The organism is Pseudomonas sp. LBUM1660 (assembly GCF_059695935.1).
In genome coordinates this window covers 745,596-802,050 of record NZ_CP166795.1, presented here as the reverse complement: position 1 = coordinate 802,050, position 56,455 = coordinate 745,596, and the positions used below count along the sequence as shown (strand labels likewise).

The following is a 56,455-nucleotide window of genomic DNA, read 5'->3' as shown; positions in this document are numbered from 1 at the left end:
CCGATCATTTTGGTCTTGGTCGCCTGGCCTTTCAGGCGCCAGTAAGCACGCACCATCTTCACCGCCGTGTCAGCACACTCGGAACCCGAATCGGTGAAGAACACGTGATTCAGATTGCCCGGCGTCAAGTCGGTGATTTTTTCGGCCAGTTGAAACGACAACGGATGGCCGTACTGGAAGCCTGGCGAGTAATCCAGGGTGCCCAACTGCTTGGCGACCGCTTCCTGGATCTCCTTGCGAGTGTGCCCGGCGCCACAGGTCCAGAGACCCGACAGCGAATCGTAGACCTTGCGACCCTTGTCGTCCGTCAGCCAGCTGCCCTGCGCTGCAACGATCAGTCGCGGATCGCGCTGGAAATTGCGGTTGGCGGTGTAGGGCATCCAGTGGGCATCGAGCTTGAGCTGGCTGGCCAAAGGAGACTGGGCGTTTTCGGGCAAGTTCATGGGCAAAACCTCGCAGGGCAATAAGCGGCATAGAGATCAAAAGCGTTCTTGCAGCTAAGTTGCCACGAGGATAAAGTCGGTGAAATCCAACTCTTCTAACGTTCAGTCTGTCAAACACTAAACTTTGAGCTATTTGCGCATGAGCATTCGCCGCCCCGATCCACTCGCACAAGTCAGTGACTTTGATATCCGCCTGCTGCGCATTTTCCGCAGTGTGGTGGAATGCGGCGGCTTTTCTGCGGCGGAGTCGGTATTGGGCATCGGTCGCTCGGCCATCAGCCAGCAAATGAGCGATCTGGAACAGCGCCTCGGCCTTCGTCTATGCCAACGCGGTCGCGCCGGGTTTTCCCTGACCGAAGAAGGTCGCGAGGTGTACCAATCGGCGTTGCAGCTATTAAGTGCACTGGAAAGTTTCCGCACCGAGGTCAACGGTCTGCACCAGCACTTGCGTGGTGAATTGACCATCGGCCTGACCGACAACCTCGTCACCCTGCCCCACATGCGCATCACCCATGCCCTGGCACAACTGAAGGAACGCGGGCCGGACGTGCAGATTCAGATCCGCATGATCGCGCCCAACGAAGTCGAACAAGGCGTGCTCGACGGTCGCTTGCATGTCGGCGTGGTGCCGCAGGCCAGTGCACTGTCGGGGCTGGAATATCAGCCGCTTTATAGCGAACGCTCGCTGCTGTATTGCGCGGTCGGCCACCCCTTGTTTTACGTCGACGACAAGCAACTGGACGACGAGCGCCTCAACAGTCAGGACGCCATCGCACCGACCTTCCGTTTGCCGGCGGAAATCCAGGCGCATTATCAGGCGCTCAATTGCACCGCCAGTGCCTCGGACCGCGAAGGCATGGCGTTCCTGATCCTCACCGGGCGCTACATCGGCTACCTGCCGGACCACTACGCCAGCCTCTGGGTGCAGCAAGGCCGATTGCGTGCGCTGAAACCCAAGGCGCGCTTTTATGACCTGAGCCTCGCGTCGGTCACGCGCAAGGGCCGGCGCCCACATTTGGTTCTGGAAAGTTTTCTGGAGAGCCTCGCGGCGACACGTTGAAAGTGGTGGAAACCTGTAGGAGCGAAGCTTGCTCGCGAAGGCGGCGTGTCAGCTATATCAATGTCGACTGACATGCCGCTTTCGCAAGCAAGCTCTGCTCCTACAGGAATTGTGGTGTTCAGGTTTTATTGCGTCAGGACTTGTCTGAAGCTTGTGGGTGCGCTATCAACGCAGTGGCTACACCCATCCACTTGTTTGGAAGTGCCTATGACCTTTGAAGTCCCCGCTCACGGCGGCAAACCCGCCAGCCGCATTCGTCAGAAGAACGAAGAGACCATCATCAAAGCCGCCGAAGACGAGTTCGCCCGTCACGGATTCAAAGGCACCAGCATGAACACCATCGCCCTGAATGCCGGGCTGCCCAAGGCGAACCTGCATTATTACTTCACCAACAAACTCGGTTTGTACGTGGCGGTGTTGAGCAATATCCTTCAGTTGTGGGACAGCACCTTCAACACCTTGACTGCCGAGGACGATCCGGCCGAAGCGCTGACGCGATACATCCGTGCCAAAATGGAATTCTCCCGTCGCCAGCCGCAAGCCTCGCGGATCTTCGCCATGGAAGTGATCAGTGGCGGTGAATGCCTGACCGAGTATTTCAATCAGGACTATCGCGCCTGGTTCCAGGGGCGGGCGGCGGTGTTCCAGGCGTGGATCGACGCCGGCAAGATGGATCCGGTCGACCCGGTGAACCTGATCTTCCTGCTGTGGGGCAGCACCCAGCATTACGCCGACTTCGCCACCCAGATCTGCCGTGTCAGCGGCCGTACCAAGCTGACCAAACAGGACATGGAAGACGCCGGCAACAACCTGATCCGCATCATCCTAAAAGGCTGCGGCCTCACGCCAGCTATCTAAGACACTTATGCCTTTTACCCTCAGCGGTTTTTGCGAATACCGCGAAGAGATTCGCAAAAGCCGCTTCATCACCTTCGCCGCGCCGATCGCAAGCCCAGCTGAAGCCCAGGTGTTCATCGATCAGCACAGCGACTTGAATGCCTCGCACAACTGCTGGGCCTGGAAGCTCGGCGACCAATACCGCAGCAATGACGATGGTGAACCGGGCGGCACCGCAGGACGACCGATTCTGGCGGCCATCGAAGCGCAGGATTGCGATCAGGTCGCGGTGCTGGTGATTCGTTGGTATGGCGGCATTCAATTGGGCACCGGCGGCCTCGCCCGGGCCTATGGCGGTGGCGCGAACAAGTGCCTGCAAGGTGCCGCGAAAGTCGAGCTGATCAGCCGGATGCCGGTGAGCTGTGCCTGTGCATTTGGTGAGTTGGCGCTGGTGAAACTGCGCGTCGCGGAATCTGGCGGTTTGGTGGTGGAAGAAACCTTCACCGCCAATGGCGTGGAATTGCAATTGGCGATCGGTAAAGAGCAAATCACGACCCTGCAAACTCAGCTCGCAGACCTGAGTCGCGGGCGCATTGTGTTGCAGCACTGATCGCACCAACACCGCTCACTGCCCTTTCATCGAGCCTGTTCACTTGCCCACATCTGCTGTGCACCCGGCTGTGGATAACCTGAGCACATCCTGCTGTAACCCTTCTGTCATGCGGCTTTGCGGGCTTTGTTCATTTTTCGTCCAATTTTCCACACAAACCACTAATCCCACGGAAAAACAAACAGTTAGCGCCGGTTATCACCTTTAGAAGATAGCCGCACAGTACTTATGCCCGTGCTTTCGGCTTGCGCACAAATACTGTGGAACAACCTGTGGATAACCCGTTCATGGCTGGCTCTGCCCTATATCCGGCATAGGTTGCGGCGTGCTGCTCGTTTTTTGACCAGTACCCGGCGAGCAAAATCAGAGCCTGATCAAGCACTTTGCCCTCAAGTGGTGCCTGACTAGGCAAAAAAACTGGTGGGGACTCGCCCTGAATACCTTTGCCAGCAAGGATTTTCAGTTTTCCTGACTCAATGGCCAGGAAATTGCTTTATCCACAGGCATAACTTCTAGCGACCCGAGCCTGTCATGCCCAACCCCGTGCCGATCCCCGATCAAGCGCCTCGCCTGCAACTGCGCAGAATCAGCAAACGTTACCCCGGCTGCCTGGCCAACGACGCCATCGACCTGAACATTGCTCCCGGCGAAATCCACGCCCTGCTCGGCGAAAACGGCGCGGGCAAAAGTACGTTGATGAAAATCATCTACGGCGTCACCCATGCCGATTCCGGGGAAATGATCTGGCAAGGCCAGCACGTGAGCATGCGCAATCCGGCACAGGCTCGCGGACTGGGAATCGGCATGGTGTTCCAGCATTTCTCGCTGTTCGAAACCCTCAGCGTGGCGCAGAACATTGCATTGGCGATGGGCGCGGCGGCCGGCACGCCGAAGCAGCTTGAGCCCAGGATTCGTGAAGTCTCCCGGCGCTACGGCATGGCACTCGAACCGGAGCGACTGGTCCACAGTCTGTCGATCGGCGAGCGGCAACGGGTGGAAATCGTTCGCTGCCTGATGCAGGACATTCGCCTGCTAATTCTCGATGAACCGACTTCCGTGCTCACACCGCAGGAGGCCGACGACCTCTTCATCACCCTGCGCCGACTCGCCGCCGAGGGTTGCAGCATTCTGTTCATCAGCCACAAGCTCGGCGAGGTGCGCGCGTTATGCCACAGCGCAACGGTGCTGCGCGGCGGTAGGGTGGCCGGTCATTGCGTGCCGGCCGAGTGTTCGGATCAGCAATTGGCGAGGTTGATGGTGGGGGGAGCCGCCGAGCTGATCACCGATTATCCGAAGGTGATCGGCGGTGACGCGTTTTTGAATGTGAGCAGATTGTCGTGGCACAACCCGGACCCGTTCGGCTGCTCCCTGACGGACATCGACCTAGAAGTGCGCAGCGGCGAAATCGTCGGTATCGCCGGCGTGGCAGGCAATGGTCAGGATGAATTGCTGGCCCTGCTCAGCGGCGAAGAACGGTTGAGCCGAAACGACAACGGGACGATCCGTTTCGGTGGGCAGCCGGTCGCCGATTTGCGGCCCGATGCTCGACGCCACCTTGGCCTCGCGTTTATTCCCGCCGAGCGTCTGGGTCACGGCGCGGTGCCCGAACTGAGCCTCGCTGATAACGCCCTGCTCACCGCGTTTCAACAAGGGCTGGTCAGCAACGGCCTGATTCAGCGCGCCAAGGTCGAGGCGTTGGCGCAAGAAATCATCCGCCGCTTTGGCGTGAAAACACCCGGTACCCAAGCGCCGGCTCGCAGTTTGTCCGGCGGCAATTTGCAGAAATTCATCCTCGGCCGGGAAATCCTCCAGCAACCGAAATTGCTGGTGGCCGCGCACCCGACCTGGGGCGTGGACGTCGGCGCCGCCGCGACCATTCACCGTGCGTTGATTGCCTTGCGCGATGCCGGCGCGGCGATCCTGGTGATCAGCGAAGACCTCGACGAACTGTTCCAGATCAGCGACCGGCTCGGTGCCTTGTGCAGCGGACGCCTGTCGCCACTCAGAGCCACGGTCGACACGCGCCTGATCGACGTCGGCGGCTGGATGGCCGGCCAGTTCGACGCCCCACACTCACTCGCATCCGCAACGGTTTAACGGAGTTTCACATGCTGCTTTCTCTCGAACCCCGTGGCCAGCAATCGCGCCTGATGCTGTGGTGCTCGCCGTTGCTGGCCGCGGCCCTGACATTGGGCTGCGGCTCGCTGCTGTTTATTGCGCTGGGCCATGATCCGCTGCTCACACTGCACACCCTGCTGATTGCGCCGGTCAGCGACTTGTATGGTGTCTCCGAACTATTGGTCAAAGCCTTGCCGATTCTGCTGTGCGCGCTGGGGCTGGCCGTGGCGTATCAGGCGCGGATCTGGAACATCGGCGCCGAAGGTCAGTTGCTGCTCGGCGCCCTGGCCGGCAGTGCACTGGCGGTGAACATCATCGATATGCAAAGTCGCTGGGCGCTGGTGCTGATCCTGCTCGTCGGCACTTTTGCCGGTGCCGCGTGGGGCGGGCTGACGGCATGGTTGCGCACGCGTTTCAATGCCAACGAAATCCTCACCAGCATCATGCTCAATTACATCGCACTGAACCTACTGCTGTTCTGCGTGCATGGGCCGTTGAAGGACCCGGCCGGGTTCAACTTTCCGGAGTCGGCGATGTTCGGCGATGCCAGTCGTTTGCCGCTGTTGATGGAGGACGGCCGGGTTCACGCCGGAGTGTATTTCGCCCTGCTCGCATTGGTGGCCGTCTGGGTTTTGCTGCAAAAAAGCTTTGTCGGCTTCCAGATCAAAGTGCTCGGGCTGGACAAGCGCGCGGCGAGCTTCGTCGGGTTTCGCGAGAAGCGGCTGATCTGGCTGGCGCTGTTGATCAGCGGCGGATTGGCGGGGCTGGCCGGGGTATGTGAAGTCACCGGGCCGATTGGCCAACTGGTGCCGCAGGTTTCGCCGGGTTATGGCTATGCCGCGATCACGGTGGCGTTTCTCGGGCGGCTCAACCCTATCGGCATTCTGTTTTCCAGCCTACTGATGGCGTTGCTGTACATCGGTGGCGAGAGCGCGCAGATGAGCATGAACCTGCCGCAAGCCATCACCCAGTTGTTCCAGGGAATGATGCTGTTTTTCCTGTTGGCCAGTGACGTGCTGATTCTCTACCGACCGCGTTTGCACCTGCGCTGGACTCGTCGCGCGCAAGCCACCGCCGTACACGCAGGAGCGCTGTGATGGATATCGATCTGCTGAGCAATATTTTCTACGCCATGGTCCGTTGCGGCACGCCGTTGCTGTTGGTGGCGCTGGGCGAATTGATCTGTGAGAAAAGCGGCGTCCTGAATCTGGGCCAGGAAGGCATGATGCTGTTTGGCGCGGTGATCGGTTTTATCGTCGCCCTGAACAGCGGCAACCTGTGGCTCGGCGTGTTGCTGGCGATGCTCGCCGGGATGCTGTTGTCGTCGCTGTTTGCGCTGGTGGCATTGGTGTTCAACGCCAATCAGGTGGCCACTGGATTGGCGCTGACGATTTTCGGCGTGGGCCTGTCGACGTTTGTCGGCGCGGCGTGGGTCGGTAAACCGCTGGCCGGTTTTGAGCCGGTGGCGATTCCTTACCTGAGTGAAATACCTTTGATCGGGCGAATGCTGTTTGCCCAGGATTTGCTGGTGTATCTGTCGTTCGCGTTGTTTGCGCTGGTGGCGTGGGTGATTTTGAAAAGTCGTGTGGGCTTGATCATTCAAGCGGTCGGCGAAAATCCAGATGCGGCCAGTGCCATGGGCTTGCCGGTGCTCGGCGTGCGCACCTTGGCGGTGTTGTTCGGCGGGGCGATGGCGGGTTTGTCCGGTGCCTATTTGTCCCTGGCCTATACGCCGATGTGGGCGGAAAACATGAGCGCCGGCCGTGGCTGGATTGCCTTGGCGCTGGTGGTGTTTGCCAGTTGGCGAGTGTGGCGCTTGCTGTTGGGCGCGTATCTGTTCGGGCTCGCCAGCATCCTGCACCTGGTGGCGCAGGGGTTGGGGCTGGCGATACCGTCGAGTCTGCTGGCGATGTTGCCGTATGTCGCGACCATCGTGGTGTTGGTGCTGCTGTCGCGGGATGCGGTGCGCACACGGTTGTATGCGCCGGTGTCGTTGGGGCAGCCGTGGCGGGCGGGGCATTAAGGTTGACCCGACCGGCCTCTTCGCGGGCAAGCCTCGCTCCTACGGGTTTTGCGCAATTCGTGAAACCGGCACTGGACATGTAGGAGCGAGGCTTGCCCGCGAAGGCTGCCGGACAGGCAACACCTGAACCACGCCCCACGCCAACTCAAAGACCAGAAAAATCACCAACAGCGAACTGGCACCATGGAGCAAGGCATAAAGCTGCCAAGCCGAAAACAGAAACCGCCCCACCGCGTCATACCGACCAAAAATCTGCTGCGGATCACGAATCCGCAGCACCGCCCACACGCAGACAATCGACCCCAACAGATTGGCCATCAACATGTGCATCGGCTCGAACGGCGGCAACTCTCCAGGTAAATCGAAAGCCTGGCTCACACTCAACAACACCCCCTGCAACGCGGTAAAACTCCACGGCGTGATAAACGCTGCCGTCACGATCAAGTCATACCAGGCGCTGCCCCGCACCAACCGGCGATATTGCGTTGAAGTCCACATCGGCCTTGCTCCATACATTCAGGGAGCAACAAGGCTAAAGCCTGGAGTATGCTCCAAGGTCAAGCCCCTCTCGAGACGTCATGATGCGCATCGGTGAATTAGCCCAGGCCAGCGCCGTCAGCCGCGACACGCTGCGTTTCTACGAGCAGCGCGGACTGATCGCCGCACAACGCAGTGCCAACGGCTATCGCGACTATCCGCCAGACATGGTGCAACTGGTGCTGTACATCAAGACGGCTCAGCGGTTGGGCTTTACCCTCGGCGAGATCGGCAACAGCGTCGCCACGATCTGGCAATCGCCGGATCCTGACAGCGCCGTCACGCAGTTGCTGCAAGACAAACTCAAGCTGATTGAAACCCGTATGGACGAACTCGGTGCATTGCGCCACGAGTTGCAACAACGGCTCGGTCAGCGGTGTCCACTGAATCCATGATCCTCATTTATCAAGGAAGCCACTCATGTCCAAGGCAAAAACCGCCCTCATCATCGGTGCCTCCCGAGGCCTGGGCCTCGGCCTGGTGAAAACCCTGTTGGCCGACGGCTGGCAAGTCACCGCTACCGTGCGCAATCCGAAGAACGCCGAGGCGCTGCAAGCGCTGGGCAAGGTACGGATCGAGAAACTCGATATGGACGATCAGCAGGCGGTCATCGCCCTGAGCCAACAGCTCAAGGGTGAAGTGTTTGATTTGCTGTTCGTGAATGCCGGGGTCAAGGGGCCGGACGTTCAGACGCCGGGCGGCGCGACGTTCGCCGAGGTCGGCCAATTGTTCTTCACCAACGCGGTGGCGCCGATCAACCTGGCACAACGTTTTGCCGGGCAGATTCGCCCGGAGACCGGCGTTCTGGCGTTCATGAGTTCGGTGCTGGGTAGCGTGACCATGCCGGACGCGCCGGAGCTGGCGTTGTACAAGGCCAGTAAAGCGGCGCTGAATTCCATGACCAACAGCTTCGTCACTCAACTAGGCGAGCAGAAACTCACGGTGTTGTCGTTGCACCCGGGCTGGGTGAAGACCGACATGGGCGGTGAAGGTGCCGATATCGACGTGGAAACCAGTACGCGTGGGTTGGTTGATCAGGTGAATGCTTATGTCGGCAAGGGTGGGCATCACTTCGTGAATTACCGGGGTGAAACCATTCCCTGGTAAACACCACCCTCCCCCTGTGGGAGCGAGCCTGCTCGCGATGGAGTGTCAGTCGACACCCATGCAGCTGACCCACCATCGCGAGCAGGCTCGCTCCTTGGATGTCATTCCACATAAGGTTTGCGTCGTCTGGTCGGGCAGGGCTTGCCGGCCAGGCGGTTATGTTCGAAACTCCGCACCTCGCCCTAGCGGCGACCCTGGATCAGCAGACAGGGTAATCACTGAGCTGGCTAACCTGAACCCCACTTTCAGAGGAGCCGGCCAACATGCCTGCGACCCGTACCTGGTTAAAAAATCCCCTCGCCATCTTTACTGCCAATGACCTCGATGCCCGTGGCGGCCTGGTTGTGCAAGACGGCGTGATCGTCGAAGTGCTCGCCGCTGGCCAGCAACCGTCCGCGCCCTGTGGACACGTTTTCGATGCCCGCGAGCATGTGATCCTGCCGGGGCTGATCAACACCCATCACCACTTCTATCAGACCCTGACCCGCGCCTGGGCGCCGGTGGTCAATCAGCCGTTGTTCCCGTGGCTGAAAACCCTCTACCCGGTCTGGGCACGCCTCACCACTGAAAAACTCGCCCTCGCCACGAAAGTTGCGTTGGCTGAGTTGCTGCTGTCCGGCTGCACCACCGCCGCTGATCACCACTATTTGTTTCCAGAAGGTCTGGAAAACGCGATCGACGTGCAAGTCGAGAGCGTCCGCGAACTGGGCATGCGCGCCATGCTGACCCGCGGCTCCATGAGCCTGGGGGAAAAGGACGGCGGCCTGCCACCGCAGCAGACTGTCCAGGAAGGCGAAGTGATCCTCGCGGACAGCCAGCGCTTGATCGCCGAGTACCACCAGCGTGGCGATGGTGCGCAAATCCAGATCGCTTTGGCACCGTGCTCGCCGTTCTCGGTGACGCCGCAAATCATGTCCGCCAGCGCCGAGCTCGCGAACACACTCGACGTGCGCCTGCACACGCACCTGGCGGAAACCCTCGACGAAGAAGACTTCTGCCTGCAACGCTTCGGCTTGCGCACAGTGGATTATCTGGACAGCGTCGGCTGGCTCGGTCCACGCACTTGGCTGGCCCACGGCATCCACTTCAACCCGGACGAAATCGCCCGCCTCGGCGCCGCGGGCACGGGGGTTTGCCATTGCCCGAGCTCGAACATGCGCCTGGCCTCCGGCATTTGCCCGACCCTGGACCTGACCGCTGCTGGCGCGTTGCTGGGTCTGGGGGTGGATGGATCAGCGTCCAACGATGCCTCGAACATGATGCTCGAAACCCGTCAGGCGCTTTACATTCAGCGGCTGCGTTATGGCGCGGAGAAGATCACCCCGGAATTGGTTCTGGGTTGGGCAACCAAGGGCTCGGCCAGTTTGCTGGGCCGGACCGACATCGGTGAGCTGGCGGTGGGCAAGCAGGCGGATATGGCGCTGTTCAAACTCGATGAGCTGCGCTTCTCCGGCAGTCATGATCCGGTGTCGGCGTTGCTGCTGTGTGGTGCGGATCGTGCGGACCGGGTGATGATCGGTGGCAAGTGGCGAGTGATTGATGGGCAGGTCGAGGGCCTGGATCTGAAGGGATTGATTGCTGATCACAGCCAGGCGGCTCGGCAGCTAATCGCCGGCGCGTAAGACGAGCACGATCTAATGTGGGAGCGGGCTTGCTCGCGAAGAGGGAGTGCCAGTCGACATCAATGTTGAATGACACTCCCCTCTTCGCGAGCAAGCCCGCTCCCACAGTGGTATGTGGTGTTTCAAAGCCCCAGCAGCGACAACATGATGAACGTCGCAAACAACACAAAATGCGTCATGCCTTCGATGGCATTGGTTTCGCCGTCGTTGAGGTTGATCGCGCTGACGATCAGGGTGAGGAAGATCATCACCGTCTGCACCGGGGTCATCGCCATCTGGAACGGCTGGCCGGTGTAGAGCGCCATCGCTTCCATCACCGGCACCGTCAGGATCACCGTCGACAGTGACGCCCCCATGGCGATGTTGACCACCGATTGCATGCGATTGGCCAAGGCCGCGCGCAATGCCGTCAGAATCTCCGGCGCGGCGGAAATCGCCGCCACCAGAATCGCCGTAATCACCGGCGGTGCTCCCGTGCCTTCCAGGCCCAGGTCGAGGGTCTTGGACATCACTTCGGCCAAGGCGCCGATCACCACAACGCCGAACACCAACGTGCCGATACTCAGCGCCAGATTGACTGGCTCAGGTTCCTCTTCCGGGACTTTCCTGCGGCGTTTTTCCGGGTAGCTGTAGCTGAAGAAATAACTGTGCGGCCCGACCTGCATACGCAGGAACAGGGTGTAGAGCACGATCATCGCGCCGATGGTGAACGCCGAATAAATCTTCCAGTTGGCCTCGGGGATGAACTCCGGCACCACCATGGACACGCCCATGGCGGTGAGGATCATCACGCTGTAACTGCGGGCCGAGTCATCGTTGTACGACTGTTCGCCGTGCTTGATCCCGCCCATCAACGCGGCCAGGCCGAGGATGCCGTTGATGTCGAGCATCACCGCCGAATAAATCGTGTCGCGCACCAGGGTTGGCGAGGCTTCGTTACTCATCATGATCGCCAGGATCACCACTTCCACCAGCACCGCGGCCAGGGTCAGGATCATCGTGCCGTAAGGGTCGCCGACTTTTTCGGCGAGCAGTTCGGCGTGATGGGCGACGCGCATGGAGGCGGCGACGATGAAGGCAATCAGCACCAGGCCAGCGGTCAGCGCGATGGGCTGGCCGCTGTGCAGCATCCAGTGTTCCATCGGATAAGCAACGACGGCGGCAATCACGGCCAGCAGCAGAAACTTTTCTTGCTTGAGGAGTGTGAGCATTGCGGGCCTTTTTTGCCGAGTGGAGCAAACAGAGTGATGAGCTACTGACTGCGGGGCGGCGCTAACGTTTCGTTACACCTTAGCGCACCAGTGGATGGCAGCAGGTTTGGCACGTGCACTTTTATTGGCCTTGTGGGCCTCTTCGCGGGTAAGCCTCGTTCCTACAGGTTGGCGTCGCTTGTAGGAGCGAGGCTTGCCCGCGAAGGCCATTACACGGTTTCGGCGTTTTTGTTGTCCTGTTGGTCAGCAATTTGCATTGCCCCTGCCAACCTCACAACAACATGGAGTTCGAATTCATGCACAAACGTCCGTTGAAGAAGCTGCTTTGCGCCGTTGCCGCGGCTATCGGTCTGAGCGCGAGCCTGACCGCCAGCGCTGCCGACCCGCTGAAAGTCGGCTTCGTCTATATCGGCCCGATCGGTGACCACGGCTGGACGTATCAGCATGAACAGGGGCGCAAGGCGCTGGCCGAAAAGTTCGGCAATCAGATCACCACCAACTATGTGGAGAACGTCGCCGAAGGGGCCGATGCCGAGCGGGTGATCCGCAACATGGCCAAGGACAAGTACGACCTGATCTTCACCACGTCGTTCGGCTACATGAACCCGACCCTGAAAGTCGCCAAACAGTTTCCCAAAGTGACCTTCGAACACGCCACCGGCTACAAGCAGGACAAGAACCTCGGCACCTACCTGGCGCGCACGTATGAAGGTCGCTACGTCGGCGGTTTCCTCGCGGCGAAGATGACCAAGACCAAGAAGATTGGCTACGTCGCGTCTTTCCCGATCCCGGAAGTGATCCGCGACATCAACGCCATTCAACTGGCCCTGAACAAGTACAACCCCGGTACCGAGATCAAGGTGGTGTGGGTCAACTCGTGGTTCGATCCGGGCAAGGAAGCCGACGCCGCCAACGCGCTGATCGACCAAGGCGTCGATGTGGTGTTCCAACACACCGACAGCCCGGCGCCGATTCAGGCGGCCGAACGTCGCGGCGTGTATGCCGTCGGCTACGCTTCGGACATGGCGCACTTCGGGCCGAAAGCGGTGCTCACGTCGATCGTCAACGACTGGGGCCCGCATTACATTCAAGCGACCCAAAGCGTGCTCGACCACACCTGGAAATCGCAGGATTACTGGGGCGGGTTGAAGGAAGGCACGGTTGAGCTGCCGATCAGTGACCTTGTGCCGGCGGCGGTGAAAACCGAGGCCGAGCAGATCATTGCGGACATCAAAAGCGGCGCCTTCCACCCGTTCACCGGGCCGATCAAGGACCAGGCCGGCAACGAGAAAATCCCGGCGGGCGCGACGGCGAGCAATGCGGAGCTGGCATCGATGAACTACTACGTTGAAGGCATGAAAGCCGACATTCCCAAGTAATTCCCGAGCCAAACACAAATCCCTGTGGGAGCGGGCTTGCTCGCGAAGGCGGTGGGTCAGTCAACAGAGATGTTGAATGTGCTGGCCCCTTCGCGAGCAAGCCCGCTCCCACAATGGATTTTCAGCGTTCTTAAGGACTGCGCATGAACCAACTTCCGATCATCGACATCGCCCCGCTCTACAGCGATGACCAAACCGCCTGGCAATCCGTCGCCAGCCAAATCGACCACGCCTGCCGCGAGTGGGGTTTCTTCTACATCAAGGGACACCCAATTTCCGCGCAACGCATCGCCGCCGTACTCGACCACGCCCAACGCTTCTTCGCCTTGCCCACCGCCGAAAAGCTCAAGATCGACATCACCCAGACCCGCCACCATCGCGGCTACGGCGCCATTGCCACCGAGCAACTGGACCCGAGCAAACCCAGCGACCTGAAAGAAACCTTCGACATGGGCCTGCACCTTCCGGCCGATCACCCTGAAGTGTTGACGGAAAAACCGCTGCGCGGCCCCAACCGTCATCCCTCGATGCCCGGTTGGGAAGCCTTGATGGAGCAACACTACGTCGACATGCAGGCACTCGCCCAAACGCTGTTGCGCGCGATGACCATGGCGCTGAACATCGAGCGCGACTTCTTCGACACACGCTTCCATCAGCCGGTCAGCGTGCTGCGGATGATCCATTACCCGCCGCGCCATACCGCCAGCTCCGAGGAACAACAAGGCGCCGGCGCCCACACCGATTACGGCTGCATCACCCTGCTGTACCAGGACGCCGCCGGTGGCCTGCAAGTGCGCAACGTCAACGGCGAGTGGATCGACGCGCCGCCGATCGAAGGCACGTTCGTGGTTAACCTCGGCGACATGATGGCGCGCTGGAGCAACGATCGTTACCTGTCGACGCCGCACCGGGTCATCAGCCCGCTGGGCGTTGATCGTTATTCGATGCCGTTCTTCGCCGAACCACACCCCGATACGCCCATCGAATGTCTGCCCGGTTGTCAGAACGAATTACACCCGGCGAAGTACCCGGCCACCACGTGCGCCGAATTCCTGCTCTCGCGCTTCGCCGACACTTACGCCTATCGACGGGAACAGGCCGCTGTGTGATGAACCGGCTGGTCAGGTTTTGCTAATTGTTTCTACGGGCATCTGTAGAATGCTCGCCATCTGCACCTGATGAGAAAAGACTATGTACGACTGGCTGAACGCCCTGCCCAAGGCAGAACTGCACTTGCACCTGGAGGGTTCGCTGGAGCCCGAGTTGCTGTTCGCCCTGGCCGAACGCAACAAGATCGCCCTGCCGTGGAGCGATGTCGAAACCCTGCGCAAGGCGTACGCCTTCAACAACCTGCAAGAGTTTCTCGACCTGTATTACCAGGGCGCCGATGTGCTGCGCACTTCGCAGGATTTCTACGACCTGACCTGGGCCTACCTGTTGCGTTGCAAGGCGCAGAACGTGATTCACACCGAACCGTTCTTCGACCCGCAAACCCACACCGACCGTGGCATCCCGTTCGAAGTGGTGCTCAACGGCATCGCGGCGGCGCTCAAGGATGGCGAGCAGCAATTGGGCATCACCAGCGGTTTGATCCTTAGCTTCCTGCGTCACCTGAGTGAAGACGAAGCGCAGAAAACCCTCGACCAGGCGCTGCCGTTTCGCGAAGCGTTTGTGGCCGTGGGCCTGGACAGTTCGGAGATGGGTCACCCGCCGAGCAAATTCCAGCGCGTGTTTGATCGTGCCCGTCACGAAGGCTTCCTGACCGTCGCCCACGCCGGTGAAGAAGGCCCGCCCGAGTACATCTGGGAAGCCCTCGACCTGCTGAAAATCCAGCGCATCGACCATGGCGTGCGCGCCATCGAAGACGAGCGCCTGATGCAGCGGATCATCGACGAGCAGATCCCGTTGACCGTGTGCCCGCTGTCCAACACCAAGCTCCGGGTGTTCGACCACATGTCCCAGCACAACATCCTCGACATGCTCGAGCGTGGCGTGAAAGTGACCGTGAACTCGGATGACCCGGCGTACTTTGGCGGGTATGTGACCGAGAACTTCCATGCGCTGTACACCGATTTGGGCATGACCCAGGATCAGGCCAGGCGTTTGGCGCAAAACAGCCTGGATGCGCGGTTGGTAAAACCCTAAGCATCACCGCATGCCCCTTGTGGGAGCGGGCTTGCTCGCGAAAGCGGAGTGTCAGGCAACATCACTATCGACTGACACGCCGCATTCGCGAGCAAGCCCGCTCCCACATTTAGAAAGGGTTGCTGCAACAAGACAGTGAGCCACAACGCCTGCCCCCGCGGGAGACGTCCATCAAATAGCTCTAAAGCGCCATTTCCAGCTCGGTTTCCTTGGCGAACCTCTGGATCTCCCGCTGCCCCGCGGCCGTGATCTGCAAGGCGCGCGAATCGTTGGGCAGGCTCAACCAGCCGGATTGCATGAACAGCTGCAACAACGCAGCGCCCAGCGAACCGCCCATGTGCGGGCGTCTTTCGCTCCAGTCGGGACACGCGCAGGCGACTTTGCTGTTGCGATGGGCCAGGGCCTGGATGTACACCCCGCGCGAGGCCAGTTGTGTGGACCCCTTGTGGGTGATCATGACGCGCTGTTCGAACTGCTCGATCCAGCCGGCATCCAGCAACCGCTGGTAAAGATCGGCGGCCAGGGTGCCTCCCAAATGGTCGTCGCACAGTCGGGCCCGCAACAACGACGAAGGCGCCGCCTGAGGTTTGGCGATGGGGCTGGTGCGTTTGAAAACGTCCGGGACGGGCTGCGGGGTGCTGGCCAGTGTTGCGCTGGCCAGTGCTTCGATTGCCGCGCCCACTTCAGGTGCGGCCAGGCGGAAAAAGCGTTTGCGCCCACGGATTTCGACTTTCAACAGACCTCCGGCGGACAAACGCCCCAGGTGTGCACTGGCCGAAGACGGTGACAGGCCGGCCAATAGCGCCAGCTCTTCGGTCTGCCGCGCCGAGCCATCCATCAAGGCCCACATCATTGCGCTGCGCTTGGGGTCAGCCAGCAATGTGGCGATCTGGCTGATGCAAGGTGCATGTTCCATGTATTCACTCCCTGTTGAATCGTTTCGTCTGCTGCTCAGAGACATCTTGACCAGTAATGTGTCGTCGGCCAAGACGCGGAAACCGCCATAAGCCGGGCAAAGCCCCTACTCACCCATGCCATTGCTTCGCAGGTGTGGCGAAGGTCGGATGATGACCGTGAGGCCATCGCCATCGCGGATCGACGGTGCGTACATGAGGCGGGCGCTAGTATAAGCGGGTTAACCGCCGGTTCCTGCCCTTGGGAAAGCGTGGGTGGTGATAGTTCCTGACAGAAATTTCGCTATTTGCCTGCGACTAATGATCGATGCCCGATATCGTCGGAAATTGACTGCCTAAATGAGCGCATCGGCTGGCAAGCATTTCCCGTAAAAGGTTCACCGGCTTACTCAATTGTGCGCGATGGGCGCACAGCAAATTCAGCGGTGCGCGCTCACAGAGCAACTCTGGCATCAGCACTTTCAATCGGCCGGCGAGCACATCGGCGGCGACATCGAGCCAGGACTTGTAAGCAATACCGGCCCCCGCCACTGCCCACAGCCGCACGACATCGGCGTCGTCACTGAAGCGATCGCCGCTGACGGTCAGCCCGACTTCGCGTTTGCCGTCGTGGAAACTCCAGTGGTCATGAACCCGGCTGCCGAGCATGAACAACAAACAATTGTGCTGCGCCAGTTGTTCCAGATGCCGCGGCTCACCATGCCTGGCCAGATAACTCGGTGCAGCGCAGAGCACGCGACGGTTTTGCGCTGCGATGGGCAGTGCCACCAGGTTTGAGTCTTCCGGCTCGCCGTAACGCAGGGCAATGTCCACCGGTTGGCGGAACAGGTCGGCGATGCGGTCGCCCAGCAATAGGCGCACGGTCAGTTTGGGGTGTTCGCGCTGAAACTCGTCGAGCCATGGCAGCAACAGGTTGCGGCCAAAGTCCGACGGTGCCGACAACTGCAGAATCCCGCTGACCTGATCCTGACCGCTGGCCAGCAAACGGCGACCTTCATCGAGATTACTCAGGGCAGCCCGGGCATATTCCAGAAAACCCTCGCCTTCGGCGGTCAGACGCAAACTGCGGGTGGAACGCGCCAGCAAACGCGCGCCAAGTTGCTGTTCAATGCGCTTCAACGCCGCACTGGCCACCGCCGCCGACATGTCCATCACCCGCGCCGCCGCCGACAGACTCCCCAGGTCCGCAGCCCGGACGAACAACTGCAAGTCATCGAAACGCAGCATTTTCAGCCCCGATTATCAAAAAAAAATTGAAAGAGACTGCTCTTTTAGCGGGTTTTATCTTGCAGAGAAATAGCCAATCATCTGTCCCATCGAAATCACCCCGCTTCTGGAGTCGACCATGTCCCAGCCTTTCACCGCCATTGCCACCCTCATTGCCAAACCCGGCCAGCAAGACGCCCTCGAACAGCACCTGCGCGCGCTGGTGGAACCGACTCGCGCCGAAGCCGGTTGCGGCCAATACGATTTGCATCAGGACCTGGCCAATCCACTGGCGTTCTACATGATTGAACACTGGAGCAGCGACGAAGCCCTGCAAGCCCATGACGCCAGCCCCCATGTCCAGCACTTCCGCGCCAAGGCCGGCGACTTTCTCGAGCACTTCGACCTCAAGCGCCTGCGCACCGTGGCTTGATCCCTTCTTCTATTACTGCTCAGGATCTCTACATGAAAGCCATCGCCTACTACGCCTCGCTGCCGATCAGCGACGCCCATTCCCTGCAAGACATCGAACTGCCAGAACCGGTTGCCGGCCCTCGTGACCTGTTGGTGGAAGTCAGAGCCATCTCGGTGAACCCGGTCGACACCAAGGTCCGCCAGAACGTCCAGCCTGAAGGCGGCGCGGCGAAAGTGCTGGGGTGGGACGTGGCCGGTGTGGTCAAGGCTGTCGGCAGCGAAGTCACGCTGTTCAAGGCGGGCGACAAGGTGTTTTACGCCGGTTCCATCGCCCGCGCGGGGGGCAACAGCGAATTGCACGTGGTGGACGAACGCATCGTCGGCCATATGCCGAAAACCCTCGGTTTCGCCGAAGCCGCCGCGCTGCCGCTGACCGCCATCACCGCCTGGGAGTTGCTCTTCGAACGCCTGCAAGTGCGCGAAGGTAAAACCGATGAAGGACAGAGCCTGCTGATCGTCGGCGCGGCGGGCGGTGTGGGGTCGATCCTCACGCAACTGGCCAGCCAACTCACCGGGCTGAAGGTCATCGGCACCGCTTCCCGTGCGCAAACCCAGAGCTGGGTACGCGAACTGGGTGCCGATCTGGTGATCGATCACAGCCAGCCGTTGAGTGAAGAACTCAAGCGCGCCGGCGTAGACCATGTGACCCACGTCGCCAGCCTGACCCAGACCGATCATCACCTGGATCAACTGGTCGAAGCGTTGGCCCCGCAAGGCAAACTGGCGCTGATCGATGATCCGAAAGCGCTGGACGTGACCAAGCTCAAGCGCAAGAGCCTGTCGCTGCACTGGGAATTCATGTACACCCGCTCGCTGTTCGAAACGGCGGACATGATCGAGCAGCACAAACTGCTCAACCGCGTGGCCGGGCTGATCGATGACGGTACGCTGAAAACCACAGTCGGCGAGCACTTCGGGACCATCAACGCGGCCAATCTGCGTCGCGCCCATGAGCTGCTGGAAAGCGGCAAGTCCAAGGGCAAGATTGTGCTCGAAGGGTTCTGAAACAGATTGATACAGGTGTCGCCCATTTGGGCGACACCGTCAGTCCGAGAGTTGACCCTTGTCACAATTGCGATCGTATTCGGGTCTACAATCGAAACCTCTGCGATGCAATCTTTTACGCAAGGAGGTCAGCAATGAAGATCCTGATAAAAGAAGTGGCTAAATCCCAGTGGCAGGTCCGTCTGGACCAACACGCTGTAACGTTCCGCAGCGAAGCTGAAGCGCTCGCCTTCACCAAGACCCTTGAAGCGCGATTGCTCGCACCCCATCAATTTCCCGATCGCCAGCAGCGCGCCGCTGGCTGAGTCCGTCCTCAAACCTGGGCTTGCGCCAATGCCCGGGCATTTTGCAAACGCCGGGTGAGCATCGCCGCGCTCACCACCAGAATCCCGCACAGGCTGATGACCATGGCCATCGGCACGGCGCTGCCATCGTGTAAAACACCAACCAACGCTGCCGCTCCGGCGGCAACGCTGAATTGCAGGCACCCGAGCATCGCCGACGCACTGCCGGCGCGGGCGCCCTGCCCGTTCATGGCGCAGGCCGAGGCGTTGGGGAGGATGCAACCGAGGCTGGCGATGCAGATAAACAGCGGAATCAGCAGCGGCCATAACTGTTGGGTGTGCAGCGCACTGACGGCGAGCAGCGTCAGGCCCGCCCCCAGGTAAATCCACACGGTACGCACCAGCAGGAATGCCGGGCCACGCTTGGCCAGCAGTCGAGCATTGACCTGCGCCACCAGAATGAAGCCCGCCGCGTTGGTCCCGAACAGCCAGCCGAAATGCTCGGCCGGGACCCCGTAGAGTTTGATGAAGACGAACGGCGAACCGGCGATGTAGGCAAACATCCCGGCAATGGCGATACCGCCGGTCAGGGCGTGGCCGAGGTAGACAGGATCCGACAACAGCCGACCATACTGACGTAACGCCCCGGACAACGGTTGACGCGGTACGTGGGCCGGCAGGCTTTCCGGCAAACCGATCGCCACGGCCAACCCTGCCAGCGCACTGAATCCGGTCAGCACCAGGAAGATCGACTGCCAGCCCGTGGTGTTGACCAGCAGTCCGCCCAGCATGGGCGCGAGAATCGGTGCCAGGCCCATCACCAGCATCAGCTGCGAAAAGACTTTCGCCGAACCCACCGCATCGCACTTGTCACTGACCACCGCACGGGCGATCACCATCCCCGCGCAACCACCGAGGGCCTGAATGAATCGCGCACCGATCAACCATTCCAGGTTCGGCGCAAACGCGCAGGCCAGGGAGGCAGCGGTGAACAATCCGACCCCCGTCAACAAGGGAATCCGTCGCCCGAACCGATCCGCCACCGGTCCGTATGCCAGCTGACCAAGGGACAAGCCAAGGAAGTACGCGGCCAGCGTCAACTGGACGTGTTTCTCATCGGTGCCGAACGCGAGTGCCATCGCCGGGAACGCCGGCAGATAGAAATCGATCGCCAGCGGGCCGAAAGCGCTCAGGGCGCCAAGAATCAAAATGGTACGGAAGTTCATCAGGCATCCAGTTGGGCATGGGTCGGCAGCCCGACAGTCTAGCCGTGCATCGACGCCTTGAACATTCCGATAGCTCGCTAACTATTAAAATCCCCCTGGATGAATGCAAAACCAAATGTGGGAGCGGGCTTGCTCGCGAATGCGGAGTGTCAGTCGCCGTCAATGTTGTCTGACACACCGCTTTCGCGAGCAAGCCCGCTCCCACAGGGAATTGCGCCCGTCATTCAGGCGGGTTTGGCTTCGTAGCCTTCTTCGCTGATCGCTGCGATCACTTGATCAGTCGTCAGCGCGCTTTCCACGCCGACTTCTTTGGCCGCCAGGTCGACCCGCACGCTGGCCGCAGGATCCTTGGCTAACAGCGCCTGGGTAATGGCTTTGACGCAGTGACCGCAGGACATGCCTTGAACGTTGAACACTTGCATGGTGTGGCTCCTTTTATGAGGTTGCGAGCAGTCTTGAGCTTGCCACCATGGCAAGGTCAAGTTCTGCAGAAGTCTGCCGGGCTGGCAATCGGTGTCGCGCTCGGCCAAGCTGCGTGCATCAATGACTCGACTTCAGGAGATTCAGCCATGCGCTGGTCAGCTCTCAGCCTGTTTGGCTTCCTCAGCCTATTTGCCGTGACACCTTCGGAAGCCGCCGGGGAGGACTATGGCGTACTGATCATTTCCCGCGAGCGCCTCGAAGTCGCGACCTCCTGCGAGATCGGCGTGTACATCCAGGACCAACTGTCGGCGCGGCTGTTCCAGGAACAAAGCACCTCGTTCAACCTGCCGCCGGGCGATGTGTCCCTGCGCCTCAAACTGCTGCCGGGCCAGGCACCGGGTTGCAACCCGGGCATGCTCGCCCCGGGATCGCAGAACATCACGCTCAAGGCCGGGGATGTGTTGAAGTTCCGGATTGCGATGACGCAGGAAGGGATGTACTTGAAACCCACTGCCCTCGATTACTGAAACAATTCCCTGTGGGAGCGAGCCCTTGTGGTGAGGGGATTTATCCCCGTTCGACTGCGAAGCAGTCGTAAACCAGTGCACTCGGTGTAACTGATACGCCGAGGTTGCAGGTATTGGGGCGGCTTCGCCACCCAACGGGGATAAATCCCCTCGCCACAAGACCCGTTCCCACATGGGGTCTACGGCGATTTGAAGACTGGCGCTTGACCTTGCCTGCATGGCAAGGTTGATCCTGTAGGCATCTTCTACAGGGAGCGCGACCGATGTCCGAATCCACTACGTTCGATCTGCCGATTGCCGGCATGACCTGCGCCAGTTGCGCGGGGCGTGTCGAGCGAGCCTTGAGCAAAGTCATCGGCGCTTCTGCCGTCAGCGTCAACCTCGCCACCGAGCAGGCGCGGGTCCAAGCGCCCAGCGACAGCTTGCCGGCCTTGATGGACGCGGTGCAGCAGGCCGGTTACAGCGTGCCGCAACAGAGCCTGGAATTGAGCATCGACGGCATGACCTGCGCCTCCTGCGTCGGCCGCGTCGAACGGGCGCTGGCCAAGGTGCCTGGGGTGCAAAGCGTCAGCGTCAACCTGGCCAACGAACGGGCGCACCTGGAACTGCTCGGACACATCGATCCGCAAGACTTGATCGCGGCAGTCACCAAGGCCGGTTACAGCGCCAGCGTCTGGGAAGTCGAACACCCTCCAACCGATCAGCAACAACAGCGCCTGCACCGTGAGCGCTGGGCATTGATCATGGCAATCGCCCTCGCCCTGCCGCTGGTGTTGCCAATGCTCCTGCAACCGTTTGGCGTGCACTGGATGCTCCCGGCCTGGGTGCAATTCGCGCTGGCCACGCCGGTGCAGTTCATTTTCGGCGCACGCTTTTACGTGGCCGCCTGGAAAGCTGTGCGCGCCGGGGCCGGCAACATGGATTTGCTGGTCGCACTGGGCACCAGCGCCGGTTATGGCTTGAGTCTTTACGAATGGGCTACCGCGGCCGGGCGCATGCCGCATTTGTACTTCGAAGCCTCGGCGGTGGTGATTGCCTTGGTGTTACTGGGCAAATACCTCGAAAGCCGCGCCAAGCGCCAGACCGCCAGCGCCATCCGCGCCCTTGAAGCCTTGCGCCCGGAACGCGCCATTCAAGTGATCGACGGCCGCGAGCAGGACGTCGCCATCAGCGCCTTGCGCCTCAACGACCTGGTCATGGTCAAACCCGGCGAACGCTTCCCGGTGGATGGTGAAGTGGTCGAAGGCCAGAGCCACGCCGACGAAGCACTGATCAGCGGCGAAAGCCTGCCGGTGCCCAAGCAACCCGGTGACAAGGTCACTGGCGGTGCCATCAATGGCGAAGGCCGGTTGCTGGTTCGCACTCAAGCGCTGGGGGCAGAAACCGTGCTGGCGCGGATCATTCGCCTGGTCGAAGACGCCCAGGCCGCCAAAGCGCCGATTCAGAAGCTGGTGGATAAAGTCAGTCAGGTGTTTGTGCCGACCGTTCTGTTGATCGCGTTGGCGACTTTGATCGGCTGGTGGTTATACGGCGCGCCAATCGAAACCGCGCTGATCAACGCCGTCGCCGTGCTAGTCATCGCGTGCCCTTGCGCACTCGGGCTGGCCACGCCGACCGCGATCATGGCCGGCACCGGCGTCGCGGCCCGCTACGGGATTCTGATCAAGGACGCCGAAGCCCTCGAGCGTGCTCATGAAGTCAGCGCCGTGGTGTTTGACAAGACCGGCACGCTGACTTCGGGCGCGCCGCGCATCGCTCATCTGAGTGCCATCAACGGTGACGAAGCCGCCCTGCTGCAAATGGCCGGTGCCCTGCAACGCGGCAGTGAACACCCGCTGGCCAAGGCCGTTCTGGACGCCTGCGCCGAACGCGGTTTGACCGTGGCCGATGTCAGCGACAGTCAATCGCTGACCGGTCGCGGCATCGCCGGCACGCTCGACAGTCGTCGTTTAGCCTTGGGCAATCGCAGGCTGCTGGAAGAAAGCGGTTTGAGCGCAGGGGATCTGGCCGACTCCGCAACCGCGTGGGAAACCGAAGGCCGCACGCTCTCCTGGTTGATCGAGCAAAGCCCCGAGCCAAAGGTACTGGGCCTGTTCGCGTTCGGTGACACCCTCAAACCCGGCGCACTGCACGCGGTGCAACAGCTCAGCGCACGCCACATCAGCAGCCACCTGCTGACCGGCGACAACCGCGGCAGTGCCAAAGTGGTTGCCGAAGCGCTGGGCATTACGGATGTGCACGCCGAAGTCTTGCCGGCAGACAAAGCCGCCACCGTCGCCGAGCTGAAGAAGACCGGCGTGGTGGCGATGGTCGGCGACGGCATCAACGACGCCCCGGCCCTGGCGGCCGCCGACATTGGCATTGCCATGGGCGGTGGCACCGACGTGGCCATGCACGCGGCCGGCATCACCCTGATGCGCGGCGATCCACGGCTGGTGCCCGCCGCCCTGGAGATCAGCCGCAAGACCTACGCAAAAATCCGGCAAAACCTGTTCTGGGCGTTCGTCTATAACCTGATCGGCATTCCGCTGGCAGCGTTCGGCTTCCTCAACCCGGTGCTGGCCGGCGCGGCGATGGCGTTGTCCAGCGTCAGCGTGGTGAGCAATGCGTTACTGTTGAAAACCTGGAAACCCAAGGATCTGGAGGACAATCGATGAACATCGGCCAAGCAGCCCGGCACAGCGGCCTGAGCGCGAAGATGATTCGTTATTACGAGTCCATCGGCTTGCTCAAGGCCGCCCATCGAACCGACAGTGGCTACCGCGTTTATGGCGAAGACGACCTGCACACGCTGGCGTTCATCAAACGCTCCCGGGACCTGGGGTTTTCACTCGAAGAGGTCGGCAAACTGCTGACCCTCTGGCAGGACCGCCAGCGGGCCAGCGCCGACGTGAAGGCCCTGGCCCGCCAGCACATTGACGAGCTGAACCAGAAAATCCTCGAACTCGGTCAATTGCGCGACACCCTGCAGGACCTGGTCGAGCACTGCCAGGGCGACCATCGCCCCGATTGCCCGATCCTCAAGAACCTGGAGTCGGGCTGCTGCGCGCCACCCGTTCGCCCCTGACCGCGAGCACCTTCACCACCAGCAACGTGGTCAGGGGAATGCCGTGGAACAGCAGCACCACGGCCCCCGGCGTCCACCACGAATAGAACGGCGCGGCGATCAACATGCCGATGCCGAACCCGGTCATCTGCAGCAGTGTCAGCAAGCTGAAGATCGGCAGGCGCAGGCTGTCCGGTTCGCGTTGCAGACGCGACATCAGGCCGACCTCGGAGAAGCCGTCACCCAATCCGGCCGGTAACGAGAACAACAGCAAACCGTAGAGGGTCTGCTGCTGGAATATCAGTATGAAGCCGCAGGACATCAGCAACACGCCGTAGAAAAATCGCCGCTCCAGGTGTGCATTGTCCGACCCTTTCAGGCGACTGGCGATTCGTGCACCGATCAGTTTTCCGCAGGCCCAGACGGCCAGCATCAGGCCCAGCGTGGTGCTGGCTGACTCGGGGGTCAGCAGCCTGGAAATAATCGGGAAGCCGACGTTGTGCGCCGCGCTGCCCAGGGTGTCGGCCATGGTGACGGCGAGCATCGCGGCCACCACCGGCGTACTGCGCAGGCCTTGGCGCAAGGCGTGCCACTCACCACGCGGCGGGGTTGGCTCGGTACCGGACGCCGGTCTCGAAAACCGCAACGGCAGGATGAACAACGCGGCCAGCAGATAAGTGACCACGTTCAATGCAAACACCGCTTCAAAGCCAAACGCCGCCACCAACAGCCCTGCCACCAGGCTTCCGCCGACCATGGCCGCGGACGAGGCCGAGGTGATCCAGGCGTTGGTCTTGAGCAGGTGCTCGCCTTCGATCAGGTGCGGCAACTGGCTGTTGAGGCCGATGGCGAACATTGAGTTGCCGAACCCCAGGCCGAACGCGATCAACGGTAAAAGCAGCGCTTGCTGGGCGACCGGAAGCACCAGCAACAGGCCCAACAACCCTGCGCGCAGCAAATCAAAGGCAATCAGCGGAATACGCCCGGCAAAGCGACGATAGAACGAGGTGCCGATCAGACTGGCGAAAATCCCTCCGCCCACGCGGCAGGCGAGGAAAATGCCGACGCTCATGGCGCTGTTGCTGAGCAGGTAGACGTAAGTGGCCAGGGCGACCATGTTGAGGAAGGCGCCGAAGTCCGAGACCAGACGGGCGGCGATGATCAGTTGGGCATTGCGGGTGGAGGGGTTCACATTCAGTCCTTGAGTGTGGGGAGTCGCAGGGAAAAATCCACTGTAGGAGCGAGCCTGCTCGCGATAGCGGTGTGTCAGCTGAGTTTATGTCGACTGATGTACCGCTATCGCGAGCAGGCTCACTCCCACAAATGATCTCCAGTGTTTGGGGATCAGCACTTACAAAAAACCCGGCCGAAGCCGGGTTTTCGTCAACCGATCACTGCATCCACGGTGGAGGCGGTTCTTCGGTTTTGCCCGGTGGTGCGTCATCTGCCGCGCGCACCGCCTGTTTACGCTCTTCATCCAGGCGTGCAGCCTCGATTTCGCGTATGACACCGCCGACGTCAGCCAATTCTTCCGGCTCGTCGAACTCGCCCGTCAACACGCTGGCCGGGTGCAAGGTGCCGGCTTCGTACAGCGCCCACATTTCCTTGGCGTATTTGGTCTTTTTCAACTCTGGCGCAAACCGGCCGAAATAAGACGCCATGTTGCCCACGTCCCGCTCCAGCATGCTGAACGCGTGGTTGTTGCCCGCCGCGTCTACCGCTTGCGGCAAGTCGATGATCACCGGGCCCGTCGGGGTCAACAGCACGTTGAACTCCGACAGGTCACCGTGCACCAGACCGGTACACAGCATCAGCACGATCTGCGAAATCAGGAACGCGTGATATTCGCGCGCCTGGTCCGGCTCCAGCACCACGTCGTTCAGACGCGGCGCGGCGTCGCCGTACTCGTCGGCCACCAGTTCCATAAGCAGTACGCCTTCGAGGAAGTCATACGGCTTGGGCACCCGAACACCGGCACCGGCCAGGCGGAACAGGGCCGCCACTTCAGCGTTCTGCCAAGCGTCTTCGGTTTCTTTCTTGCCGAACTTGGAGCCCTTGGCCATCGCTCGAGCCTGGCGGCTGTTGCGCACCTTGCGACCTTCCTGATACTCGGCCGCCTGACGGAAACTGCGTTTATTCGCCTCCTTGTAGACCTTCGCGCAACGTAGCTCGTTACCGCAGCGCACCACATAAACAGCTGCTTCTTTACCACTCATGAGTGGGCGCAGCACCTCGTCGACCAGACCGTCCTCGATCAGGGGTTCAATGCGTTTTGGAGTCTTCATCAGCTTTTATTGTGGGTCCTTTATTACCAAACACGCGAAAGTCATTCGTTATACGGCAATCCACTCGTTGGGGGGAGGGGTTGCCGACCTATGAACGTCGTGATGCACACAATGTGCCGAATTAATCGGCCAACCCTTTTCGGTCTTCATCGGCCGCCCGAGATCATAGCTGAGCCTGCGCCACTGGGTGGCGAAGGGGTGTGAAGGCATTTGCGACAGAAGCTGACACCAGAATTCAAACCCTTCGTAGGATATTTCTCACCCGACCTCAATTTCCCCTAAATTCAGCCGAAGTCCTCAGTGACAGAGTGATTTGTCCGACAATCGTTCCGACAACAAAAACGATGGTGCACTCACGGAACCGGGTCGATCAATAACGTTTACGGCTGCCAATAATCCGCGAGTCATCTGCACTGCGTGGGCCTACAAGAAAAATCTGGAGCGCGGATGAACATCAAACAGAAGTTGACCTGGGCGTTTGCAATCATCGCCTGCTTGCCCGTGGTGCTGGTCGCCACCCTCGTGGTGCTGAACTTGCGCAGTGACGCCAAGGAGAATTTCGTCGACGGCAGCGGTCGGGAAATTCGTCAGGTCAGCAACGCCATGCAACTGTTCTTCGACGGCATCAGCCAGAACGTCGACTACCTGGCCAGACAACCGCTGATCAAGAACTCCGACGACAGCCTCAAGACCTACATGAGCGCCAACGCCGAGAGCATTCCCCAGGGCGAGATGGACAAAAAGGTCTTCAGCCTCCTGCAGGACCTGGGTAACAGCCATCCGTCCTACGCCTATGCCATCCTTGGCACCGCGGCCGGCGGTTACGTGTCCTGGCCGGACGATGCCAAGCTGAACAATTACGACCCGCGCCAGCGCCCCTGGTACAAGGCTGCCCAGGCCAAACCGGGCAAACCATTCCGTACCGAGGCCTATTACTGGGCCCAGGACGATGCGACCTACGTCAGCACCGTGCGCACCATCGACAACAAATTGGGCACCAACGGTGGCGTAGTCAGTATCGACGTGACGCTCAAGCAGCTCACCGAAATCGTCAAACAGATCAAGCTCGGTGAAACCGGCTACCTGATGCTGCTGGAAAACACTGGCACCGTACTGGTCGATCCGAAACAACCGGAACACAACTTCAAAGCCTTGAGCAGCCTCGGCGAGGGTTACGCACAACTGGGCAAGGCCGGCAAAGGCCTGGTGGAAGTCGAGTTGAACGGCGAACGCTACATGGCCAACGTCTGGCCGTCGGAGCAACTGGGCTGGACCTTTATCGGCCTGATCAAGCAAAACGATGTGATGAGCTCCGCGACCCAGCTGACTTGGCTGATCGCAATCATCGCCGCCGTTCTGGCGGTGTTTTTCGCCATCCTCGGCGCCAGTTTCGCCAGTGTCATCGTGCGGCCGATCCGCAGCGTGGCCAGCGGCCTGGAAGGCATCGCCCAAGGTGAAGGCGACCTGACCAAGAACCTGGAAATCCGTGGCAGCGACGAAACCGCGCAACTGGCCAACTGGTTCAACCAGTTCTTGACGGCGATTCGCAACCTGATCCAAAGCATCGGCGGCGCCGCGACCAAGATCCTCGCCACCTCGAAGAGCTCGACCCAGGTCTCCAGCGATATGGCTGAAGCCGCCGGGCGCCAGCGTGAAGCGGTGGACATGGTGTCCACGGCGTTCCACGAAATGGTCGCCACCGCCAACGAAGTCGCGCGCTCTTGCAGCCAGGCGGCGGAATCTGCCGACAGTGGCCAGCGTCAGGCGCGTCAAGGTCAGCAACAGATTGATGCGGCCGTGACTAGCGTTGATCGCCTGAGCCAGGAAATCGAACAGTCGGCGCAGTCGATGCAACAGCTTGAACGCGACAGCAACGACATTCAGTCGATCCTGGGGACCATTCGCTCGATTGCCGAACAGACCAACCTGCTGGCACTGAACGCCGCCATTGAGGCTGCACGGGCCGGCGAGCAAGGTCGTGGATTTGCGGTGGTGGCAGACGAAGTCCGTGCGCTGGCCAAACGCACGGCGGATTCGACGGCGGAAATCGACGGCTTGCTGGGCAACCTGGCCAAGCGCACCAGCCAAGTGACTCAGCAGATGCATGCGAGCCTGGAAGTGTCGCAACAATCGGTGACTCGCATCGGTGAAGCGCGCAGCAGTTTCGGGCTGATTCGTGAGTCGGTGGATGTGATTCGCGACATGAACACGCAGATCGCCACGGCGGCGGAAGAACAGCATCACGTGGCCGAGGACATCAATCGGCACATCAGCCAGATTCATGGCGATGCGCAGCTGGTGGCGGAACTGGCCAATTCGGCGCGGCTGGATTCGCAGAGCCTGGCCGGGTTGTCGAATGAACTGGATGGGTTGGTTCGCCGCTTCAGGACCTGAAGTCGCTGATCTAACGGGTCGAAAACCGATACCTGTGGCGAGGGAGCTTGCTCCCGCTGGAGCGCGAAGCGGTCGCAAACCGGTAAACACGGAATACCTGATACAGCGGGTTTACTGAATTGGGACCGCTTCGCGCTCCAGCGGGAGCAAGCTCCCTCGCCACAATTACTGTTTGAATAATTCGCCGGGGGTGAAGCCGAACAGGCTTTTGAACGCCGCAATAAACGCCGACGTCGAGTCATACCCGCAAGACAGCGCGGCATTGGTCACGCTGTCGCCCTCCTCCAGCAAACTCAACGACGACAGCAACCGCATCCGCTGCCGCCACCCGCGAAAGCTCAACCCGGTCTCGCGCTGAAACAAACGCATCAGCGTCTTTTCCGAGGAGCCCAGGCGTTGCGCCCATTCCTGCAACGTCACGGCGAGCTCCGGGCGTTCGATCAGCTCATTGCACAATCCGAGCAACCGCTCATGCCGCGGCAACGGCAGAGAAAATCCCACCTCCGGCAGATTCGCCAACTGATCCAGCAGCACATTCACCAGCCGCGCTTCCTGGCTGTTGCCCTGTGGATATTCCACCGGCAGCAAGCAAAAACTCTTGATCAGCTCCCGGGCCAGCGGCGTGACTTCCAGCACCCGACAACGCCCGTCGGCCCATTCGCAGTCCTCGCGGCGCACGTAGAGGCTGCGCATTTCGGCGCGCATCGAGGTCACCACTTGGTGTTCGAGATCCGCCGGAATCCAGATTCCCCACTGCGGCGGCGCAAAGAAACTGCCCTCCGCCGTGTGCACGCCGAGAACGCCGCTGATGGCGTAGGAAAACTGCACCCAATCGTGGCGATGAGGGGGCGTCCACGACCCGGCATTCAGACTTTCCGCCCGTGCGAACAGCGGACGCGGCAACGTCGTTAGCCTCGGAATGGCCCGTTCGAGGGAAAGTTGTCCGTTAGTCGGCATTGATTGGCCTTATGTCGCAAGACGGCAGATAGAGCCGACGTTAGGCTAAGTCATCAATTCTTACAAATGTATTCGGTGCCCGTTATGCATGCCTTCATACACCTCAAACGCGTGGTCACCGACTGGTTCTTGTGCGGCATGCTGATCGCCACGCTGCTGGCGTATTTCTTCCCGGTCTTCGGCGCCACGGGCGGCGGGATGCACGCCGAATACGTGATCAACATCGGCGTGTTCCTGGTGTTCTTCCTGCACGGGGTCAACCTGTCCAGCGAGCAGATCAGCCATGGCTTGAAGAACTGGAAACTGCACGTGATGGTTCAGGGTTTCACCTTCGCGGTGTTCCCGCTGATCTGGCTGCTGAGCGACAAGCTGTTGGGTTCGCACGTTCCTTCGCTGCTGATGCTCGGCTTCTTCTACCTCTGCGCCCTGCCGTCGACCATTTCGTCTTCCGTGGCCCTGACCGGCAGCGCAGGCGGCAACGTGCCGGCGGCGATTCTCAATGCGAGCCTGTCCAGTGTGCTGGGGATTTTCCTGACGCCGTTGCTGGTGAGTCTGGTGGTCGGCAGCGGTGCCGGCGGTATCGATCTGGGTTCAACCCTGCTCGACCTCTGCGCCATGTTGCTGTTGCCGCTGGTGCTCGGCCAATTGGTACGGCCGTTGCTCGGCAAGTTCTTTGCCCGCCACAAGCGCTACACCAACATCGTCGACAAGCTGGTGATTCTGTTGCTGGTGTACTCGGCGTTCTGCAACTCGATGGTCTCGGGAATGTGGCAACAACAGGGCAACGGCGTAATTCTCAGCGCACTGATTGGCAGCGCGATCCTGCTGGCGGTCATCCTGTGGATGACTACCCGCACCGCTCGCGCACTGAAATTCAGCCCGGCGGATGAGATCGCCGCGGTGTTCTGTGCCAGCAAAAAATCCCTGGCGGCGGGCGCGCCGATGGCCGCGTTGATCTTCGGCGCCAACCCGGGCCTGGGCTTGATTCTGCTGCCGATCATGATTTATCACCCGTTGCAGTTGATCGTCTGCTCGGTGATGGCCGAGAACTACGCCAACCGCAACCGTGAACGCATCGCGCAGCAGAACGCCGAACTGATCAGCGCTCGATAATCGCCGTCACGCCCTGGCCGCCGGCGGCGCAGATCGAGATCAAGCCTCGGCCCTTGCCCGCCGCGTCGAGCAACTTCGCCAGGTTGGCGACGATGCGCCCGCCGGTCGCGGCAAACGGATGCCCGGCCGCCAGTGAACTGCCTTTGACGTTGAGGCGGCTGCGGTCGATGGAGCCCAGCGGCGCATCGAGGCCGAGACGGGTTTTGCAATACTCCGGATCTTCCCAGGCCTTCAACGTGCAGAGCACCTGCGCGGCAAAGGCTTCGTGGATTTCGTAGTAATCGAAGTCCTGCAGCGTCAGGCCGTTGCGCGCCAGCAAACGGGGCACCGCGTACACCGGCGCCATCAACAGCCCTTCGGCGCCGTTGACGAAATCCACCGCCGCGGCCTCGCCGTCACGCCAGTACGCGAGGATCGGCAAGCCGCGCTCCTTCGCCCATTCTTCACTGCCCAGCAGCACCAGCGATGCGCCATCGGTGAGCGGCGTGGAGTTGCCCGCCGTCATCGTGCCCTTGGCGCTTTTCTCGAAGGCCGGTTTCAACGAGGCGAGTTTTTCCAGGGTCAGGTCCGGGCGCAGGTTGTTGTCGCGGGTCAGGCCGAGGAACGGTGTCATCAGGTCGTTGTGCCAGCCTTCGGCGTAGGACGCGGCCAGGTTCCGATGGCTCTCCAGCGCCAGTTGATCCTGTTCTTCGCGGGGGATGTTCCAGGTCTGGGCCATCAATTCGCAGTGTTGGCCCATGGACAAACCAGTGCGCGGTTCGCCGTTGCGCGGGAACTCCGGGATCAAGTCCCGGGGGCGCAGCTGCAGAAAGGTTTTCAGTTTGTCGCCAGTGCTCTTGGCGCGATTGGCTTGCAGCAGCACCCTGCGCAAACCTTCACTGACGCTGATCGGCGCATCCGAAGTGGTATCGACGCCACCGGCGATGCCGCAATCGATTTGTCCCAGGGCAATCTTGTTCGCCACCAGCAACGCCGCTTCAAGACCCGTGCCGCACGCCTGCTGAATGTCATAGGCCGGGGTGCCGGGGGACAACCGTGAACCGAGCACGCACTCGCGCGTCAGGTTCATGTCTCGGGACAGCTTGAGGACCGCCCCCGCGACCACTTCGCCCATGCGCAGGCCGTGTAGGTTGTAGCGTTCGATCAGACCTTCGAGCGCTGCGGTGAGCATCGCCTGATTACTGGCGGTGGCGTACGGCCCGTTGGAGCGGGCGAAGGAGATACGGTTACCGCCGATTATCGCGACGCGGCGCGGCTGGGTCATGAAAAGCTCCTGTCAAAAAAACAAATGTAAACACCAGTCCCTGTAGGAGCGAAGCTTGCTCGCGAAGGTGCCGGCACATTCAATATTTCCTCTGAATGAAACATCGTCTTCGCGAGCAAGCTTCGCTCCTACAATGTTCAAGCGTAGGCCTTATCTCGTGGATCGAACGACTGATTGCCATTCGTGGTCCACACTTTGAACCCCAGCTGCCGGAGTGCGTTCCATGTCTGACCGTTATATCGACTTCGCCAATTCCTCCATCGGCCATCGTCTGGTCGGGGCCATGGGACTGCCGTCTCCGGTACGCCTGGAGCGGTGGCAAGCAGGCCGGCTGCGGCCTGTCGAAGGGGCATTATTGATAGGCGGCGGCCCGCTGACAGAGAAAGTCAGTGCCTTCGCCAACCGCCTGACCGACGCGATCTACCGCTACGGCGCCGAGCCTTCTCTGGCCACCGCGTGGATTCCCGGCCATGGCCCCAAGCTTAAAGCCGTGGTGTTCGACGCCAGCGACCTGGTTCAGACCGATCAGCTCAAACAGCTGCGCGAGTTCTTCCAGCCGCTGATAAAAAACCTCGATCAAAGCGCGCACCTGGTGATTCTGGGGCGTGCGCCAGAGACGTTGACCGACCCGTTCGCCGCCAGCGCACAGCGTGCGGTGGAAGGTTTCAGTCGCTCGCTGGCCAAGGAATTGCGCGGCGGCGGCACCTTGCAACTGATCTATGTCGGTGAAGGCGCCGAGGATCAACTCGAAGGGCCGCTGCGGTTTTTCCTCTCGCCCAAAAGTGCGTTTGTGTCAGGCCAGGTGGTCCGTTTGAAGGCTTGCGATACGCAGGTGTCGGACTGGACTCGCCCACTGGCCGGGCGCAAGGCACTGGTCACGGGGGCCGCGCGCGGCATCGGCGCTTCCATCGCCGAAACCCTGGCCCGTGATGGCGCCGAGGTGATTCTGCTCGATGTCCCACCGACGAAAACCGATCTCGATGCGCTCGCCGCACGCCTTGGCGGGCGCAGCATCACCCTGGACATTTGCGCCGAAGACGCCGCCGCGCAGTTGGTCGAACTGCTGCCCGACGGTGTCGACATCGTGGTCCACAACGCCGGCATCACCCGCGATAAAACCCTGGCCAACATGACCCCGGAATTCTGGGACGCAGTGCTCGCGGTCAACCTCAACGCACCGCAGGTTTTGACCAAGGCACTGCTCGACAGCGGCGCCTTGCATGACAACGGGCGGGTGATTCTGTTGGCGTCCATCAGTGGCATTGCCGGCAATCGCGGGCAGACCAACTACGCGGCGAGCAAGGCCGGGCTGATCGGTCTGGCCCAGGCTTGGGCGCCATTGCTCGATCAACGCGGCATCAGCATCAACGCCGTGGCACCGGGGTTCATCGAAACCCAGATGACCGCGCACCTGCCGTTCGGCATCCGCGAGGCCGGGCGACGCATGAGTTCATTGGGCCAGGGCGGCCTGCCACAAGACGTTGCCGAAGCAGTCGCGTGGCTCGCTCAGCCGGGGACCGGCGCGTTCACCGGGCAAGCGTTGCGAGTCTGCGGCCAAAGCGCCTTGGGGGCATGAAAATGATCACCGATTGGCACCCCCTCAACCGCGAACCGAGCCTGACGGGCCTGTACGTGAAGGCGGCATCGCGGCGCAAAATCACCGGCACCACGTTGCCCGACACGGGGTTGCGCTGCTGGGTCGAGGTCGATCCAAAACGCCTGGCGGCCTATCGCAAGGTCTGTGGTTTTGCCGATAACGGTTTACTGCCGCCGACCTATCCACACATCCTGGCGTTCGCGTTACAGATGCAATTGCTCACGGCCAAGGACTTTCCGTTCCCACTGCTGGGGCTGATTCACCTGAGCAATCGCATTCGTGTATTGCGCCCCATGGGCGGGGTCAACCGCGTGCGGGTCAGCGTGCAGGTTCAGAATCTGCAACCCCATGCCAAGGGTGCGACGTTCGATCTGGTGACGACGCTCGACGATCAGTTGGGGCCGCTGTGGGAAGCTGAAAGTCAGATGCTGTGCCGCGGGGTCAAGCTGGAAGGTGAACCGATCGAGGACGTGTTGGCAACAACCCTGGAGGGGGTGGAAGTGGCTCGCTGGACAGCGCCGGCGGACATTGGCCGGCAATACGCCAAGGTGTCCGGGGACTACAACCCGATTCACCTGAGTGCCGTCAGCGCCAAATTATTTGGCTTCCCCACAGCCATCGCCCATGGGCTGTGGAACAAGGCTCGGACCCTGGCGGCGTTGAGTGAGCATCTGCCCACGGCGAATGTCGAGATCGCGGTGCAGTTCAAGAAACCGGTGCGCTTGCCCAGTGAAGTCACGTTGCTCGCGAGTGCGGCAGGGTCCAGCGGGGATTTCCGGTTGGTGGGGGCTGGAGACTTTGAGCACATGGTCGGGCATTGGCGGCCGATTGCCTGAACCGGTTAATCGTCTGTGAAATCGTCATCGCGAGCAGGTCGAACCGCCGCACCTGCTTGCGATGAGCGATTTCGCGCCATGGCTGAAGCAACAGACGATGCTTAATTGTGTGTATATCACTTAAGTTTTTTCAGGCTCTCCCGCCTCCTGCGCAAATCCCTTTCCTTCTGATCTACAACGCATTTCCCCGACAGAAACTTCCTGCCTTATACCCAAGCGGTTAGTCCTTAGGCAGCATCCGCACGCCCCTATATCAAACGGTTAATACCAACTTGAGAATGGTGCCCGCACGCCCTTGCGATTGTTATGTGCACAACGGACGAAGGCATTGCCGGCAACAGAAACCGGCAGGCTATCGAAGACAGCGAACGTTGTAACAGGTGCAAGGAATACCTCTCATGACTACTCAAGTGTGGTGCAAGTCGGCAACAGCATTGGCGCTCATTCTCTCGCTCGGCCTGACCGGTTGCAGCAGTGGCGGTGGCGGTCATCGCAGCAGCTCCGGCAGTTCTTCCCCTGACAGCGCGACTGCTGCGGGAACCGGCGGGACGGGCGACACTGCGGGCACCGGCGGAACGGGGGGTGCCAGTGGCGGCACCGCGGGGACGGGCGGCACTGGAGGCACTGGAGGCACCACTGGCCCGACCACCCCCACCAACCCGACGGACCCGGCCAACCCCACTGATCCGGCCAATCCATCCGTTACGCCTCTGGTCACCACCACGCTGGTACAGGATGTCGGCAATACCGTCAGTGGCGTGGGCGATGGCGTGGGTCAACTTGGCGACGCCCTGAGCACCGTGCCAGTGGTTGGCGGCGTTGTGCAAAGTGCGGTCAACACCACCGGCAATGTGATCACCACTTTGGGTGATGGCGTGACCAACGGCGTCGGCAAACTGGGCACCGACCCTAACGGGCTGGGTGTCACCGCCTCGGCGGTCGGCGGTGTCGTGCAAGATGTCGGCAACGGCGTTTCCGATGCCAGCGGCAAACTGGCCACCGCGACCAACAGCATCCCTGTAGTGGGCGGCGTGGTGACGAAAGTTGCGCCCGTCCTGGATGGCGTCGGCGAAAAAGTCACCATGCTCGGCGACACCTTGAGCCTCGCCACCACCACCGGCCCCCTGGGTTCGGTGACTCAAGAAGTCGGCAGCAAACTGGTCCCCGTGATCGCCATGGCAGAAAGCACGACCGACAAGATCGGTGATGCCACCGGCCTGGGTGATCCGCTCAAAGGCCTCGTCAAGAACATCGGCGATACGGTGAATGGCGTGGGCGACAAGGTTACCCTCGCAGGCAACGGCAATGCGCTGACCAACACCGTTGGCGGCGCCTTGAGCAACACCGGCACCGCCGTCGGCAAGACGGGCGGCCTGGTGTCCAACGGCACCGGTTCGAGCGGCGGCCTGGGCGGCACCGGCCTGCTGCAAACGGTGGGGGGTGCGGTGGCTAACGTCGGCAGCGGCTTGAATGTCGGCAGCAGCAGCGGCGTGGTCAGCGCTGGTGGCGCCAACGTCGTCGGGGCCGGCACGCTAGTGGCCTCGGTCAACACCCTCCTTGGCGGTTCGGGTGCACCGAACACCGGGGCCACTGCGCCGCTGGCAGCGCTCACCGGCAACGTGGCCAATGGTTTGAATCCGGTGACCAGCGTGGTCACCAGCCTCACGCAAAATGTCGGTGCCGCGACGGGCTTCGGCGGCCCTGTGGCCAGCCTGACCGGGCAGACCGGTGGCGCCGTCGCCAGCCTGGGCGGCGCGATTGCCGCCAGCAACGCCAACCCGGTGGTGACGGCCGTCGGCAACACCGTCACGACCGTGGGCAATACCGTCGCGGCGGTCGGTGGGGTGGTCAACGGCCCTGCCGGCGGCACCGGCGTAGCGGGAGGCCTGGGCGGCGTGCTCGGCGGGCTGACCGGAGCCCTCAACAACGGCAATCGCTGATTTGCGCCTGGCCGATTCGACGGCCCTTTCTACAGCGCCTACGCTTGGTTGATGGCGGAGGATTCACATGAGTCCTCCGCTTTTTCTTCTGGAGCATGAAGCTCCAGGTGATGCCGGATCTGAACAGGGAGTGTCCTATGCGCGTCATGGCTTCTTTGCTGTTATTGGTCGCCTGCTCTAATGCCTTCGCCGATACCCTTCCCGCTTTTCTCAACAGCAACGAAACCATCCGCAACCTCCCGGTGCCCAACCTGCCCGCCGATGCCTATCGCCCGACGACGGCGCCGCTGCAAGTGCCGGAGCCGGGTACGACCCAGACACAACCGCTGATGATGGGCACCCGAGTCGTCATCAAGACTGTGCAGATCGAAGGCGGAACGATTTACCCGCTCAGCGAGTTGGCGGCGGCGTATCAACCGATCATCGGTCATGAGGCCAGCCTTGCCGATCTGATCGAAGCGACCCGCAACATCACTCGACGCTATCAGCAGGACGGTTACCTGTTGTCCTACGCTTTTTTACCGCAGCAGACCTTCGATAACGGCGTGGCGCGCGTGGTGCTGGTCGAGGGTTACATCAAGGATTATCGGTTGCAGGGCGACATCGGCCGGGTCAAGGGCCTGCTCGATAAACTGGTGGCCAAATTACAGGCCGAACGCCCCCTGACCCGCAAAACCTTCGAGCGTTACACCACCTTGATGAGCCGCATTCCCGGTGTAACCTTGCAGGCGCAAGTGCCGCCACCGGGCACCACCGATGGCGCGGCCGACCTGGTCGCCCAGGCCAGTCGCAAACCGTTCACCAGCACCCTGAGCACCACAGCCGACAACCGCAATGGCACCCAGGCGTTGTTGGGTGTCAGCAGCAATTCGCAGACGTCCATGGGCGAACAGTTGAGCCTCAGCGGGCTGTTTCCACCGGGCGATGACGCTGAGCACTACTACCGTCTGGACTACAACCAATTCCTCAATGCCGAAGGCACTCAACTGGCTTTGTCCGCCTCGCGCTATCGCGCCGACCCCGGCACGCTGGTGCAACTGAACAATGGCCTGCAGCTCAAACCGCATCGCGAAAACGATCGCTACTCCATCGGCTTCAGCCATCCCGTCATCGCCTCGCCCAACGAATTACTGAGTGCCGGCGCGCGGCTGTATGCGGTCAACGACAAGACACGCTACAAGGTCGTCGGTTTCCCGCTAAGCGTCGAAGAACGCACCGACACCCGCGCCGTCGCCTTCGAGAGTGACTGGCGCAAAGCCGATGCCCAACAACTGCGAATTCTCAGCGGCGGGATCTATCAAGGCATCGACGGCATGGGAGCAAAAACCAACAATACTGCCCTTGACCTCGACTTTTTGCGGCTGCGGTTATCCGGGGTGCAAAGCGACAAGTTTTTCGAGCATTGGCAGGGCGTGTTGTCGGCGGCGTTGTACTGGAGTGAAGACACCTTGCCTGACAGCGAACGCGCGGTATTCGGCGGGCAGAATTTCGGTCGCGGCTACCCCGATGATCAGGCGTCCGGCGACAAAGGCTGGGGCGTGGCATACGAAGTGAACTACAGCTTCAACCGCGATGGGGATTGGGTGCGGATTCTTCAGCCCTATGCGGTGCTGGACCGGTCCAGGAGCTGGTTCAACCAACTGCCAGTCAAGGGCAACGACCTGTCATCGGCTGCCGTGGGGCTGAGGTTGGGCGATGCCAAGTACTACAACATTGCGCTGGAAGCGGCGAAGCCGATGTCGGACGAAGCGCTGGATACGTTTAACAGAAGGCCTCGATACAGCATCAGTTTCAGTTACCAACTGTAGCGGTGGGCTGAGCCTGAAAATGTGCTGTCAGGGAGGCCGTCTTCGCGAGCAGGCACGCTCCCACAGAGGGGCGTGTTTCCAGGTCGACTGAGGCCACGAGCCTGCTCGCGAAAAGCGGCGGCTCAGGGATTCAAGAGCGCGCTCGGCTGCGGAAACAGGTTATTGAGCGTCTCCAGCAACCGCACGTGATAGATCGGCTTGCGGAACAGGTCGAGCACCTGCAAGCGCAGCATGTCGCTGACATCTTCCATGTCGGCATGGCCGGACGTCACAATCACGGGTAAATGTTGGCGGGAGGTGTGCTCGCGCAGGCGTTTGATCAGCGACATGCCGCTTTCCTCCGGCATGCGCAGATCGGTGATCACCAAGGCGATATCAGGGTGGCGGGTCAAATGATGCAGGGCGAGTTTGACTGAGGTTGCGGTAAAGCAATTGAAGCCCTCGCCCTCAAGCAGCTCCGCCAGTTCCAGCAACGCATCCTCCTCATCATCGACCAGAAGGAGTTGTTGGCGTGGGAATGCGAGAGCGTTCATAGGGTGTTCCTGCGATGGACTAAGCGCTGACGTTAGATCCACTCAGGCCCGTTGGCAAACGGCAACGATCAAGGCGCTGCCGCCGGCAGTACCGCCTTGATACTGTTGAAGATCGAAGTAATCGAACCCGAGATCGGCGTCATGAAGGCTGCCAGCGCGACCGCCGCCATCCCCGCGATAATGGCGTACTCAATCCCCGAAGCCCCTTCGGTGTCTTTCGCCAGGTTGATGTAGAAGACGACTTCAGACTTCAGCCGCTGAACAAACTGAGTGAGGGGCATGACGATTTCTCCTTGGAGGGTGCCGGGTGTTGCATGGCCGCAACATGATTCCCCTGTGCCAGCATCAGCATTGTCGGCATTTCCCTTACCAACAACTGTAAGAACGTATTAATACCTAAGTATTAACCGGCCAATTGACGCCAAAAAACGGGGTTTGGCACGATACCTACTTACTTTCGTTAGATATTTGCCAAGCAGTAATGGCATTTTGTTCTACCTGCGCTAACGTCAAATAGCGAAATAGTTAGAAGGTCAAAGCTGCCTGATTGCGAAGTTATCTCGTTGGACCTTACGAGTCGAGTCATCAAGCAGCAGGAAAGGGAGAGCCGTCATGAACAGCCGCGTCACCATGGGTCTGGCCGGGTTGTTTCTGGTGGGTGCCATCATTGCCGGTTATTGGGGGCTGACACTGAGTCGACAACCAGCCCCCGACCCCGTCACACCGCCGAACACTGTCGCCACCGCACCTGTTCTGGCACCTGCGCCGGTAGACGATCCCACCCGCCAACCCGTTGTCGTGCTGCTGCGCGACGTGGCACCCTTCGTTCAAATCACCGCCGCCGACGTGACCCTGGAAAAACTGCGCACCGCCCCTGCCGGCAGTCTGACAAGACTCGATCAGGCCATTGGTCGCACGCCGTGGCGCGCACTGACCGCAGGCGCCTGGCTCAACGCTGAAAGCTTCGAAGCCGGCAGTGCATTGGCGCGAATGATCCGGCCCGATGAACGTGCGCTCGCCGTCGCAGTAGACGAAGTGATCAATGCCGGCGGGCAACTGAGCCCTGGCGATTATGTCGACGTGATGCTGTTTCTGCGTGCAGACGCCAACAATGTTCAGCAGTCGGCTCAGGTCGTCATCCCGGCGTTGCGGGTGCTCGGCGTCGGCGAACAGCTGGGACTGACCAACGATGGGCGCCCGGCCAAACCGGTGCGCAGCAGCGAAGAACAACTCAAGCAGGACCCACTGCGCGCCAACGCCCGTTCGGTGGTGCTCGCCGTGCCCGAGTCGCTGCTGAGCCGGCTGATGCTGGCGACCCAGGCCGGGGTGCTGCGCCTGGCCGTGCGCAGTGCCGAAGAGAAACGCCTGGCGCATTACTGGGCCGGTGAAAACGATTCAAACGCCAACCTTGCCCGTGCTGATCGCGACCTGGTGCAGTTCAGCCAGCTGGCCCTCGTTGGCACACCCAAAGCACTCACCCTCGGCAGCACGGCACCGCGCAAATCAGGAGTGGAAGTCATTCGCGGCAACCAAGTCACCCAACAAACCCCCTGAGTCGAGCAAGGACGCCTTTAAATGCGCAGATGTTCCATGTCCATGTTCCAAGGCCTGCTCTGGGTCTCCTTGCTGGGTGCTCAACCGCTCGGCATGGCATTCGCCGCCGTGGGCAATTGCTCTGCATTGGGGCCCCTGCCGGCGGTGTTGGAAGTCGGCGAAGGGTTGCAGCAGGAACTGCAATCGCCGGTAGCGATCACGCGACTGGCCGTGGGCGATCCGAAAATCGCCGACGTGCGCGTCAACGGCAATCAGGCCTTCCTGCTCACCGGCATGGCGCCGGGCGCCACCAGCCTGATGGTCTGGACCGCCTGCGCCAGCGCACCGCGCCAAAGCATGGTGTTCGTTCAGGGCCGGGCCACGGCGGCCATGACCGGCACGGCGTCGATGCCCTCCGAAGACCCGATGCTGGCGGCGCAAGTGCAGACCGATATTCGTTTCGTCGAGGTCAGCCGGACCAAACTGAAAGAGGCCAGCAGTTCGATCTACGGCAAAAACTCGAACTTCCTGTTCGGCTCACCCGGCACCGTGCCCAACACGTCGGTGACGCCGCGCGTGCTGCCGTTGCGCAACATCGATCCACGCATTGCCGTGCCGAGTATTCCGCTGGCCAACGACATGTACAACATCGTCGCCGGCGGCGGTAACTTCCTCGCCATCATCAACGCCATGGAAGGCAGCGGCTTTGCCTACACCCTGGCACGGCCGAGCCTGGTGGCGATCAGCGGGCAGAGTGCGAGCTTTCTGGCGGGCGGTGAAATCCCGATTCCGGTGCCCAGCGCCAACAGCAACAGCTACTCGATCGAATACAAGGAATTCGGTATTCGCCTGACACTCACGCCGACCGTCGTCAGCAACCAACGCATCGCCCTGAAAGTGGCACCCGAAGTCAGCGAGCTGGATTACAACAACGGCGTCACCATCGGCGGCACCACGGTCCCGGCGCTCACCATCCGCCGTACTGACACCAGCATCTCTCTGGCCGATGGCGAAAGTTTCGTCATCAGCGGTTTGATCAGCACGCAAAACGCCTCGCAGGTCGACAAATTTCCCGGGCTGGGTGACATCCCGATACTCGGTGCGTTTTTCCGCAGTTCATCGATCAAACGCGAGGAGCGTGAACTGCTGATGATCGTCACGCCGCACCTGGTGCAGCCGCTGGCGGCCAACGCGAAATTGCCGTCGCTGCCTGGTGAACAACTGCGCAACTACGACCCCGGTTTCTATCGCATGTACTTCCTCGAAAACGGCAACTTCGATAAACGCAGCGGGTTGTCGCAATGAGCCAGAACCTGAGCCAGACCTTCCTCGCGATCACGCGCAACCACACCGACCTTGAGTGGCTGCAAGGCGCCCTCGCTCCGCTGGGCCAGGTGGTCAGCGCCGGTGGCGGTAGCCTCGACGAACTGCTGGCGCTGGTCGACGTGACCTTCGCCAGCCTGGTGTTCGTGGGGCTGGATCGCGAACACGTGGTGGCGCAGAGCGCCTTGATCGAGGGCGCACTGGAAGCCAAACCGATGCTGGCCATCGTCGCGCTGGGCGACGGCATGGACAACCAGCTCGTGCTCAACGCGATGCGGGCCGGCGCCCGGGATTTCGTCGCGTATGGCTCGCGCTCCAGCGAAGTCGCGGGGCTGGTGCGACGTCTCAGTAAACGCCTGCCACCGGTGGCTCCGAACACCCATCTGGGTGGCCTGACCGTGCTGTATGGCGTGCAAAGCAGTGCCGACGGCGCGCTGCTCGCCAACCATATGGCGCACGTGGTGCAAAAGAGCGGACAGCAAACCTTGCTGCTGGACCTCGGCCTGCCACGCGGCGACAGCCTTGCCTTGCTCGGCCTGGAGAGCTCGTTTCACTTCGGCGATGCCCTGCGCCATTTGCGGCGGCTGGACGCGACACTGATCGACAGTGCGTTCACCAGCGACGGTGACGGACTGCGGATTCTGGCTTACGCCAATCACGACGAACCGCTGGAACACACCAGCGCCGCCGAGTTGTACATGCTGCTGAGCGCCCTGCGCCAACACTTCCAGCACATTGTGGTGAACCTCACCGGCCAGCCGGACAGCGAGGCACTGCGCACGTTTGTCAGCCATTGCGACAAGCTGCTCTGGTACACCGATCAGAACGTGCTGGACTGTCGCCGCAACCTCGCGGTGCTGAATCTGTGGCGCGAAAAAGGCATGAAGCTTGATCACGCCAAATTGCTGATCGACCGCTATTTGCGCCACGTCGCGCCGGACTCGGAAACCCTGGGTAAAAGTTTCGGCATGGAGATAATCGCCACCCTCGCCTACAGCCCGGAAGTGCGGCTCAACGCCAAGAACCAGGGCGTCAGCCTGTTCGAACTGGCCCCTCGTGAAAGCCTGAGCCAAGGCCTGCGAGCCCTCGGCGAACGCCTGGCCAAACGCTCCGAAGCCCTGTCCAAACCCAGGACCGGTTGGCTCAACCGGTTGCGAGGTACGCCATGAGCGGTGAAAAACTGTTCGGAGCACCGCAACGCACTTCGAGCGGCAACACCGACTACGAAGGCCTCAAACTGGTGTTGCACCGTTTCATCATCGACGCCATCGAAGAGTCCGGAAAAAACCTGCTGGAGGGCTCGCGGCAGGTGCTGTCGCAATTCGTCACCGACAAAGTGGCCGAGTACATCGCGCGACTGCACCTGGCGATTTCCCGTTATGAAATGGAGCGACTGGCCGAAGAACTGGTCGACGAACTCACCGGTTTCGGTCCTCTTGAAGTGCTGCTGCGCGACCCGGCAGTGACCGAAATCCTGGTCAACGGCCCGCACCGGGTGTTCATCGAGCGCGACGGTGTGCTGCATCAAAGTGACTTGCGTTTCATTGATGCGCACCACGTCGAACGCGTCATGCAAAGGATTCTCGCGCCGCTGGGTCGGCGGCTCGACGAATCATCGCCGATGGTCGATGCACGCCTGCCGGATGGCAGCCGGGTCAACGCAATCATTCCGCCGATCGCCCTCGACGGCCCCTGCCTGTCGATCCGAAAATTTCGCAAGGACATGCTCAAGAGCACCGACCTGATGGCGATGCAAACCATCGATCAGCCGATCTTCGAGTTCCTTCAGGAAGCCGTGGGCAAGCGCTGCAATGTCTTGATCAGCGGCGGCACCGGCACCGGCAAAACCACGCTGTTGAATATTCTCAGCCAGTTGATCAACCCGCACGAGCGGCTGGTCACCATCGAAGACGTCGCCGAATTGCAACTCGGCCATCCGCATGTCGTGCGCCTCGAAACCCGTCCGCCCAATGCCGAGGGCCACGGTGAAGTGAAGTCCAGCGACTTGATCCGCAACGCCCTGCGGATGCGCCCGGACCGCATCATCCTCGGCGAAATTCGCGGTGTCGAAGTGCTCGACGTGCTCACCGCCATGAACACGGGCCACGACGGTTCGATGAGCACCGTGCACGCCAACAACGCCCAAGATGCGCTGCTGCGCCTGGAAACCCTGGTCGGCCTGACCGGTCGCGCCATTGCTGAAAAAACCCTGCGGCAAATGATCTGCGCAGCGCTGGACGTGGTCATCCAGTTGACGCGCATGCCCGATGGTCGACGTTGCGTCAGCGAAGTGGTGGAGGTGGTTGGCGTGCGTGACGACGTCTACGTCACCAATACGCTGTTCCGGCTAGACCGGCGCAGCGGATTCGGGTTTCTGCGCGAGGCCGTTAACCCGGCCGGCGATAAACTGCGCCGCGAGTCAGCGCTCCCGTCATCACCGCACTGAGGGTCACGGCATGCTCAAACCGGCGTTGCTCATCCTCGTTTGTCTGATCATGCTCGGCTTGTCGATGCACCTGCTGCTCAAAGGTTTGCGCCAGACCGGCACCGAGCGCGTGCTCAATCGTCTGGCCCAGGGGCAGCCGCAATTGATGGTGGAAAAAACCTCCTGGGTGGGCCTGGAACGGGCTTTCCTGCGCGCGGGCCTCGGGCGCCCGAACGAACGGCTGGGGCGCTGGATGCTGTTGTGGGCGTTCGGTATGTTGATCGGCTTCGCCGCCGGTGGCTGGATCGGGCTCGTGGTGTGTTTGCTGGTACCGCCACTGGTGCTTCGGCTGTTCATAAGCTGGCGCTATCAGCGCCGGCTCACGCGCATGATCGAACAACTGCCGACGTTGCTCGATCACACCGTGCGTAGCCTGAAGTCCGGTCGCACCCTGGCCGACGCGGTGCTGGGTGCTATTCATGCCGCCGACAATCCGCTCAAAGAGGCCATGGGCCGGATACAACGCAACGTGCAGTTGGGTGTCAGCCTGCCGGACGCCGCGACGGACTTCGCCGAGCTGTATGAGAGGGATGAACTGCGCCTGCTTGCCCTCGGCCTGAAGGTCAATCACCGCTACGGCGGCAATGCCAGCGAACTGTTGGAGAACCTGATCAAAATGATCCGTGAACGCGAACAGGCCGCCCGCCAGCTCAGCGCCATGACCGGAGAAACCCGCGTGACGGCCTGGGTGCTAGGCAGTTTGCCGCTGGGCCTGGCCACATACTTCCTGGCCGCCAACCCCGCTTACCTGCTTGCGATGTGGCACGACAGCTCAGGGCAAATGATGCTCGCGAGCGCGTTTGGCTTGCAGGCGGTGGGCAGCGTGGCGCTCTGGCGCATGTTGCGCAGCGTATGAAAATACCGCTGCTGATCAGTGCGCTGTTGTTTACGGCAGCTACGTTGTTGCTGCTCGGCAGTTTGCTGGAACAGCGTCGGCGTGCGCGTCAGGTGGCGCAACGACTGGACGGCAAAGTGGCCGAAAACAACCGCATGGGCCACTGGCTGCAAGCGCTGGGCAACAGCCGCATCGGTCAGCGTTCGGTCAATCTGGACAACGAAACTCAAACCCTGCTCAACCGCCTGGGCTGGCGCAGCGCCCGCCGCCGCTCACAGTTCGCCGCGTTCCAGGTGGGAGTGCCTGTGCTGGCGCTGGCCCTGGCGTTGCTGATTCAGGGCGTGTTTTACCCTAGCGTGCAAAACCAGTGGATCGCCCCGCTCTTCGCCACGGCCATCGGTTACCTGCTGCCCAAACGCCTACTCGCCGCCGCGTCTCAACGCCGGCAAAAACAGTTGGCCCTGGAGATATCGACCTTCATTCCGCTGCTGCGCATCCTGTTTGAATCGGGCATGGCCGTAGAGCAATCGCTGCGCGTGCTGAGCCAGGAAGGCAAGCAACTGATGCCCGCGCTGACCCACGAACTGCGCCTGGTTCTGGCCCGTGTCGATTCCGGCCTGGAGCTGGGCGAAGAGCTGAGCAAGGCCAGCCGCTTGCTGGCGGTCGACGAATTTACGGACACCTGCGTGATCCTTCAACAGCTGATCCAGCAGGGTGGCGGTGCGATGAAATCGCTGCTGGCGCTCAAGCAACTGTTCGATGACCGGCGCCTCACGCGCTTGCAGGAATACATCTCCAAGATGTCCGCCAAAATGTCCGTCGTGATGATGCTGTTTCTCTTCCCGGCGTTATTGATCGTCCTGGCCGGCCCGGGCTTCACCGCCCTGGCCCGGGCCATTGGTTCATAGAGGGATCGTGATGAAAGCAATGATTGCCGGTTTGAGTTTGATCCTGTTGAGCGGTTGCGCCACCGACGGCCAGACGCCTTGGAACGCTCTGACCCAAGGCGCCAGTTGCAGCAAGTTGGGTTCCGATGAACAGCTGAAATTGAACCTTGCCGATGACATGGCCAACGACGGCAAACTGCACGCCAGCCTCGCCAACCTGCAAAGCCTGCCCGACAACGTCGCCGACGTGCGCTTGCGTCGGGCCAAGGTCTACCGCCTGCTGGGCCGCAGCGAAGCCGAGCCGCTTTACCGCAGCCTGCTCGGCACCTGCCTCGCCCCCGCAGCCGAACACGGCCTCGGCCAACTCGCGGCCGCCAGGGGCGACAACGGCCAGGCCCAGGCCCACCTGCAACGCGCCGCCCGACTGGCGCCAACCGATGAAAAAATCCGCAACGACCTCGGCGTGGTCTACCTCAATCAACGGCGCGTCGACGATGCGCGCTTCGAATTCCTGACGGCCATGGAGCTCAAGCAAAGCGATCAACTGGCGGCGTTGAACATGGTGACGCTGCTGATCTACCAGGACGACTGGAGCCGCGCCGCCGAACTCGTCAGCCGCGTCGGCCTGAGCCCCGCCCAAGTCACCGAAGCCCAGGAGCGCGCACAAAAACTCAAGGCCCCGGCCAAGGTGACCCCGACACGCGCAAACCAGGTCGCCACCGTCGCAACGCCGGACCTTCAATAGGAGAAGACTCAGATGAAACCGCCCCTCCTCTACCTTGCCCTGCTGGCCTTGCCACTCACCGCCAACGCCCTCGACGGCCCCGCCTCGCCACAACAACAGGAAACCGAAGGCTGGTTGAAATTGCAGATCAGCAACCAGGCCGCATCACACACCCCACAGACCTCAACCGCAACCGAACGTGAGCTGAGCATGCAGCGCTGGCTGAAGAGCTATCAGCATGAGATTCCAAGGTTCTTTGATCAGGAGGAAGGCGGGACAGTGAACGGTGGCTCGGGCGGGTAGCGTCAGGCTTTCTTGCATCTGATTCATCGCCTTCGCGAGCGGTGCAGCGATCCGACGCGCCCGCGAAGAACGATAACGCGGCCTAACCGGTACTACACCGCTTGCGATAGATCCACATTATCCAACGCTCGATTGACCGCCAGCTCAGCCAGCATGATGACCTGCTGGATCGCCAACGCCGTATGCCGCTGCGCCCCTTCCAGATGCCCCGCAAAATCACTGGCCAGCACACTCGCCGACGCCAGGGATTCGCAAGCGTGGGCCAACAGGCTTTCGTTATCGATATCGGGGGCGACGATGAACATTGTGCTGGGTCTCCGGATGGCAGGGACTTTCAAGGCAGACGGATTGAGGTAGTGATCCAACGCGCGATCGGCGGCTTCGTGGAGTTTTTTGGGATCGAGGGGATCGTAGGGGGAAACGTCGTTGGCTTCCGGGGGATTGGGTGTGGCTTTGAACATGGTGACACCTCAGATATTCACTGGAGCCACTTCCAAATTGCCGCGATGCAAATTGGGGTGGCGACTGTACGCAGGTTCGCGGACCGATTCTGAGGCAACTCGGCATACCCGAAGGTATCCCGCGCACAGACGCCATGACACGAATGACAGACACGAAACGTGCTGAAAATTCGGGCGAGTGATTATGCCTCAGTTGAATGGACCGCGAAGTCCGATCGCTGATTGGCAGCGATGGGGAAACGATAAAGACCAGGGTCAAAGCGCACAAGCCGGCGGATTCTGGCGTAGTCGTAGGCAAAGGAGCAAGAAACTGTAGCTTTCAGGAAGTAACGCTAAACACTATTAAACACAGCCCTCAAATCCACATGCATTCCCCCTGTGGGAGCGAGCCTGCTGGCGATTGCGGTCCGACATCCGGCATTCACGTCGTCTGACACTCCGCCATCGCTGGCAGGCCAGCTCCCACAGGGTCTGGTGTACATCTGCAAAAAAATGGTCGGCTGTCAGGCCGCTATCGCCGGCAGGCCAGCTCCCACAGGGTTGGGTGTACATCTGCAAAAAATGGTCGGCTGTCAGGCCGCCTTCGCGGGCAAGCCTCGCTCCTACAAGGGTTCGGTGTACACGCTTCGCTTCTCACCACTCATCAGGCCGAGCGTTAGCTCGCCTGCAGCTCTTGATCTTGATCCACCCGCCCCTTTCGGGAGGCTGAGTGGAGGTGTTCATCCGGGGAGTGGCGCGCAGCGCCGTTCGACGCAGTCGAACACGCTGCATGTAGGTCGTCGCGAAGCAGACCGGAGGGCAGTGTCCCCGGATGGATACCGGAGCGAAGGAACGCCGAGCCCAGGCGAGGGGCCGGACGCTTGGGGCGAGCCTTTTTTGCTTACTTTTTTTGGCGTTCGGTACGTGTCAAGGTACCTGTCGCCTTAGTACTGCTGTGGCTAACCCATTGCGTCCTTAACTTCAGGGCGTTCTGGGTTCAAATACACCGCATCTGCCAGCTTCCAGTTGCGTGTCCTGGTACTCCAGCGGCTCGGATTCGCTTCCTTGGCCTTTTCATAAAGCGCTGCTCTAGCTTGTAATAAAGCCGTCGCTTTGCCTTCGTGTCGCTCGTTTGGTGTCACGTATTTCAAGGCACTGTGGCGGTGATCTTCGTTGTACCACTCGATGAATTTCTGCACCCAGAGCCTTGCATCAGTGACCGTATCAAAAGGTTGATCCGGCCAGAGTGGGCAGTACTTGGCGGTGCGGAAAAGTGCCTCGGCATAGGCGTTATCGTTGCTCACCCTTGGCCGGCTAAAGGATGGCTCGACGCCCAGCGCAACCATACTTTCACGCAACAAAGAACCTCTCATCACGTGCCCGTTATCCGAGTGCAGCACCAGCGGACGACCCGCTGTGTGTTCACGTAAGCACCCCTTTCTGAGCAGTTCGCACGCGTGTTCGGCGCACTCCACCTCATGTACTTCATTGGCGACCAGCTTGCGGCTGTAGACATCCTTGACCATGTACCAGTAGAAAAAACGACCTCTAACGGTACTAGGCAACCAGGTGATATCCCAGCACCACACCTGATTGGGGCTGTCAGCGCGATGCGTCGTCAGCACCCTGCGTTTCGGGGCTTTGGTTCTGCCACGACGCACGTTTTGGTTGGCGGTTTTTAACACACGATAAAACGTCGACTCCGAAGCCAGGTAGATGCCTTCATCGGCCAGCTTAGGAACGATTTGGTGCGGGGTGAGGCTGGCGTAGCCAGCCTGATTGGCGGCATCAAGCACCGCTTGGCGTTCCGTCACACTGAGCTTATTAGCCGGAGCTGCCCGTTGAGCCAGTCGTCGTCGATCACAGCCAGCGTGTCGCCAGCGTTGAACTGTGCGCAGGCTCAGCCCCAGCTCATTGCAGGCTCGATATCGACGAGCGCCATTCAGCACCGCGTCTGCAATCAACTTCATGGCTTGCTTACGATCAGAGGCGTCGATCAGTCTTCCTTGTCCTTGCCCCAGATCGCATTGGCTTTTTTTCTGAGTTCCAGCAAAGCCTCCGCCTCAGCACGTCCAGCGTCTGATCGGATCAACTGACGTTCCAACTCTTTAATCCGCCGTTGCTCGGCAGTTTTCCCTACATTGGGTTTCAGATCAGCAAGAATATTGGCGTTTTGGCAGGTCTCGCGCCATTGACGGATTTGCTCCGGGTAGATGCCCTTGATCCGGCAGTATTGAGAAGTTTCCACCTCACTCAACGGTGCGGTTTCCATCACAGCGTTGAATTTATCGGCGCTGGACCATTGATCACTGGTCTTGCCGTTTCCTGGCACGATCAAACCTTTATCTCTAGCCATTTGTCTCCAGTTTCGCAGTGACTGAGGCGTGAGATTAAGCGCAACGGCGAGTTCCGCCACTGAGCGATTGAGGGGCGGCATCATTTGCAGGACGACCCAGTCTTTGAAGTCGTTGTCGTAGCGTTTGCCAAGGTTGGACATTGTTATGCACCTTCGCCCTCTTGAATGAATGAGTCAATCAACAAGGGCGACAGGTAGCCTGACACGGAGGGCGTTTGAAAAAAAGTGAGTCGCCGTAAGGGCGAAACCGCCAGCCGCCGTTACCGCAGAAACGGATATATACCCAACCACCAAGAACATGGTCGGCCCAAAGGCCGCCAAAGCGACCCACCACACTCAGTGAGCCGTAACCCGCTGGCGCATCCCGGAGTTACTGGGCGACAACGCCAACGCCAACTGCGTCCGATTATGCATATGCGTCAACCGCAACACCTGCGACACATACAACTTCACCGTGTTCTCGGTAATCCCCAACTCACAGGCAATCTGATAATTGGTCTGCCCCTTCCCCACCAACCGCGCCACATCCAACTGCCGGGGCGACAACTGATTGAAAATCGCCGGGATCTCCACCCGATCCACATCACTGACATCAGCCCCGGAAGAATCCGAACCCTGCGGACCACGCCGCACCTTATCAAGATCCTGATACAAATCATCGATCGACTCAGTCAGGTACTGCAGCTTCTGATTCAAATGCCCCAACTGCAAACTCTTCTGCCGCTCCTGCAACGCCACCTCTTGGCGCTGAACCCCTTCGAGCAACTCATCGAGATCAATCGGCTTCTGGTAATAATCGGCAATCCCCGCCCGCAACGCCTTGATCACATCCTGCTTGTCCGCACGCCCGGTGAGCATGATCGCCTCGAAAGCCCGGTGCTTGCCGGACAACCGCTGCAACTCCTTCACCAGATCAATCCCGTCCATGTCAGGCATATGCAAATCACACAGCACCAGGCCGATTTGCAGATCCTCGCTGTAACGGGCAATGGCTTGCTTGCTCGACTCGCATGGAACGCAGCGATAGCCGCTCGCCTCCAGAAACTCGCAGAGTTCTTCGACAATCAACGCCTGATCATCAACCACGAGGACTTTTACTGCCGAGGTGAATTTGTTCACGCGCCACTCCATGCTCGGTCTACAGCTGACCGTTCCTGTACGAAAGCCACTGGCTGTACCACTACCAATTTGAAAAGTAGACGCACTTTCCGACTATGTACATAGGGGGGGTGGAACAAGATGACTAGTGGATCCAAAGCAGGGCCAATGAAAAACCCATCAGCACGAACGGCGCAAATGGCTGCTTTTTTGACAGCCCAGGGCCTAAATATCGAAGACGCTCCCTAACCCGTTGACTCATATGAGTCCATACTTTTGGCGCGAGCAGCAGCCAGCACACACTGGCCAGCGCGGCCCCGACAAAGCTGCCCAGCAGGTGCATACCGTCCGTCGCCAAACCCAAGGCTGTCATTAATTTCACATCGCCGGCGCCCAATCGCCTCAACGCATAACCGGGCAACGTGAAGGACAATGCCAGAAAAACAGCCCAGCCGCCCTGCGCGCCCTCTGCCCCCAGCCAAGTGGTGCCGGTCCATAGCAAATACGCCAACGCCAACACTCCCACGCCCAGGGTCAGCGAGTTGGCAATGTGCTTTTCTCGGGCATCCTGCGCTGCGCAAAGCGTCAGCCAGATCAGTAGGACAAAAATTTGCATTGCGTAAAAAAAGTCCCTTTTGGCTGAATGATTCTATGCTGATATTACGCAGTGACAGTCAGGGTAGACGCACTCATGAATTCGAGCCTCCCCCGCCAGCAAAAAGGCGCCGTAGCGATTGAGTTCGCCTTGGTGTTCGTGATTTTTTTCGCCGTGTTTTACGCCATTGTCAGTTACAGCCTGCCGCTGTTGCTGATGCAGTCGTTCAACCAGTCGACCGCCGAAGCGGTGCGCCGCAGCGTGGCGGTGGACCCGGGCACGCCCGGTTACGCCGCCAACGTCCAAGCCACGGCCTCAGCCGAACTGACCCGGCAACTGGCGTGGATTCCCGCCGCACTGAATTTCAATGTCGCCACCGATTCGACCATTACCTTCGTCGGCGGCACGCTCAAGGTCAAAATCGATTACCCCACCACCAAGCTCAACCGGGTGCTGCCGTTCCTGGTGCTGCCGGGCATCGGCGCGGTGCCCAACCTGCCGGCGACCCTCTCGGCCAGCTCGAGCCTGCAATTTTGAGTTCCAGGGAAAAACTCTTCGGGCGCCTGCTCAACCGCCAATCGCCACAGCCTCAGGTCGCGCCGGACACCCTGAGCGTGCCGAGTGTCGGCTTGCAGGTGCACCTGGATGGCGAAGGCCGGGTGCTGCACCTGACCGGTCCATTGCGCCATACGCTCGCCCCGCAACGACTCTCCACACAGGCGCCGCCCCTGCTCGATTACCTGATGCCCCACAGCAGCCTGGTCATCGAAGGTATCCCCGCTGACTGGCAAGGCCAAACCCTCGACCTGGACTTCCACAGCGTCAGCGGGCACCCGCTGCACCTGCGCGGCTGGGTCCTGCCGTTGGCGGACAACTGGCTGTTGCAGTTGCTGGACATCAGCGATGTGTTGGTTGAACGTCGGCAATCGTGCCGCCGCGAACAGAATCAGCTACTCGCGGCAAGGATCAGCGAACAGTTGCGCCTGTGCAGCCTCACGCGTCTGCCCGACGTGTTGCAGGAGCAGCTTCAAGTGTTGGCGCAGCGCTTTCACATTCCGTGCATCGCGGTGGCGCTGCTCGATGAGCAGGAACAGGGTTGGCAAATCCATCAGCATTACGCGGCCTTCGATGCACCGACGCTGTGGCAGAACGGACAACGCCTGGGCACCGGGCTCGACAGTCTGAACGGCTCTGCCCCGCAACACCTGGCGCGTGGCGAGCACCCGCGTCTGCAAGAAATATTCGGGCATGCCGAAGGGCTTGCGGTGCCCTATTACGATGCTCACGGCGTGGTGTCCTGGTTGCTGTGCGGTGTTTACACGGCGCAGCAGCGGGCGCCGGAATTAAACGATGGCGATTGGTTACAGCTCACCGCCGCCCTCGCCAGCCCCCTGCTGGAACGCTTGCGCGAGCATCGGCATCATCTGCAACTGGAGCGCCTGGCGTCGCTGCAAGCGCTACTCGGCACCGGATGGTGGGAAGTGTTCAGCGACAGCGTCGAGGTGCAACTGGCCCCTTCGCTCGCCGCCACGCTGAACCTTGCGAGCCCCCGCCTGACACTCGGCGAATGGCTTGATCAAGTGCACCCTGCCGACCGCGAGGAACTGCGCAGCCGACTGCATGCCTTGGAGGACTCTGGCGCCCCGTTGCTGCTCTGCGTGCGCTGGAAACGTCCGCAAACGCCCGTCTGGTATCGGCTGCAAGGCCAAGCCATCGGTATCGGTAAAAACCGCCGGCTAGTGGGCTTCATGCTCGACATCAGCGACATCAAAAACCAGGAGCAGAACGCCGCCACCGCCCATGCCCGACTGGACAACCTGATCGCCAGTTCGCCGGCCGTGATTTATGTGCAGCGCTACGTTGAAGGCGCGCTCCTGCCGACGTTTTTCAGCGCCAGCCTGCTGCCATTGCTCGGTCTGACACTCGCCGATTGCAACGCAGGCGCCTTGATAGAAAGGGTGCATCCAGAAGACCGTGAGCACTACTTCGAGCGCACCCGACGGCTGCTGCGTGAAGGTACGGTGCGCGCCCGTTACCGCTTGCGCGACAGTCGCGGCGAGTACCACTGGCTGCTTGACGAGGCCAAGGTGCTGCGCGACGACCTCGGCCTGCCGGTGGAAGCTGTCGGCTTGTGGCTGGACGTCACCGAAGCGACCCTCGCCACCGAGCAGGTGAAACAGAGTGAAGAGCGCTATCGAATCCTGGTGGAGGATTCCCCGGCGATGATCTGCCGGTATCGCCCGGACCTGACCCTGAGCTTCGGAAACCGTCCGCTGGCGACGTACCTGGAGTGTCAGCCCGAACAACTGCCCGGCGTGAACCTGGGCAACTGGATGTCAGACGATCAGCGCCAGGCATTCGTGCTACGTCTCAGCCAACTGACGCCGCAAGCCCCGGTCAGTACCGCGGAAATCAACCTGCAACTGCCGGGGCGGGAACACGCCTGGTGGGTCTGGTCGGACCGCGGCGTGTTCGACGCCGAGGGTCGTTTGCTGGAGGTGCAAGCGGTCGGTCGCGACAACACCGAAGTCCGCCGCTCGCAGCAGCAACTCACTCAGAGCGCAAAAATGGCCACCCTCGGCGAAATGGCCACGGGCCTGGCTCACGAAATCAATCAGCCGCTGAACGTGATGCGCATGGCCATCGTCAATGTGCTCAAGCGCTTGAACAATGGCGACGTGCAGATCGATTACCTGAAAGACAAACTCAACCGCATCGATTCACAGGTCCAGCGCGCCGCACGGGTGGTCGATCATATGCGCGTGTTTGGCCGCCGTTCGGAGATCGAGCAGCAACCTTTCGACCCTGCCGACGCGATCGAAGGCACGCTGTCGCTGCTGGCCGAAGGCATGCGCGGCAAAGGGGTTGAGCTGCGTATCAGCGAGACCGGTTTTGCCGTGCGAGTGCGCGGTTTTATCGACCAGCTGGAGCAAGTGCTAATCAACCTGATGGTCAACGCCCGGGATGCGCTGCTGAGCAAACGCAAAGCCGACCGTGAGTTCAATCCGTGGATTGCGGTGTACGCCGAACGGGACGAGCGATGGGTGCGGTTATGGGTCGAGGACAACGGTGGCGGGATAGACCCGCGGTTGATGGAGAAGATTTTCGAGCCGTTTTTCACCACCAAACCGGTGGGCATCGGCACCGGGCTGGGGTTGTCGGTGAGCTACGGCATCATCGAGAACATGGGTGGGCGGCTGAGTGTGCGTAACTCGGCGCAGGGTGCAAGGTTTTGCATTGAGTTGCCGATAGTCCCCGAGGATCAGATCACCAGCGCTGGCCGCCCGGAGTGACAACTGAGGTTGGCACCGACCTGGATTTTCCCGACCTCGATTCCGAGGGTTTTCAGGAGCGTGTTAAGCAGGTTATCCAGCAGTGGGCTGAGGATTGAGATCAGTGTCGTCTTCAGCAACGACATCACACCATCGAGCAGTGTTTTCAATAATTCGAAGGCCACGGTCAACAGGAAGTTGGGCGTGAACGACGGCGTGTGGACGATCAGGTTCAATCCACTGACAGTTTGCGACAGTCCGGAAACCGCGTTGGTGGCGGTCAAGGTGTAAGGCGGATCCGACGGGGCCAACCCGACTTTCGGCGGGTTGATGAACGTCGAGGTGGCATTGGTCGGCAGCACGGGACTGTAAATTTGCAGCTCAGCGCCACCGCCGGAAAAGGGCACGCCCGCTTTGCGGATATCGAGCAGGGTGACAGGCGTGACCGTCAGGGGCGCAGACGAAGAAGCCCAGTCCGAATTGACCCGTCCAACGCGCAATTCAGCCACGCTGGTGGTGGTGTTCACGGTCAGGCTTTTATTGGTATCGCTGGGGCAGGTGTAATCGGTGACGTAGCTGTTGCCGCCACCGGCTTCCAGGCTGACGTCCAGGTTGGGGCTGGGCAACACGTACAAGTCGAGCCCGAGCAATCCGGTGACCACGTTCAAGGTCCCCGTCACCAAGCCGAGCAGGTTGGTGACCAATGACAAATCCAATGTCACCAGCACCCGGACCTGAGCAGTGCGCACATAGATTCGATTGGCCCCCAAGGGCGCCGTTTTTGCCAGTGCGGGATTGCCCACCGCCGACCACTGCGGGGGTTCGATGACTTTGATCTTTGCGCTGGCCCCGACGCCCAGACCCAGCAGATTCACCGGAATGGTGCCTGCCACGGCGCTCTTGCTGTTGCCGAGTTCGATAAAGGCCTGCACCAGTTGAAGCGCGTTCACGTTGGCATTAAGGCCGGCAGACGTGGTGCCTGTCTGCAGTTTCAACAGGTCCCCCAAATGCACTTTGAGCGGGCTGACAACCGTGCTGGCCAAGCTATCGAAACCGGCCTGCACGTCCGCCGTCGCCCCATTGAGTCGCGCCACCGTGGCAGCGGCTTGAAGTAACTGGCCCACGGTGGCCTCGGCACCGAGCAGCCCCGTGTAATCGCCTGCCGTGACCTGCAGATCAATGGCCAACTGGTCCATGTATTTGAGCAAGTTGATGTCGGCGCCCAGCAGCCCGTTCCAACTCGCGACCGGCAGGTTGATGGACGTCCCCGCGAGCGCGGAAAGGAAGCCGTTCAACAAGTTGACGTCGACCAGGGTGCTGCGAATGGTCAGTTGGGCGACCGGCGGCCCCGGCAGCCCGGCCACCGCCGTGGCGCTGAGGGTGATGGTCGAGTTCGCGGGGGCGCCCCCGAACATCGCGCCGATTCCGCCGACGAGACTCTGCGGCACGCCATGGCTGGCGATCACACGGACGGCTTCGCTTTTGCTCGGGTCAACGCCGAAAACCCGAAGGTTGTTGGCGCCGACGGTCAGCGCACCACAGGCAACGGCCAGTGTGCGATCCGCGCCGGGCACGGTGAAATTATTGCGTTGGGCGCTGGCAGTGGCGTAGATGAGCGCCGTTGTACCGACGCCGCAGTCACCGCCGCGCGTGGCGGCTTCGAGCGCGGCCATGTCGGCG

The 56,455-nt window shown here is 60.9% G+C and carries 52 protein-coding genes and 1 pseudogene (2 of these 53 only partly in view); 35 read left to right on the top strand and 18 right to left on the bottom strand.

Annotated features, from left to right (window positions below):
- Nucleotides 1-443, bottom strand: partial view of an omega-aminotransferase AptA gene (aptA, locus tag ACA068_RS03625; RefSeq protein WP_497307679.1) — the 5' end (the start) only. Its footprint begins 907 nt before the window's first position; 443 of the gene's 1,350 nt are visible here — the first part of the coding sequence; its start codon is at nt 441-443; the stop codon falls past the left edge of the window.
- A 139-nt stretch (nt 444-582) separates the two neighbouring features.
- Between aptA and ACA068_RS03620 the strand changes: the two genes are divergently transcribed.
- The 6 genes from ACA068_RS03620 to ACA068_RS03595 all read left to right on the top strand — a co-directional run bounded on the left by ACA068_RS03620 (nt 583) and on the right by ACA068_RS03595 (nt 7,091).
- A complete protein-coding gene (locus ACA068_RS03620) occupies nt 583-1,503 on the top strand; it encodes a LysR family transcriptional regulator (RefSeq protein ID WP_084319101.1) in 921 nt (306 codons plus the stop codon).
- A 207-nt stretch (nt 1,504-1,710) separates the two neighbouring features.
- The gene (locus ACA068_RS03615; RefSeq protein WP_109627829.1) at nt 1,711-2,361 is read left to right on the top strand and encodes a TetR/AcrR family transcriptional regulator; all 651 of its coding nucleotides are present in this window, start codon (nt 1,711-1,713) and stop codon (nt 2,359-2,361) included.
- Between the two features lie 7 nt (nt 2,362-2,368).
- Complete coding sequence (locus ACA068_RS03610) at nt 2,369-2,950, top strand: IMPACT family protein (protein WP_497307677.1); 582 nt, start codon at nt 2,369-2,371, stop codon at nt 2,948-2,950.
- Between the two features lie 531 nt (nt 2,951-3,481).
- A complete protein-coding gene (locus tag ACA068_RS03605; RefSeq protein ID WP_497307675.1) occupies nt 3,482-5,047 on the top strand; it encodes an ABC transporter ATP-binding protein in 1,566 nt (521 codons plus the stop codon).
- A gap of 11 nt (nt 5,048-5,058) precedes the next feature.
- Entirely contained in the window at nt 5,059-6,165 is a 1,107-nt protein-coding gene (locus tag ACA068_RS03600; RefSeq protein ID WP_497307673.1) for an ABC transporter permease, read from the top strand.
- Nucleotides 6,165-7,091 carry an ABC transporter permease gene (locus tag ACA068_RS03595; RefSeq protein WP_497307671.1) on the top strand — a complete coding sequence of 309 codons (927 nt, stop codon included), beginning with the start codon at nt 6,165-6,167 and terminating at the stop codon, nt 7,089-7,091. Before ACA068_RS03600 ends, ACA068_RS03595 begins: the two co-directional genes overlap by 1 nt.
- A gap of 39 nt (nt 7,092-7,130) precedes the next feature.
- On the opposite strand, the gene ACA068_RS03590 is transcribed toward ACA068_RS03595, so the two are convergent.
- Nucleotides 7,131-7,589, bottom strand: coding sequence for a hypothetical protein (locus ACA068_RS03590; RefSeq protein WP_497307669.1), 459 nt, complete (start codon nt 7,587-7,589; stop codon nt 7,131-7,133).
- Between the two features lie 83 nt (nt 7,590-7,672).
- On the opposite strand from ACA068_RS03590, the gene ACA068_RS03585 reads away from it, so the two are divergent.
- The 3 genes from ACA068_RS03585 (at nt 7,673) to ACA068_RS03575 (ending at nt 10,357) form a co-directional block, all read left to right on the top strand.
- Nucleotides 7,673-8,023: a MerR family transcriptional regulator gene (locus ACA068_RS03585; RefSeq protein ID WP_497310532.1), complete on the top strand. Its 351-nt coding sequence runs from the start codon at nt 7,673-7,675 to the stop codon at nt 8,021-8,023.
- Nucleotides 8,024-8,048: 25 nt separating this feature from the next.
- On the top strand, nt 8,049-8,735 hold the full coding sequence (locus ACA068_RS03580; protein WP_497307667.1) for an SDR family oxidoreductase: 687 nt from the start codon (nt 8,049-8,051) through the stop codon (nt 8,733-8,735).
- 263 nt (nt 8,736-8,998) lie between these two features.
- Nucleotides 8,999-10,357, top strand: coding sequence for an 8-oxoguanine deaminase (locus ACA068_RS03575; RefSeq protein WP_497307665.1), 1,359 nt, complete (start codon nt 8,999-9,001; stop codon nt 10,355-10,357).
- Nucleotides 10,358-10,479: 122 nt separating this feature from the next.
- On the opposite strand, the gene ACA068_RS03570 is transcribed toward ACA068_RS03575, so the two are convergent.
- Entirely contained in the window at nt 10,480-11,568 is a 1,089-nt protein-coding gene (locus ACA068_RS03570) for a calcium:cation antiporter (RefSeq protein WP_497307664.1), read from the bottom strand.
- Between the two features lie 296 nt (nt 11,569-11,864).
- Between ACA068_RS03570 and ACA068_RS03565 the strand changes: the two genes are divergently transcribed.
- The 3 genes from ACA068_RS03565 to ACA068_RS03555 all read left to right on the top strand — a co-directional run bounded on the left by ACA068_RS03565 (nt 11,865) and on the right by ACA068_RS03555 (nt 15,092).
- Nucleotides 11,865-12,947 (top strand): BMP family ABC transporter substrate-binding protein, encoded by a 1,083-nt coding sequence (locus tag ACA068_RS03565; protein ID WP_497307662.1) that lies wholly within the window; start codon nt 11,865-11,867, stop codon nt 12,945-12,947.
- Nucleotides 12,948-13,090: 143 nt separating this feature from the next.
- Entirely contained in the window at nt 13,091-14,056 is a 966-nt protein-coding gene (locus ACA068_RS03560; protein WP_497307660.1) for a 2-oxoglutarate and iron-dependent oxygenase domain-containing protein, read from the top strand.
- Between the two features lie 82 nt (nt 14,057-14,138).
- Entirely contained in the window at nt 14,139-15,092 is a 954-nt protein-coding gene (locus ACA068_RS03555) for an adenosine deaminase (RefSeq protein WP_497307659.1), read from the top strand.
- Nucleotides 15,093-15,273: 181 nt separating this feature from the next.
- Here the strand turns inward: ACA068_RS03555 and ACA068_RS03550 are convergent, their stop codons facing one another.
- Together ACA068_RS03550 and vimR are read right to left on the bottom strand one after the other, a co-directional pair.
- Nucleotides 15,274-16,008, bottom strand: a complete 735-nt coding sequence (locus ACA068_RS03550) for an ArsR/SmtB family transcription factor (protein WP_497307657.1) — start codon at nt 16,006-16,008, stop codon at nt 15,274-15,276.
- Between the two features lie 295 nt (nt 16,009-16,303).
- Nucleotides 16,304-17,233: a transcription regulator VimR gene (gene vimR / locus ACA068_RS03545; RefSeq protein ID WP_497307655.1), complete on the bottom strand. Its 930-nt coding sequence runs from the start codon at nt 17,231-17,233 to the stop codon at nt 16,304-16,306.
- Nucleotides 17,234-17,351: 118 nt separating this feature from the next.
- Here vimR and ACA068_RS03540 point away from each other — a divergent pair, with 118 nt between their 5' ends.
- The 3 genes from ACA068_RS03540 to ACA068_RS03530 all read left to right on the top strand — a co-directional run bounded on the left by ACA068_RS03540 (nt 17,352) and on the right by ACA068_RS03530 (nt 18,996).
- The gene (locus ACA068_RS03540) at nt 17,352-17,645 is read left to right on the top strand and encodes a putative quinol monooxygenase (RefSeq protein WP_497307653.1); all 294 of its coding nucleotides are present in this window, start codon (nt 17,352-17,354) and stop codon (nt 17,643-17,645) included.
- Between the two features lie 32 nt (nt 17,646-17,677).
- The gene (locus ACA068_RS03535) at nt 17,678-18,691 is read left to right on the top strand and encodes a zinc-binding alcohol dehydrogenase family protein (protein ID WP_497307652.1); all 1,014 of its coding nucleotides are present in this window, start codon (nt 17,678-17,680) and stop codon (nt 18,689-18,691) included.
- Nucleotides 18,692-18,825: 134 nt separating this feature from the next.
- Nucleotides 18,826-18,996: a hypothetical protein gene (locus ACA068_RS03530; protein WP_165557415.1), complete on the top strand. Its 171-nt coding sequence runs from the start codon at nt 18,826-18,828 to the stop codon at nt 18,994-18,996.
- Nucleotides 18,997-19,004: 8 nt separating this feature from the next.
- Here ACA068_RS03530 and ACA068_RS03525 read toward each other — a convergent pair whose 3' ends face one another.
- Together ACA068_RS03525 and ACA068_RS03520 are read right to left on the bottom strand one after the other, a co-directional pair.
- Nucleotides 19,005-20,201, bottom strand: a complete 1,197-nt coding sequence (locus ACA068_RS03525) for a multidrug effflux MFS transporter (RefSeq protein ID WP_497307650.1) — start codon at nt 20,199-20,201, stop codon at nt 19,005-19,007.
- Between the two features lie 224 nt (nt 20,202-20,425).
- Nucleotides 20,426-20,623 carry a heavy-metal-associated domain-containing protein gene (locus ACA068_RS03520; protein WP_497307648.1) on the bottom strand — a complete coding sequence of 66 codons (198 nt, stop codon included), beginning with the start codon at nt 20,621-20,623 and terminating at the stop codon, nt 20,426-20,428.
- A 147-nt stretch (nt 20,624-20,770) separates the two neighbouring features.
- Between ACA068_RS03520 and ACA068_RS03515 the strand changes: the two genes are divergently transcribed.
- The 3 genes from ACA068_RS03515 to cueR all read left to right on the top strand — a co-directional run bounded on the left by ACA068_RS03515 (nt 20,771) and on the right by cueR (nt 24,218).
- Nucleotides 20,771-21,151, top strand: coding sequence for a hypothetical protein (locus ACA068_RS03515; protein WP_497307646.1), 381 nt, complete (start codon nt 20,771-20,773; stop codon nt 21,149-21,151).
- Between the two features lie 263 nt (nt 21,152-21,414).
- Nucleotides 21,415-23,808: a heavy metal translocating P-type ATPase gene (locus ACA068_RS03510; protein WP_497307644.1), complete on the top strand. Its 2,394-nt coding sequence runs from the start codon at nt 21,415-21,417 to the stop codon at nt 23,806-23,808.
- The gene (gene cueR / locus ACA068_RS03505) at nt 23,805-24,218 is read left to right on the top strand and encodes a Cu(I)-responsive transcriptional regulator (RefSeq protein ID WP_497307642.1); all 414 of its coding nucleotides are present in this window, start codon (nt 23,805-23,807) and stop codon (nt 24,216-24,218) included. The genes ACA068_RS03510 and cueR overlap by 4 nt, the downstream gene beginning before the upstream one ends.
- Here cueR and ACA068_RS03500 read toward each other — a convergent pair.
- Together ACA068_RS03500 and ACA068_RS03495 are read right to left on the bottom strand one after the other, a co-directional pair.
- Nucleotides 24,172-25,389, bottom strand: coding sequence for an MFS transporter (locus ACA068_RS03500; RefSeq protein ID WP_497307640.1), 1,218 nt, complete (start codon nt 25,387-25,389; stop codon nt 24,172-24,174). The two genes, cueR and ACA068_RS03500, sit on opposite strands and share 47 nt — an antisense overlap.
- Nucleotides 25,390-25,588: 199 nt before the next feature.
- The gene (locus ACA068_RS03495; protein ID WP_010463815.1) at nt 25,589-26,482 is read right to left on the bottom strand and encodes a PA4780 family RIO1-like protein kinase; all 894 of its coding nucleotides are present in this window, start codon (nt 26,480-26,482) and stop codon (nt 25,589-25,591) included.
- A gap of 447 nt (nt 26,483-26,929) precedes the next feature.
- Between ACA068_RS03495 and ACA068_RS03490 the strand changes: the two are divergent.
- Nucleotides 26,930-28,018: pseudogene (locus tag ACA068_RS03490) on the top strand (cache domain-containing protein); the annotation flags it as partial.
- A 90-nt stretch (nt 28,019-28,108) separates the two neighbouring features.
- Nucleotides 28,109-28,876 carry a methyl-accepting chemotaxis protein gene (locus ACA068_RS03485; RefSeq protein ID WP_374039700.1) on the top strand — a complete coding sequence of 256 codons (768 nt, stop codon included), beginning with the start codon at nt 28,109-28,111 and terminating at the stop codon, nt 28,874-28,876.
- Nucleotides 28,877-29,041: 165 nt separating this feature from the next.
- On the opposite strand, the gene ACA068_RS03480 is transcribed toward ACA068_RS03485, so the two are convergent.
- On the bottom strand, nt 29,042-29,833 hold the full coding sequence (locus tag ACA068_RS03480; protein ID WP_497307638.1) for an AraC family transcriptional regulator: 792 nt from the start codon (nt 29,831-29,833) through the stop codon (nt 29,042-29,044).
- An 84-nt stretch (nt 29,834-29,917) separates the two neighbouring features.
- Between ACA068_RS03480 and ACA068_RS03475 the strand changes: the two genes are divergently transcribed.
- Complete coding sequence (locus ACA068_RS03475; RefSeq protein WP_497307637.1) at nt 29,918-30,946, top strand: bile acid:sodium symporter family protein; 1,029 nt, start codon at nt 29,918-29,920, stop codon at nt 30,944-30,946.
- Here ACA068_RS03475 and ACA068_RS03470 read toward each other — a convergent pair.
- Nucleotides 30,933-32,210 carry an acetyl-CoA C-acetyltransferase gene (locus ACA068_RS03470; protein ID WP_497307635.1) on the bottom strand — a complete coding sequence of 426 codons (1,278 nt, stop codon included), beginning with the start codon at nt 32,208-32,210 and terminating at the stop codon, nt 30,933-30,935. The two genes, ACA068_RS03475 and ACA068_RS03470, sit on opposite strands and share 14 nt — an antisense overlap.
- Before the next feature lie 223 nt (nt 32,211-32,433).
- Between ACA068_RS03470 and ACA068_RS03465 the strand changes: the two genes are divergently transcribed.
- The 4 genes from ACA068_RS03465 (at nt 32,434) to ACA068_RS03450 (ending at nt 38,391) form a co-directional block, all read left to right on the top strand.
- Nucleotides 32,434-33,786, top strand: coding sequence for a 3-oxoacyl-ACP reductase (locus ACA068_RS03465; RefSeq protein WP_497307634.1), 1,353 nt, complete (start codon nt 32,434-32,436; stop codon nt 33,784-33,786).
- Between the two features lie 2 nt (nt 33,787-33,788).
- The gene (locus tag ACA068_RS03460) at nt 33,789-34,643 is read left to right on the top strand and encodes a MaoC family dehydratase (RefSeq protein WP_497310531.1); all 855 of its coding nucleotides are present in this window, start codon (nt 33,789-33,791) and stop codon (nt 34,641-34,643) included.
- A 398-nt stretch (nt 34,644-35,041) separates the two neighbouring features.
- Nucleotides 35,042-36,583, top strand: a complete 1,542-nt coding sequence (locus ACA068_RS03455) for a collagen-like triple helix repeat-containing protein (protein ID WP_497307632.1) — start codon at nt 35,042-35,044, stop codon at nt 36,581-36,583.
- A 137-nt stretch (nt 36,584-36,720) separates the two neighbouring features.
- Nucleotides 36,721-38,391 carry a ShlB/FhaC/HecB family hemolysin secretion/activation protein gene (locus tag ACA068_RS03450; protein WP_497307630.1) on the top strand — a complete coding sequence of 557 codons (1,671 nt, stop codon included), beginning with the start codon at nt 36,721-36,723 and terminating at the stop codon, nt 38,389-38,391.
- A 122-nt stretch (nt 38,392-38,513) separates the two neighbouring features.
- Here ACA068_RS03450 and ACA068_RS03445 read toward each other — a convergent pair whose 3' ends face one another.
- Nucleotides 38,514-38,924, bottom strand: a complete 411-nt coding sequence (locus tag ACA068_RS03445) for a response regulator (RefSeq protein WP_497307628.1) — start codon at nt 38,922-38,924, stop codon at nt 38,514-38,516.
- Between the two features lie 68 nt (nt 38,925-38,992).
- The gene (locus ACA068_RS03440; protein ID WP_497307626.1) at nt 38,993-39,205 is read right to left on the bottom strand and encodes a Flp family type IVb pilin; all 213 of its coding nucleotides are present in this window, start codon (nt 39,203-39,205) and stop codon (nt 38,993-38,995) included.
- Between the two features lie 331 nt (nt 39,206-39,536).
- Here ACA068_RS03440 and cpaB point away from each other — a divergent pair, with 331 nt between their 5' ends.
- The 8 genes from cpaB to ACA068_RS03400 are packed head-to-tail and all read left to right on the top strand — an operon-like array spanning nt 39,537 to nt 47,014.
- Entirely contained in the window at nt 39,537-40,478 is a 942-nt protein-coding gene (gene cpaB / locus ACA068_RS03435) for a Flp pilus assembly protein CpaB (protein WP_497307624.1), read from the top strand.
- A 21-nt stretch (nt 40,479-40,499) separates the two neighbouring features.
- Complete coding sequence (locus tag ACA068_RS03430; protein ID WP_497307622.1) at nt 40,500-41,762, top strand: type II and III secretion system protein family protein; 1,263 nt, start codon at nt 40,500-40,502, stop codon at nt 41,760-41,762.
- On the top strand, nt 41,759-42,949 hold the full coding sequence (locus tag ACA068_RS03425; RefSeq protein ID WP_497307620.1) for a CpaE/TadZ family protein: 1,191 nt from the start codon (nt 41,759-41,761) through the stop codon (nt 42,947-42,949). Before ACA068_RS03430 ends, ACA068_RS03425 begins: the two co-directional genes overlap by 4 nt.
- Nucleotides 42,946-44,226, top strand: coding sequence for a TadA family conjugal transfer-associated ATPase (locus ACA068_RS03420; RefSeq protein ID WP_497307618.1), 1,281 nt, complete (start codon nt 42,946-42,948; stop codon nt 44,224-44,226). The genes ACA068_RS03425 and ACA068_RS03420 overlap by 4 nt, the downstream gene beginning before the upstream one ends.
- Nucleotides 44,227-44,236: 10 nt before the next feature.
- Nucleotides 44,237-45,121: a type II secretion system F family protein gene (locus ACA068_RS03415; protein WP_497307616.1), complete on the top strand. Its 885-nt coding sequence runs from the start codon at nt 44,237-44,239 to the stop codon at nt 45,119-45,121.
- Nucleotides 45,118-46,008, top strand: a complete 891-nt coding sequence (locus ACA068_RS03410; protein WP_497307615.1) for a type II secretion system F family protein — start codon at nt 45,118-45,120, stop codon at nt 46,006-46,008. Before ACA068_RS03415 ends, ACA068_RS03410 begins: the two co-directional genes overlap by 4 nt.
- A 10-nt stretch (nt 46,009-46,018) precedes the next feature.
- A complete protein-coding gene (locus tag ACA068_RS03405) occupies nt 46,019-46,732 on the top strand; it encodes a tetratricopeptide repeat protein (RefSeq protein ID WP_497307613.1) in 714 nt (237 codons plus the stop codon).
- A 12-nt stretch (nt 46,733-46,744) separates the two neighbouring features.
- Nucleotides 46,745-47,014, top strand: a complete 270-nt coding sequence (locus ACA068_RS03400; RefSeq protein WP_497307611.1) for a DUF3613 domain-containing protein — start codon at nt 46,745-46,747, stop codon at nt 47,012-47,014.
- A gap of 92 nt (nt 47,015-47,106) precedes the next feature.
- Here the strand turns inward: ACA068_RS03400 and ACA068_RS03395 are convergent, their stop codons facing one another.
- From ACA068_RS03395 to ACA068_RS03380, 4 genes are all read right to left on the bottom strand, one after another.
- The gene (locus tag ACA068_RS03395) at nt 47,107-47,475 is read right to left on the bottom strand and encodes a DUF6124 family protein (RefSeq protein ID WP_497307609.1); all 369 of its coding nucleotides are present in this window, start codon (nt 47,473-47,475) and stop codon (nt 47,107-47,109) included.
- A 938-nt stretch (nt 47,476-48,413) separates the two neighbouring features.
- Nucleotides 48,414-49,951 (bottom strand): IS3 family transposase gene (locus ACA068_RS03390; protein WP_497307607.1). Its coding sequence is split into 2 segments (ribosomal slippage): nt 48,414-49,501 and nt 49,501-49,951, totalling 1,539 coding nucleotides; the frame shifts between segments, so codons are not numbered across the junction.
- A 195-nt stretch (nt 49,952-50,146) separates the two neighbouring features.
- Complete coding sequence (locus ACA068_RS03385) at nt 50,147-50,929, bottom strand: response regulator transcription factor (protein ID WP_497307605.1); 783 nt, start codon at nt 50,927-50,929, stop codon at nt 50,147-50,149.
- A gap of 124 nt (nt 50,930-51,053) precedes the next feature.
- Complete coding sequence (locus ACA068_RS03380; RefSeq protein WP_497307603.1) at nt 51,054-51,524, bottom strand: prepilin peptidase; 471 nt, start codon at nt 51,522-51,524, stop codon at nt 51,054-51,056.
- 75 nt (nt 51,525-51,599) lie between these two features.
- On the opposite strand from ACA068_RS03380, the gene ACA068_RS03375 reads away from it, so the two are divergent.
- Nucleotides 51,600-52,040 (top strand): TadE/TadG family type IV pilus assembly protein, encoded by a 441-nt coding sequence (locus tag ACA068_RS03375; protein WP_497307601.1) that lies wholly within the window; start codon nt 51,600-51,602, stop codon nt 52,038-52,040.
- Nucleotides 52,037-54,796, top strand: a complete 2,760-nt coding sequence (locus ACA068_RS03370; RefSeq protein WP_497307600.1) for a PAS domain-containing sensor histidine kinase — start codon at nt 52,037-52,039, stop codon at nt 54,794-54,796. Before ACA068_RS03375 ends, ACA068_RS03370 begins: the two co-directional genes overlap by 4 nt.
- Here ACA068_RS03370 and ACA068_RS03365 read toward each other — a convergent pair.
- Nucleotides 54,766-56,455, bottom strand: the 3' portion of a protein-coding gene (locus tag ACA068_RS03365; RefSeq protein WP_497307598.1) for a pilus assembly protein TadG-related protein. Its footprint extends 152 nt past the window's final position; only the last 1,690 of its 1,842 coding nucleotides appear in the window; its start codon lies beyond the right edge, outside the window; its stop codon occupies nt 54,766-54,768. The genes ACA068_RS03370 and ACA068_RS03365 overlap by 31 nt on opposite strands.

Coding starts and splice junctions, on each gene's coding strand:
- ACA068_RS03510 (WP_497307644.1), top strand. CDS start 21,415: ATGTCCGAATCCACTACGTTCGATCTGCCGATTGCCGGCATGACCTGC.
- ACA068_RS03610 (WP_497307677.1), top strand. CDS start 2,369: ATGCCTTTTACCCTCAGCGGTTTTTGCGAATACCGCGAAGAGATTCGC.
- ACA068_RS03605 (WP_497307675.1), top strand. CDS start 3,482: ATGCCCAACCCCGTGCCGATCCCCGATCAAGCGCCTCGCCTGCAACTG.
- ACA068_RS03495 (WP_010463815.1), bottom strand. CDS start 26,482: ATGAAGACTCCAAAACGCATTGAACCCCTGATCGAGGACGGTCTGGTC.
- ACA068_RS03415 (WP_497307616.1), top strand. CDS start 44,237: ATGCTCAAACCGGCGTTGCTCATCCTCGTTTGTCTGATCATGCTCGGC.
- ACA068_RS03440 (WP_497307626.1), bottom strand. CDS start 39,205: ATGCCCCTCACTCAGTTTGTTCAGCGGCTGAAGTCTGAAGTCGTCTTC.
- ACA068_RS03410 (WP_497307615.1), top strand. CDS start 45,118: ATGAAAATACCGCTGCTGATCAGTGCGCTGTTGTTTACGGCAGCTACG.
- cueR (WP_497307642.1), top strand. CDS start 23,805: ATGAACATCGGCCAAGCAGCCCGGCACAGCGGCCTGAGCGCGAAGATG.
- ACA068_RS03560 (WP_497307660.1), top strand. CDS start 13,091: ATGAACCAACTTCCGATCATCGACATCGCCCCGCTCTACAGCGATGAC.
- ACA068_RS03430 (WP_497307622.1), top strand. CDS start 40,500: ATGCGCAGATGTTCCATGTCCATGTTCCAAGGCCTGCTCTGGGTCTCC.
- vimR (WP_497307655.1), bottom strand. CDS start 17,233: ATGCTGCGTTTCGATGACTTGCAGTTGTTCGTCCGGGCTGCGGACCTG.
- ACA068_RS03530 (WP_165557415.1), top strand. CDS start 18,826: ATGAAGATCCTGATAAAAGAAGTGGCTAAATCCCAGTGGCAGGTCCGT.
- ACA068_RS03395 (WP_497307609.1), bottom strand. CDS start 47,475: ATGTTCAAAGCCACACCCAATCCCCCGGAAGCCAACGACGTTTCCCCC.
- ACA068_RS03520 (WP_497307648.1), bottom strand. CDS start 20,623: ATGCAAGTGTTCAACGTTCAAGGCATGTCCTGCGGTCACTGCGTCAAA.
- ACA068_RS03460 (WP_497310531.1), top strand. CDS start 33,789: ATGATCACCGATTGGCACCCCCTCAACCGCGAACCGAGCCTGACGGGC.
- ACA068_RS03600 (WP_497307673.1), top strand. CDS start 5,059: ATGCTGCTTTCTCTCGAACCCCGTGGCCAGCAATCGCGCCTGATGCTG.
- ACA068_RS03575 (WP_497307665.1), top strand. CDS start 8,999: ATGCCTGCGACCCGTACCTGGTTAAAAAATCCCCTCGCCATCTTTACT.
- ACA068_RS03555 (WP_497307659.1), top strand. CDS start 14,139: ATGTACGACTGGCTGAACGCCCTGCCCAAGGCAGAACTGCACTTGCAC.
- ACA068_RS03525 (WP_497307650.1), bottom strand. CDS start 20,201: ATGAACTTCCGTACCATTTTGATTCTTGGCGCCCTGAGCGCTTTCGGC.
- ACA068_RS03405 (WP_497307613.1), top strand. CDS start 46,019: ATGAAAGCAATGATTGCCGGTTTGAGTTTGATCCTGTTGAGCGGTTGC.
- ACA068_RS03380 (WP_497307603.1), bottom strand. CDS start 51,524: ATGCAAATTTTTGTCCTACTGATCTGGCTGACGCTTTGCGCAGCGCAG.
- ACA068_RS03445 (WP_497307628.1), bottom strand. CDS start 38,924: ATGAACGCTCTCGCATTCCCACGCCAACAACTCCTTCTGGTCGATGAT.
- ACA068_RS03620 (WP_084319101.1), top strand. CDS start 583: ATGAGCATTCGCCGCCCCGATCCACTCGCACAAGTCAGTGACTTTGAT.
- ACA068_RS03425 (WP_497307620.1), top strand. CDS start 41,759: ATGAGCCAGAACCTGAGCCAGACCTTCCTCGCGATCACGCGCAACCAC.
- ACA068_RS03420 (WP_497307618.1), top strand. CDS start 42,946: ATGAGCGGTGAAAAACTGTTCGGAGCACCGCAACGCACTTCGAGCGGC.
- ACA068_RS03585 (WP_497310532.1), top strand. CDS start 7,673: ATGCGCATCGGTGAATTAGCCCAGGCCAGCGCCGTCAGCCGCGACACG.
- ACA068_RS03590 (WP_497307669.1), bottom strand. CDS start 7,589: ATGTGGACTTCAACGCAATATCGCCGGTTGGTGCGGGGCAGCGCCTGG.
- ACA068_RS03480 (WP_497307638.1), bottom strand. CDS start 29,833: ATGCCGACTAACGGACAACTTTCCCTCGAACGGGCCATTCCGAGGCTA.
- ACA068_RS03450 (WP_497307630.1), top strand. CDS start 36,721: ATGCGCGTCATGGCTTCTTTGCTGTTATTGGTCGCCTGCTCTAATGCC.
- ACA068_RS03595 (WP_497307671.1), top strand. CDS start 6,165: ATGGATATCGATCTGCTGAGCAATATTTTCTACGCCATGGTCCGTTGC.
- cpaB (WP_497307624.1), top strand. CDS start 39,537: ATGAACAGCCGCGTCACCATGGGTCTGGCCGGGTTGTTTCTGGTGGGT.
- ACA068_RS03540 (WP_497307653.1), top strand. CDS start 17,352: ATGTCCCAGCCTTTCACCGCCATTGCCACCCTCATTGCCAAACCCGGC.
- ACA068_RS03615 (WP_109627829.1), top strand. CDS start 1,711: ATGACCTTTGAAGTCCCCGCTCACGGCGGCAAACCCGCCAGCCGCATT.
- ACA068_RS03570 (WP_497307664.1), bottom strand. CDS start 11,568: ATGCTCACACTCCTCAAGCAAGAAAAGTTTCTGCTGCTGGCCGTGATT.
- ACA068_RS03400 (WP_497307611.1), top strand. CDS start 46,745: ATGAAACCGCCCCTCCTCTACCTTGCCCTGCTGGCCTTGCCACTCACC.
- ACA068_RS03375 (WP_497307601.1), top strand. CDS start 51,600: ATGAATTCGAGCCTCCCCCGCCAGCAAAAAGGCGCCGTAGCGATTGAG.
- ACA068_RS03580 (WP_497307667.1), top strand. CDS start 8,049: ATGTCCAAGGCAAAAACCGCCCTCATCATCGGTGCCTCCCGAGGCCTG.
- ACA068_RS03475 (WP_497307637.1), top strand. CDS start 29,918: ATGCATGCCTTCATACACCTCAAACGCGTGGTCACCGACTGGTTCTTG.
- ACA068_RS03470 (WP_497307635.1), bottom strand. CDS start 32,210: ATGACCCAGCCGCGCCGCGTCGCGATAATCGGCGGTAACCGTATCTCC.
- ACA068_RS03550 (WP_497307657.1), bottom strand. CDS start 16,008: ATGGAACATGCACCTTGCATCAGCCAGATCGCCACATTGCTGGCTGAC.
- ACA068_RS03565 (WP_497307662.1), top strand. CDS start 11,865: ATGCACAAACGTCCGTTGAAGAAGCTGCTTTGCGCCGTTGCCGCGGCT.
- ACA068_RS03485 (WP_374039700.1), top strand. CDS start 28,109: ATGGCTGAAGCCGCCGGGCGCCAGCGTGAAGCGGTGGACATGGTGTCC.
- ACA068_RS03535 (WP_497307652.1), top strand. CDS start 17,678: ATGAAAGCCATCGCCTACTACGCCTCGCTGCCGATCAGCGACGCCCAT.
- ACA068_RS03465 (WP_497307634.1), top strand. CDS start 32,434: ATGTCTGACCGTTATATCGACTTCGCCAATTCCTCCATCGGCCATCGT.
- ACA068_RS03455 (WP_497307632.1), top strand. CDS start 35,042: ATGACTACTCAAGTGTGGTGCAAGTCGGCAACAGCATTGGCGCTCATT.
- ACA068_RS03515 (WP_497307646.1), top strand. CDS start 20,771: ATGCGCTGGTCAGCTCTCAGCCTGTTTGGCTTCCTCAGCCTATTTGCC.